The organism is Herbaspirillum sp. FG34 (assembly GCF_057809315.1).
The window spans coordinates 56,844-114,514 of record NZ_JBMDJS010000007.1 but is presented as its reverse complement, the minus strand read 5'-3'; the positions used below and the strand labels follow the sequence as shown (position 1 = coordinate 114,514).

Genomic DNA, 57,671 nt, shown 5'->3' with positions numbered 1-57,671 from the left:
GCAGGCGAAGGCGAGCGGACAAGGCAATAGACCAGCTTGTTCTCGAAAAGATTCGAGTTGCAACACGTTCTCTTACAGTTGTTACATACTTTGGCCTGCGTCCTACCATCCCTTGGGAAGAGGGGTAGCAGGCGTGTATTTTTCATAATAACCAGACCAGAGAGACCTCATGACCCTGACCTCAAGCCTGCGCCGGGCGGCCCGCCTGTTGCTCACCTCTTCCGTGCTCCTGCTGGGAGCCGCTCCCGTGCATGCCGCCGAACCGCTCAAACCGGTCGAAGGCAGCTGGGTGGCACCGCGCTTCCAGTTCCATACCGGCCAGACGCTGGAGGACCTGCGGCTGCACTACATCACGCTGGGGGAACGCAGCAACCCGGCGGTGTTGGTGCTGCATGGTACCTACCAGAGTGCTGGTGCGATGCTGTCCAAGGACTTCGGCGGCCAGCTGTTCGGTCCCGGCCAGCCGCTGGACGCCGGCAAGTATTTCATCATCATTCCGGACGGCATCGGCGTGGGCAAGTCCAGCAAGCCTTCCGACGGACTGCGCGCGGCCTTCCCGCAATACAACTATGACGACATGGTGCTGGCGCAATACCGCATGCTGACCGAGGGCATGGGCATTACGCACCTGCGCCTGATCATCGGCAATTCCATGGGCGGCATGCAGACCTGGCTGTGGGGCGCTACCCATCCAGGCTTTGCCGATGGGCTGGTGCCGATGGCGTCCCAGCCTACCGAGATGGCCAGTCGCAACTGGATGATGCGGCGCATGCTGGTGGAATCCATCAAGCAGGACCCGGCCTGGAACAATGGCAACTACACCACCCAGCCGCCCTCGCTGCGCCTGGCCAACAACATGTTCATCATTGCCACCAATGGCGGCACGCTGGCCTACCAGGCCAGCGCCGGCACCCATGCCCAGGCCGACAAGCTGGTCGATCAGCGCCTGGCCGCGCCGGTGACGGCGGACGCCAATGACTTCATCTACCAGTGGGGTTCCTCGGCCGATTACAACGCCGCGCCGGGCCTGTCGAAGATCAAGGTGCCGGTGCTGGCCATCAATTCCGCCGACGATGAACGCAACCCGCCCGAGACCGGCCTCATGCAGGCCGCATTGAAGGAAGTGCCGAGTGCGCAATTGCTGCTCATCCCCGCCAGTACCGAGACACGCGGACACGGTACCACCGGCATGGCGCGCTTCTATGCGCGCGAACTGGGGCAGTTCATCCAGGGCTTGCCCACCCGCTGACGCGCAGCCCTGCCACGTCGGGGGGACGGATCTTCACCAGCGGTCTGCCCCCGGGCTTGCGGGCGAGCCTGCATCGCCTATCCGGCGGTATAGAGTTCATATCCGCTCTTGCCCCGGTGCTTGACGTGATACATGGCGGCATCGGCCTGCTCCAGGAGTCGCGACAGGTCTTGCCCGTGGCTGGGATAAAGGCTGATGCCGATGCTGGCCCCCAGCACGAATTGCTGCTGCCCGACCTCGATGGGGGCAGCCAGCTTGGCCAGCAGCTTCTTGGCGATTTCCGGGGCCTGGTCCTGGCGTTCCAGTTGGGTGGCGATCACGGTGAATTCATCGCCGCCCAGGCGCGCGCAGATGTCGGTGCTGCGCACGGCTTCCTTCAAGCGCTGCGCCACGCACATGAGCACCTTGTCGCCGACCGCATGACCGGCCTGGTCATTGACGGGTTTGAAGTTGTCCAGGTCGATGTAATACACCGCCACCAGGTGATGCGGTCGGGTGGCCAGCAGCAGCGCCTGGTCGAACAGGTTGTTCATGAAATGCTTGTTGTAGAGGCCAGTGAGTGGATCCTTGAAGGCCATCTTGAGTGCCTTTTCCTCGGCCTGCATCAGGCGCCGGTGGAACAGTGCCAGGATGGCCGTGAGCAGGCTCATGTACAGCAGCGCCACCAACGCCGTGCCCAGCAGAAAGCCATAGCGCAGCCAGGGGGCATAGAGCGATCCGACCAGTCCGCCGCAGGCCCAGTGCAGCATCAGGGCGATGGCGGCGGTGGCCATGCAGCGGCGCATGAGCGGCGGACAGTCGAGGTCGTCGCGCAGGATCATCCAGCACAGGCTGCCCAGCGCAACCACGTTGAAGAGGGCATAGCTGGTGCTCTTGATGAGCGGCAGGGCCAGCTGGTTGTCGGACCACAGCATCCACAGTTCGGCGATGATGGCCGCCAGGCTGACCAGCCGTACCAGCCGGGTGCGATGCCCAAGATCGAAGAAGCGCACGAAGCCGATCACCAGCAACACTTTTTCCAGGATCAGGAAGCTCCCGTACACCGGACTGGCCAGGGCGCGCTCGCCCAGCGGCGCCAGGTAGAGCACTGCCAGTCGTCCCACCAGGGCACAGCCGATGGCGGCAGCGAACCAGTTGGCACCGGGAGGAGTGCGCGGGATGCGCGCGGCCAGCAGGAACAGCGCAATGAAGACGCAATACACTCCAGCCCCGAAGGCGTGCACGATCTGATAATGCATAGCGTCCCCTTGCGCTTTGCCATCCGCCTGTCCCCAGGGCCTGAACAGGCCCTCCCCGCGAAAGATCATAACCAAGCGACATGGGCGCGTACAGGAGGAAATGAAGGCTTCTTCACACATCCCGTCAGGCAACATTTCCCGTTCGCAAGCGCGGGCCGCCAACGCCCGTGCCAGCGATTCTTCAAGCGAGCTGGGCGCTACCGGGCGGATGAGCGACGTTGCTGGTGAAGGCGAGACTGAACGAAGCTTCCGGATTCTCGTTGAGGGCTGGTTTTTTCCTTCACATTTTTCTTCACATTATTCCTCTCTGTGCAATAAAGAAGTGTCGACGGCACGGATTCTCTTCATCCGCGCTTGGCTCCACACTGGCGTCACGGTCAAGGAACATCCATGACCGACCCAATCCACCAGGAGCCCTCCCATGAAGATCCATCATTTCCCCTTGTCCGGTCATGCTCATCGCGCCGTCCTGTTCGCTTCGCTGCTGGGCCTGGAGGCCGAGCTGATTCACGTGGACCTGGCCGGCGGCGCCCACAAGCAGCCGGCCTTCCTCGCCTTGAATCCCTTTGGCCAGGTGCCGGTGCTGCAAGATGGGGATGCCGTCATCGCCGACTCCAACGCCATCCTGGTCTACCTGGCCAAGAAGGCCGGCCGCACCGACTGGCTGCCCGAGGATGCCCAAGGCGCCGCCGCCGTGCAGCGCTGGCTGTCGGTGGCCGCCGGTGAGCTGGCCTATGGTCCGGCCGCCGCACGCCTCATTACCGTCTTCGGTGCCCGTTTCAATCCGGAAGAAGTGATCCAGCGCGCGCACCTGCTGCTGGGCCGCATGGAGCAGCACCTGGCCACGCGCCAATGGCTGGCCGCCGATCACCCGACCATCGCCGATGTGGCCGTCTACAGCTACCTGGCCGGGGCGCCCGAGGGCAACGTCGACCTGAGCGCCTATCCGGCCGTGCTGGGCTTGCTGGAGCGCATCGAGGGCCTGCCGGGCTTCGTACCCTTCCCCCGCACCGCCGCTGGTCTGCGGGCCGCCCAGGCCTGATTGTCCGGGCGCATTTCCAGGCCGCCGTCACGGCGATTGCTGGCACTGTCTTTTCGAGAGGTCCGTCATGAGCACTTTCCCCAAGCTACCGACCTGGCATGCCGGTGAGAAACAACTGCAAGCGCAACTCGGCGTGGCCGACAAGATGGAGTCCGTGGGGCAGCGCGTGGTGCGCGACTTCATGCCCGAGCAGCACCGCGATTTCTACGGCCAGTTGCCCTTCATCGTGCTGGGCAGTGTCGATGCGTCGGGCGACGCGTGGGCCACCTTCCTCGAAGGCCATCCCGGCTTCCTGGCCTCGCCTGCGCCGACCCGGCTGGACATGCACGCCCGTCCCGCGCCCGAAGACCCGGCCGCCGCCGGCATGGCCGCAGGCGCGCCGGTCGGCCTGCTGGGCATCGAGATGCACACGCGGCGCCGCAATCGCATGAATGGCGTGCTCGCACCGCTGGCCGACGGATGGCGCGTGCAGGTGGAGCAGAGCTTCGGCAATTGCCCGCGCTACATCCAGCTGCGCGACTATTCCTTTGCCCGCGAGCCGGGCGAGGCGCACACCGGGCAGAGCGAGATGCTGTCCACGCTGGACGTCCCGGCCCGTGCCCTGATCGCCGGCGCCGATGCCTTCTTCGTGGCCACCTATGCCGATCTGGAAGGGCGGCGCCAGGTGGATGTCTCGCATCGCGGCGGCAAGCCGGGGTTTGTCAGGGTCGATGAGGAGGGCGTGCTGACCGTGCCGGACTTCAACGGCAACCTGTTCTTTTCGACCCTGGGCAACATCGTGCTCAATGGCCATGCGGGTTTGCTCTTTGTGGACTATGCCTCAGGCGATGTCTTGCAGATGACCGGGCAGGCTGAGGTGATCCTCGAATCCCCCGAGATCGCCGCCTTCGAGGGTGCCGAGCGCCTGTGGACCTTCCGCCCGCAGCGCATCGTGCGCCGCCGTGCGGCACTGGCCTTGCGCTGGGCGTTCCAGGAACACGCCTTTTCGCCCTATGCGCTCATGACGGGCGACTGGCAGCAAGCCGCCGAGCGCCTGCGCGCCCAAGCCCTGGCGGGCCAGTGGCGCAGCCTGAAGGTGGCGCGCATCGTGCAGGAAAGCGAGACCATCCGCTCCTTCCACCTGGTGGCCGACGATGGCGCCGGGTTGCTGCCGGCGCTGCCGGGCCAGCACCTGCCGATCCGGGTGCGCACCGAGGCCGGGGCCGCGCCGTTGATCCGCACCTACACCTTGTCTTCGGCACCGCACGAGGGGCATTACCGCATCAGCGTCAAGCGCGAGGGCGTGGTATCGCAATACCTGCATGCGCAGCTGCGCGAGGGCGACCGCATCGAGGCGCGCGCCCCGGCGGGTGATTTCACGCTCGATACCGCCACCGACAGGCCGGTGGTGCTGCTGGCCGCTGGCGTGGGCATTACGCCGATGATGGCCATGCTGCGCCACCTGGTCCAGGAAGGATTGCGCCGCCAGCGCATGCGCCCGGCCATCTTGTTTTACGCCGCACGCACAATGGGCGAGCGCGCCTTCGACGCCGAGCTGGCCGAGCTGGTGGCGGCCTCGCGTGGTGCGGTCAGGCTGGTACGCGTGCTCAGCGACACCACCGGCGCCCGCGAGGGCGACGCGTTCGACGCCGCTGGCCGTATCGACATGAACCTGCTCTCGCGCAGCCTGCCGTTTGGCGATTACGAGTTTTACCTGTGCGGTCCGGGCGGCTTCATGCAGGGGCTCTACGATGGCTTGCGTGGATTCGGCATCAACGACGAGCGCATCCATGCCGAAGCCTTTGGTCCGGCCTCGCTCACCCGCACCGGCAACACCGTCGAGGCGGCGGTGCCGCTGGCACCGGTGGCGGACACGGCCGTCCCGGTGATCTTCATGGAAAGCCTCAAGGAAGCCCGATGGACACCTGACTCTGGCAGCTTGCTGGAGCTGGCCGAAGCACGCGGCCTGTCGCCCGAGTTCAGTTGCCGCGAAGGCCACTGCGGCAGTTGCCGCACCCGTTTGCTGGCCGGCGAGGTGACTTACCTCAAGCCGCCGCAGGCCAGCGTGGGCGAAGGCGAGGTGCTGCTGTGCTGTGCGCGTCCGGCCAAGCCATCTGGCACGGATGCGCAGCGCCTGGAGCTGGCGCTGTGAGGGCGATATGAAGGCTTTGGAAAGTCCCGCTCCGGATGCCGCTGAAGAGGGCATAATGCGACCTTCTCCGACAGGCAGGCAAGGAAGGCACATGGACCGATGGCTGGCAATGCGAATCTTCGTGCAAGTGGCCGAGACCGCCAGTTTCGCCAGGGCGGCGCGGCAGATGCAGTTGAGTGCGCCGGTGGTCACCCGCACCGTGGCGGGACTGGAAGAACTGGTCGGCGCACGGCTGCTGGTGCGTACCACGCGCTCGGTCAAGACTACCGAAGCCGGGGCCCGCTATCTCGAAGACTGCCGCCGCATCCTGGCCGAAATCGCCGAAGCCGAAGCGGCCGCCGCCGGTCATTATGACCAACCCTCGGGCACGCTGTCGGTGACGGCGGCCTTGCTGTTCGGGCAGCTGCATGTGCTGCCCATCGTCACGGAATACCTCGATCTCTATCCGGGCATGCGGGCGCGCACTTTCTTCGTGGATCGTCCGGTCAACATCGTGGAAGAGGGCATGGATGTGGCGGTGCGTATCGGCCATCTGCCCGATTCCGGCTTCACTGCCATTCAGGTTGGTTCGGTCCGCCGCGTGATCTGTGCCTCACCCGACTATCTGCGCCAGCATGGCACGCCGACCTCACCCGCTGATCTGAAGCAGCATCGCATCGTCACGTCCACCAGCGCCTGGGCTTCGCCGGAATGGCGCTTTGCCGACGGCCAGCGCGTGGTGGTCGATGCGGCCCTGCAAACCAATACCAATGAAGCCGCCATCAGCACCGCCCGCCAGGGCTGGGGGTTGACGCGCGTGCTGGCCTATCAGGTGGCAGCCGACCTCCAGGCCGGGCGCTTGCAGCGGGTCATGAGCGAGTTCGAAGAGCCGCCCCTGCCGATCCACGTGCTCTATCCGGAAGGGCGGCGTTCCCCGGCCAAGGTGCGCGCCTTCATCGATCTGGCGGTGAGCCGCCTGCGCGCGCATCCTGCGTTCCACTGAGCGCTGCGGGATTCATCCGTAATACGCGGGTACCCGCACTGAAATACGCAGGGGGCGGTTCAGTTGGCGCGTCCATGCCGCGTAGGTCTGGTCGGCGACCAGGCGCAGGGCGGCGATGCGCTCCGGCAATTGATCAAGGATCTGTGTTTGGCTCTGCGCAGCCGGGCCGCATGCACGCAGCAGTTCGCCGCGTCCGGCGGCACACCAGTTGCGCACGCTCTCTTCGGTCACTTCGAGATGGCCCTGGAAACCCCATTGCTTGCCGCGCATGAATCCCTTGTTGAGGCAGTGGCTGCCATACATGGTGCGCACGGCGCCGACGGGAATTTCGAAGGTGTCGTAATGCCAGTTGAAGATGCTCACCTGACGTGCCAGTCCCATACGTTGCTGTGCCGGGGGCGTGACCCAGACCGGGCTCCAGCCGATGTTGGCGCAGAGGTTGCGGCTGACCCGTGCGCCCATGGCGCGGGCCGTCAGCTGTGCACCGAAGCAGTGGCCCAGCACCGGCACGTCGCGGGCCAGAGCATCTTGCAGGAGGGCGTGTTCGGCGTGGATCCAGGGCAGGTCTTCATTGACGCTGCGGTCGCTGCCCAGCGTGACGATGCCGGAAAACTGGCTGGCATCGCGCGGGGCATCGCCCTCGGCGGCGGGATGGAACAGGCAATAGGGCAGGGCGTGTTGTTCCAGATGATCGAGCAGGACACCAGGGCCCTGCGTGCTTTCATGCTGGAGGATGGCGATCGGTCTCATGAACGGGGGACGGGCTTGGGCCGGTCCGTAGTGGAGGAGACGTCAATGTAGGATGGGGGGCGTAAACGGCGGGTTGTATTTTTGAGTGAGGATGTAAACATCCCGTAAAGCCGCTGACGCGATCAAGGACGGGCAGGCCAAATGGGAGCACTCGTCGTGCAGAACGATGGTGTCGTTGAAATGACTTGGTTGCATAGTCATTTCGTTGCATGGTATGAATAGTTTTTTGATCCAGGCCATCGTCGTTTGATGAAGAGGTGATCCATGCAAGGCAACCAAGTATCCAAGACGGAGTTCAAGGCCAAGGCGCTGGAATATTTCCGCCAAGTGGAAGCCTCCGGTGAAAGCGTAGTGGTGACCGACCACGGCAAGCCCACCGTGGAAGTCCGTCCGTTTCGGGCCGCCGAGCGTGCGCCGCTGACTATCCTGGCGGGCTCGGTATTACGTTATGAAGACCGTACTGAGCCGCTCGATGTGGAGTGGGAGGCGAGCCAATGATCGTTCTCGATACGCATGCCAAAATTCGCGCCTGCCCGCACGTCAACACCATCTCGTGAAAAGGCCGCCATGATGGCGGCCTTCGACATGTGTGCCATACAGCGGACGCTCTTAGATCCCCCCCATGCACAAATACTTCACCACCAGATAATCATCAATCCCGAAGTGCGACCCTTCACGCCCCAATCCCGACTGCTTGACGCCGCCAAACGGCGCGACCTCATTGGAGATGAGCCCGGTATTGATCCCCACCATGCCCGACTCCAGACCTTCGGCCACACGCCAGATGCGGCCGATGTCGCGTGAGTAGAAATAACTGGCCAGGCCGAATTCGGTATCGTTGGCCAGGGCCACCGCTTCTTCATCGGTCTTGAAACGGAACAGCGGTGCCATCGGTCCGAAGGTCTCTTCACGCGCCACCTGCATGGCCGGGGTCACTTCAGCCAGCACGGTGGGCTCGAAGAAGCTGTGACCCAGCGCATGACGCTTGCCACCCAGCAGCACGCGCGCGCCCTTGGCGACGGCATCGGCGATGTGCTGCTCTACCTTCTTGACGGCCTGTTCGTTGATCAGCGGACCTTGCGTCACACCGTTCTCCATGCCGTCGCCGACCTTCAGTTTCTTGACCGCTTCCACCAGCTTGGCAGCGAAGGCGTCATACACCCCATCCTGCACGTAAATCCGGTTGGCACAGACGCAGGTCTGACCGGCGTTGCGATACTTGGAGGCAATCGCCCCTTCCACGGCAGCATCCAGGTCGGCATCGTCAAAGACGATGAAGGGCGCATTGCCACCCAGTTCCAGCGAGAGTTTCTTGATGCTCGATGCACTCTGTTCCATCAGCAGCTTGCCCACGCCCGTGGAGCCGGTGAAACTGATCTTGCGCACGATGGGGTTGGAGGTCATCTCGCCGCCGATCTCCTTGGGAGTGCCGGTGACCACGCTGAACACACCCGCCGGCACACCGGCACGTTCGGCCAGCACGGCCAGGGCCAACGCGGAGAAGGGCGTGGCTTCAGCGGGCTTCAAAACCATCGGACAACCCGCGGCCAGTGCCGGGCCGGCCTTGCGGGTAATCATTGCAGCGGGGAAATTCCACGGCGTGATCGCCGCGCAGACACCGATGGCTTCCTTGATGACCACGATGCGATTGGACGGCGAAGGCGAGGGAATGGTATCGCCATAGGTGCGTTTGCCTTCTTCTGCAAACCACTCGATGAAGGAAGCGGCATAGCCGATCTCGCCCTTGGCCTCGGCCAGCGGCTTGCCTTGCTCGGCGGTCATGATCAGGGCCAGGTCGTCGGCATTGGCCATCATCAGTTCGTACCAGCGGCGCAGGATCGCGCTGCGCTCCTTGGCGGTCTTCTTCTTCCAGGCCGGCCAGGCGGCGTTGGCGGCTTCGATGGCGCGGCGGGTTTCGGCCGCGCCCATCATGGGCACGCTGCCCAGCAGGGTGCCATTGGCCGGATTGTGGACCTCAAGCTTGGCACCCTGGTCGGCATCGCACCACTGGCCGTTCAGATAGGCCTGCTGACGCAGCAGGGAAGGATCGTTGAGTTGTTGCAGCATGTCGTTTCTCCGTCAGGGAAGGTACAGGGCTCAGAAGCGCGCTGCGGCCTTGTTGCGCCCGCGCAGCCATTCCAGGGCCAGCAGCAGGCAGGTCGAAAACACGATCAGGATCGTCGCCAGGGCGGCGATGGTCGGGCTGATGTTGTCCTTGATGCCGGCAAACATCTGACGCGGCAGGGTGGCTTGCTCGGGCCCGGCCACGAACAGGGTGAGAACCACTTCATCGAAGGAAGTTGCAAAAGCGAACAAAGCCCCCGAGATCAGTCCCGGCGCAATCACCGGCAAGGTGATGCGGAAGAAGGTGCGCAAGGGGCTCGCCCCCAGGCTCAGGCTGGCGCGCACCAGGTTGTGATTGAAGCCCTGCAGCGTGGCCAGCACGGTGGTGACCACGAAGGGCGCGCCCAGCGCCGCATGCGCCAGGATCAGGCCGAGGTAGCTGTCGGCCAGACCGATGCGCGCGAAGAACAGATACACGCCCACCCCCACCACGACCACCGGCACGATCATGGGCGAAATCAGAATCGCCATGACGATGCCCTTGCCACGGAAATCGGCCTTGTTCAGCCCGACCGCCGCCAGCGTGCCCAGTACGGTGGCAATGACGGTCGCAGCCGGAGCGACGATGAAGCTGTTCTGTGCGGCGCGCACCCATTCGTCGGAGGTGAACAGGTTCTCGTACCAGCGCAGTGAGAAGCCCTGGATGGGATACATCAGGAAACTGCTGTCGGAGAAGGACAGCGGAATCATCACCAGGATAGGCAAGACCAGGAACAGCAGTACCAGCAGGTTGAAACTGCGCGAGGCAAAGAACCAGGCGCGTTCCGCCAGCGAGGTGTAGGGCGGAAACAGAGGGGGGTTGTTCATGGTGTATTTCCTGAATTCTTCGGTGGATTCTTCAATGGCTTCAGCTCATGCCCACATCGACCTTGGCAAAGCGACGATAGACGCCGTACAGCACCAGGGTCGCCGCCAGCAACAGGCTGCCCAGGGCACAGGCCATGCCCCAGTTGATGGTGGTGTTGATGAAGTAGGCGATGAAGTAGCTCACCATCTGTTCATTCGGTCCGCCCAGGAGCGCCGGTGTGATGTAGTAGCCACCGGCCATGATGAACACCAGCAGCACGCCCGCACCGATGCCCGGATAGGTCTGCGGCACGTACACGCGCCAGAAGGCGGCGAAGGGATGGCTGCCCAGCGACACGGCGGCCTTGAGATAGGTGGGCGGCACCGACTTCATGACGCTGTAGAGCGGCAGGATCATGAAGGGCAGCAGGATGTGGGTCATCGAGATGTAGACGCCCACGCGATTGAACACCAGCTCCAGCGGCGAGTGCGTGAGACCGGTCAGCATCAGCGCCTTGTTGACCAGTCCTTCCGATTGCAGCAGCACGATCCAGGCGGCCACGCGCACCAGGATCGAGGTCCAGAAGGGAATGAGCACCAGGATCATCAGCAGGTTGGCGCGGCGCTCCGGCATGGTGGAGAGCCAGTAGGCCAGCGGATAGGCCAGCAGCAGGGTGATGATGGTGACCACTGCGCTCATCCACAGCGTACGGCCGAAGATGGTGCGGTAGATGGCCGATTCGGGGGCGACAGCTTCGATATCACCGAAGACGTTCTGGCGCAGGTCCAGCGAAGCCAGCAGGTAGTAGGGAGAATAGAGCGAGCCGTTCTGGGCGATCACGCGCCATACCTCGGGCTGGCCCCATTGTTCATTGAGGGCGATGATGGCCTCGCGCGCGGCAGCCGGGCTCAAGGCTTTGCCATCGGCATCGCGCAGCGGCATGGCACGTGTCGTACCCATCACCAGCGAGCGCGCACCGGCAAATTCGATATTCAGGCGCCGCGCCAGATTGCCGGCGGTGGTGTCTTCCTTGGCGCGGGCCAGGTCTTCTGCCAGGGCGGAATAGGCCTGGTCGGGCAGGGCCGAGCGGCGATCCCACTTCGACAGGACCGCCACGGTCTGTGGCAGGGTGGTGGCGACTTCCGGATTCTCGATGGCGCGCTGCAGAAGGACCACGATGGGGGCCACGAAGGTCAGCAGCAGGAAGATCGCCAGCGGTGCGATCAGGGCCATTGCGCCCAGGCGCTTGCGGGTCTGGGCGGCGCGCAGGTCGCGCTTGAGTTGCTGCGGATCAGGTTCGGCCAGGGGCATGGCGGCGGCGGAGCGGGTGGCGATGGTGGTCATGTCTCGGGTGTCCGGTGGCAGCGGAATTCAAGACAGCGATCCGACCAGCGCAGGCGGGATCGCTGTCGGGCAGCATGCAGGCTTACTTCGCGATCCAGGAAGCGAAGCGCTGCTCAAGTTCCTCGCCGTGGTCGGTCCAGAACTGCAGGCTCAGTTTCAACGCATCCTTGGCATTGTTGGGAGAAGTCGGCAGGTTGCTCAGGGTCTTGGCGTCGAGCAGCTTCAAGGCACCCTTGCTGACGGGACCGTAGGCGATGTTGTCGGCGTAGACCTTCTGGTTTTCCGGCTGGCTGGCAAAGCTGATGAACTTCTCGGCCAGGGCCTTGTTCGGCGAACCCTTCGGGATCACCCAGTAATCCAGGGTATAGACGCTGCCGTTCCACACCACCTTGAGGTTCTTGCCTTCGCGCTGGGCCGCGTCGATACGGCCGTTGTAGGCATTGGCCATGACCACGTCACCCGAGGCCAGGAACTGCGCCGGCAGGGCGCCGGCATCCCACCACTGGATGTTGGGTTTCAACTGGTCCAGCTTCTTGAAGGCACGATCCACGCCTTCCTTGGTGGAGAGCACCTTGTAGACATCCTTGGCCGGCACGCCATCGGCCATCAGCGCGAACTCCAGGTTGTACTGGGCGCTCTTCTTCATGCCGCGCTTGCCGGGGAATTTCTTGGTATCCCAGAAATCGGCCCAGCTGGTCGGCGCGGTCTTGAGCTTGTCGGCGTTGTAGGCCAGCACGGTGGACCAGACGAAGGCACCCATGCCGCATTCGCTGACGGTGGCTTCGGGGATGTAGTCGTTCTTCTTGATGGTCTTGGCCAGGTCCAGCTTTTCGATCAGGCCATCGTCACAGGCGCGGGTCAAGTCGCCGCCATCGATTTCCACCACGTCCCAGCTGACCTTCTTGGTCTCGACCATGGCCTTGACCTTGGCCAGTTCGCCGTTGAACTCGGCGGTCACGACCTTGGTGCCGGTGCTCTTCTCGAAGGGCTCCACGTAGGCGACCTTCTGCGCATTGCCATTGGCGCCACCGAAGTTGACCAGGGTCAGTTCTGCGGCAGAAGCCGTACCGGAAAACAGCAAGCCCAGGAAGAGCGGGGACAGCAGGGCGGGTGTCAGGCGTTTCATTGTTGTTCCTCGTTGGTTATCGTGCGTGTTGACTGTGTTGACTGTGTTGACGGTGTTGAACTTGGTAAAAACCGAGCGGCACTCTGGGTTGCCTTGCTCTTCGAACGGGACTGCTGAACATCAGGTGCGACAAAAGAACAAAAACGGAATAACTCAAAAAACTAAGTAAACAGGAGTATCTGAAAATCAGAGGAAGCAGCGCAGACGGTCCTGCGCCACGTGCAGCACCACACTGCTGCCTTCGCTCAGTCCGGCCAGGGCCGGGTCGGACAGCGAGAGCTTGACGAAGCAATCGTCCTGCCCCGTGACCGTGCAGCGCACGCGCACGTGATCCCCAAAATAGATCAGCCCGGCGATGGTGGCGCGAATGCTGTTGGGTTCGGCGCTGCCGCCGGCGGCCAGGCGGATGCGTTCCGGACGCACGCAGGCGGCGATGGTTTGTCCGGCATGGGCGCGATGCACGTTCAGTCCGGTGACCACCGTGCCATCGGCCAGGCGCACCGTGCAGTGTTCGCCCTGCACGGATTCCACGGTGCCGGTGAAGCGGTTGTTGTCGCCGATGAAGTTGGCGACGAACTGATTGTCGGGATATTCGTAGAGCTCGGTCACCGGGGCCAGTTGCTGGATCACGCCCTGGTCGAACACGGCCACGCGGTCCGACATGGTGAGTGCTTCGCTCTGGTCGTGGGTGACGTAGACGAAGGTCACGCCCAGGCGCTTGTGCAGGGCCTTCAGTTCGAGCTGCATGTGTTCGCGCAGTTGCTTGTCCAGCGCGCCCAGCGGTTCGTCCATCAACACCAGTTGCGGATCGAACACCAGCGTGCGCGCCAGCGCCACGCGCTGCTGCTGGCCACCGGAGAGCTGGGTCGGATAGCGGTCGCCGAACTTGCCCATCTGCACCATGTCCAGCGCCTGCTTGACCTTGGCTTCGCGGGTGGCGCGGTCCATCTTGCGCACCGACAGCGGATAGGCCACGTTCTGTGCAATGGTCATGTGCGGGAACAGCGCATAGTTCTGGAACACCATGCCGATGTTGCGCTTGTGGGGCGGCACACGGTTGAGCAACTGGCCATCGAGACGGATCTCGCCGCCGGTCGGGAACTCGAAACCGGCCAGCATCATCAGGCAGGTGGTCTTGCCGGAGCCGGAGGGGCCCAGCAGGGTCAGGAATTCACCGCGACGAATCTCCAGATCCAGATTCTTGACGATCAGGTTTTCGCCATCGTAGGTTTTCTTCACGCCGCAGAACTGCACCAGCACGTCAGTGCCGCTGCCGGCGGCCGGCGCGTGTGCTTGCGCCGATTGCTTCATTGCATGAGCTGCCATCATCGATCCTCTCTTATCCTCAGGGCCGGATACTTCGTCCGGCCCTTCTAACCCACTGCTGAAAGCTGCCTTGCAATGCAAGACTCAGGCCAGCTTGATCGCCTTGGACAGGATGCCCAGTGCCTCATCCATGACGGTATCGGGAATCGTCAGCGGGAACAAGAAGCGGATCACGTTACCGTAGCTGCCGCAGGACAGCAGCAGCAATCCATTGTTCAGAGCATGCTGCTGGACCTTCCTGGTGTAGTCCGCATCCGGCTTGCCGGTGGCGGGGTCGGCAAACTCCACGGCCACCATCGCACCCACGCCGCGCACTTCGGCGATCTGCGGCACGGCCGAGCGCAGTTCCTTCAGATGCTCCTGCAGCTTGTCGCCCAGGCGCTGACCACGGGCCACCAGTTTTTCTTCTTCCATTACATCCAAGACCGCCAGTGCCGAGGCAATGGCCAGCGGGTTGCCCGCATAGGTGCCGCCCAGGCCGCCGGCGGCGGGTGCATCCATGATCTCGGCGCGACCGCACACCGCCGACAGCGGCATGCCACCGGCCAGGCTCTTGGCCATGGTCATCAGGTCGGGCAGGACATCGTAATGTTCCATCGCAAACAGCTTGCCGGTGCGGCCATAACCGGACTGCACTTCATCAGCGATCAAGAGGATGCCGTGCTCATCGCAGATGGCGCGCAGGCCGCGCATGAAGTCGGCCGGGGCAGCATAGAAACCACCTTCGCCCTGCACGGGTTCCAGGATGATGGCGGCCACGCGTTTGGCTTCGATGTCGCTCTTGAAGAGACCCTTGACGGCCTCCAGTGCATCCTCGCTGGTGATGCCGTGCAAGGCGCTGGGGTAGGGGGCATGGAAGACGTCGCCGGGGAAGGGACCGAAGCCCAGTTTGTAGGGCGCGACCTTGCCGGTGAGCGCCATGCCCATCATGGTCCGGCCATGGAAACCGCCGGCGAAGGCGATCACGCCGGGGCGGCCGGTGTGGGCGCGGGCGATCTTGATGGCGTTTTCCACGGCCTCGGCGCCGGTGGAGAAGAAGGCGGTCTTCTTGGGATAGTTGCCGGGGGTCACCGCGTTGATGCGCTCGGCCAGTTCCACGTAGCTGGCGTAGGGCACGATCTGGTAGGCGGTGTGGGTGAACTTGTCGAGCTGGGCGCGCATGGCGTCGAGCAGCTTGGGATGGCGGTGGCCGGTGTTGAGCACGGCGATGCCGGCGGCGAAGTCGATGAAGCGGCGGCCCTCCACGTCCCACAGCTCGGCATTGGACGCGCGTTCGGCGTAGAAGTCGCACATCACGCCGACGCCGCGCGGGGTGGCGGCATTCTTTCGTTCTTGCAGCGCTTGGTTGGTGGCCTTGCTGGTCATGGCTTGCTCCGATCTTGCTTCGTTGAATGGCGCCTCAGGGCGCAGAAATGGGTAGGAAATTGCTGAATCGGGAAACAATATAAAACCGCAGTGGCACTGTAATATAGAGCCAATTTCAAATATTTGATGGTGCCACTTGAAACTCGCCTCCTTGTCCGACTATCTGCTGCTGCGCATCAATCGCTCGTCCGTCAGGCCCGCACCGGCCAAGGGCAAGGCCGCGAGCAGCCGTGAAAGCGGCGCAGCGAAATCCCTTAAAAACGGGAAATCCGGCAGTGAACGCATGCCCGTCAATCGCCAGATCTACCAGTTGATCCGTGAGGCCATCCTGGCCCACACCTTGCCTGCGGGGATGCAGTTGCCTTCCTCGCGTGACCTGGCACTGGAGCTGGGGACCTCGCGCAACACGGTGACCTATGCCTATGAACAGTTGCTGGCCGAGGGGTATCTGGAGAGTCGCACCGGGTCCGGCACCTTCGTGGCCGATACGGCACCCGACCAGATTCCCGAGGCGGTGGAGCGCAAGGAGCCGTTGACCGACCCTTCCGGCAAGTCCGAACTCTCGGCGCGCGGGGCCCTGCTCACGCGCCAGGCCGGCGTGGGCGAACGCCAGTGGGGCGCCTTCATGCCGGGTGTGCCTGATGTGACCTGTGTGCCGCACAAGATCTGGGGACGCCTGCAGAACAAGCACTGGCGCCGTTCCAGTTCGGACTTGCTGACCTATGGCCCCGGTGCCGGTTATGCCGGACTGCGCGAGCAGATTGCCGAGTACCTGCGCGTGGCGCGCTCGGTCAATTGCACGCCCTCGCAGGTGCTCATCACCACCGGCATCCACCAGTCCATCGACATCGTGGTCAAGCTGCTGGGCGAGCATGGTGATACCGCCTGGGTGGAAGACCCGTGCTACTGGGGCACCCGCAGCGTACTCAATTCGCTGGGCATCCAGTCGGTGCCCATTGCGGTGGATCAGGAGGGCATGCGCATGCGGCTGGCCAATCTGCGCCGTCCTCCGCGCTTCATCTGCACCACCCCCTCGCACCAGTATCCGCTGGGCATGGTGATGAGCCTGTCGCGGCGGCGCATGCTGCTGGAGTACGCGGCCACGCACAAGGTATGGATCATCGAGGATGACTACGACAGCGAATTCCGATACGGCGGCCGTCCGCTGGCCTCGCTGCAGGGCATGGATACGCAGGACCGGGTGCTGTACATGGGCACCTTCAGCAAGATCATGTTTCCGGGGCTGCGCATCGGTTTTCTGGTGGTACCGGAGTCATTGGCCAAGGCGTTTGCCACCGGCATCGCGGAGTTGTACCGCAACGGTCAGGTATTTTTGCAGGCCACGCTGGCCGACTTCATGGCCGAGGGCCACTTCGCTTCGCACATCCGCAAGATGCGCGTGCTCTATGCCGAGCGGCTGCAACTGCTGCAGCAGGCCATCAATCGTCATTTCGGCGAGAAGATGACCATCACCGGCGGCGAGGCCGGATTGCACCTGGTGCTGGGTTTGCCGCAGGAGTGCGACGATGTGCTTATCTGTGAACAGGCGCTGGCGGCGGGCATCGTCGTGCGTCCGCTGTCGCGGTACTACATGGCTGCACGGGGAGCGCGACGGGGATTGCTGCTGGGGTATGCGAGCGTGCCCAATGATGAGATTGCGCGCGCCTTCGACCAGTTGGCGGCGGTGATCAAGCCGCATTTGGCCTGAGCCGATGCGGGGGGATCCCGGAAGGGGTGGATTTTCGTCTGTATGAAGAAACTCTTTCGCGAACCCGGGAGTGGTTGAGGGGTGGGCGCTATCCTAAGATATCCTCCGTCCAGTGATCAATACCGTGAAGGATTTTCCATGCAAGCCATCATCACCAACCCGCAAGCCCAGGCCATCAACGACCCTGCTTCCCTGTCTGCGACCACCTTGCCCGATCCCGTCCCCGGCGAGCATGACCTGCTGGTGGAGGTCAAGGCCATCTCCGTCAATCCGGTCGATACCAAGATCCGCGCCAGCGCCAGCCAAGCCCGTGTGCTGGGCTGGGACGTCAGTGGCGTGGTGCGCGCGGTCGGTGCGAAGGTTACGCTCTTTGCGCCGGGCGATGAAGTCTTCTATGCCGGCGACATCACCCGTCCCGGTGCCAACAGCCAATTGCACGTGGTCGATGAACGCATCGTCGGCCGCAAGCCCGCCAGCCTGAACCATGCTGACGCCGCCGCCATCCCGTTGACCGCCATTACCGCCTGGGAACTGTTGTTCGACCGCGTGGGCGTGGTCGAAGGAGCGGGGCAGGGACGGCGCCTGCTCATCATCGGGGCTGCCGGTGGTGTTGGATCGATCCTGACCCAGCTGGCACGCAAGCTCACGCAACTGACCGTGATCGGCACCGCCTCGCGCAAGGACACCGTCGAGTGGGTGAGCGAACTGGGCGCGCATCACGTGATCGACCACAGCCAGCCCTTCAAGCCGCAGTTGGAGAAGTTGGGCATCCCGGCGGTCGATATCGTCATCAGCCTGACCCACACCGATGAGCACTATGCGCAGATCATCGACGTGCTCGCCCCGCAAGGCCAGCTCGCGCTGATTGATGACCCGGCCACGCTGGATGCGGTGCCGCTCAAGCGCAAGAGCATTTCGCTGCATTGGGAGCTGATGTTCACCCGCTCGATGTTCCAGACTGCCGACATGATCCGTCAACATGAGCTGCTGCAACGAGTGTCGCGATTGCTGGATGAGGGCGTGTTGCGTACTACTACCGGGGAGCATTATGGACGCATCAGCGCGGAGAACCTGCGGCGTGCGCATGCCTTGCTGGAGTCGGGCAAGGCGAAGGGGAAGATTGTGCTGGAAGGGTTTGCCGCGTAGCCAGCAGGCTGGCCTGAGTAGAAGGAGTGGCAGCCATCCGCGCTGCCGCCTGCCCTCTCCAGGCGGAGCCGCTGCACCGGTCAGGCGTGCGCGCAGGCTCTCATCCTCATGCGACCTGTGCATAGATGCTGTTTTGACAACGAATCAGGTTCCAAGCCACATGCGTGTTAAATTACGCAGTCCGGACCCGCTCACGGCGTCCGGGCCCGTTGACAACCCCGATAGGAACCCTCGTTGGAAAACATATTGCTGATCGTCGCAGCCTTCTTCCTGGTTGCGTTGAACGGTTTTTTCGTTGCAGCAGAATTCAGTCTGGTCAAGTTGCGTCAAACGCGCATCCGGGCCATCGCCAAGACACAAGGCATGCGCGGCCGTATCCTGGCCGTGGTCCACAACCAGCTCGATGCCTACCTCTCCGCCTGCCAGCTGGGCATCACCCTGGCTTCGCTGGGCCTGGGCTGGATCGGTGAGCCGGCGTTCGCCCGCTTGCTCGAACCACTCTTCACGCTGGTCGGCGTGACCAACCAGGAGCTGATTCACGGCGTGTCCTTCGTCTTCGCCTTCTTCGTCATTTCCTTCCTGCACATCGTGGCCGGCGAGCTGGCGCCCAAGTCCATGGCCATCCGCAGCCCCGAGAAGCTGGGCCTGTGGTGTGCCGTACCGCTGTACGGCTTCTACTGGGGCATGTATCCGCTGATCTGGGTGCTCAACGCCAGTTCCAACTGGCTGCTGCGCGTGGCCGGGCTGGGGGCCGGTCATGGTCACGATGCGCATTATTCCTCGGACGAACTCAAGCTCATCCTGCGTGCCGGCAGCAAGAGCGGCAAGAGTGGCAAGTTCACCCGCGATGAATGGAACGTGCTGGCGCAGAGCCTGAACTTCGCCGAACTGGACGTGGCCGACATCATGCGTCCGGCCAGCGAGATCGTGTCCCTGGGCGATGACAAGAGCCTGGAAGAGAACCTCGACATCATCTACCGCAACCGCTATTCGCGTTACCCCTACTTCGACGCCGAGGGCCAGCAGGTGCTGGGCCTGGTGCACCTCAAGGATGTGTTCCTGGCGCAGCAGGATGGCCGCGCCATCAGCAACCTGAAAGACTACCTGCGCCCGGTGCAGTTCATCTCCCCGGCCCTGCCGGCGCTGGACCTGCTGCGGCGCTTCCGTACCGGCATGCCGCACTTCGCCATCATCGGCAAGAAGGGCCAGCCACCACAGGGTTTCATCACGCTGGACAACATGCTCAGTTTTCTGGTGGGCGAGATCCGTGACGAATTCCGCCACAACACCGGCGAATGGAGCCGCCAGGATGATGGCACCCTGCTGGGCAAGGGCAGCCTGCCCATCGTGACCCTGGAACACATGCTGGGCATCGACATCGAGTATGACGACAGTATTGACTCCGTCGGCGGCCTGGTAATGGAAAAACTGGGCGACCTGCCCAAGGAAGGCCAGAAGATCGAGTTCCCCGCCTTCGATGTGGTCATCAAACGCATGTCGGGACCGAAGATCGTGCTGGTGAAGGTCTATCCCAAAACACTGGACGCGCGCGACTGAGCCGCATCGCCGAGTGCGCCTGCCGGATGGCGTGGTCTCAATGCAGGGTGGGCGTGCGCACCGCGCAGCAGTATTTGTATTTCTGCCCGCTTCCGCAGGGACAGGCACGTTCGTCATCCAGCGCAAAGCCCTTGCAGTGCATGGGCAGCCCATAGCTCTGCTGGCGCTGCGGGGCGAAGTGGCGATAGATCTGCGTCAGGTCCGTCATCATGGTGTGCAGCAGTTCCTCCCGACAGTCTGCAGAGATGGCCGGTGGACGCGTTGCCGGATCGGGGGAGTGCTCATGCAGCAGGACCATGATGGCCAACATGCACTCACTCATCTCCTCGGTCTCCATCAGCGTGTGCCACCCCGCCGGACGACACCGCACCCCGCGCATGAAGCCCCAGGCCCAATCGTTGCCACCGACCATGCCGTGCTCATCCACCATCAACACGGGCAGGTAGATACCACCTTGCCTCATCGTCCGATGCAGGGCCGAGGAAATCGTGTTCCAGTGGCGCATGATGAGGCTCAGTACCGTGCAGGCATGGTCTTCACTGTCAAAGGCCGGTTCACCACCAAAGATGACCGGCAGATACTCCCCCGGCAGCACCACCTCCGGACTGCACACGAGCGCGGCAAAGAAGCCGTCGAGCATTTCGATGTTCATGGCCCACGGCTTCATGTTGTCGAGGAGCTCGCTGAGGGCGTCGAGTTCTTCATCGGACAGGGGCTGCTGAATCAGTTGGTTGTGCATGGGGTTCCTTTCTCAGGGGACATTGGGTGCCTCGGCCTCATCGGGCCTCAGGAGTCAGGCGTGGGGTGCCAGGCACTCGGCGGGTCCTGGCAGGGAGCGCTGCCTGCGGCGAGCTGTGGCGCTGGCGGGATAGCGCGTGGGGTTCGTATCAATTCCTCCATCAAAAAACTGGCGGCATAGACCAAAAACGCCTTGCCATTGGAATCGGCGCGCGCATAGTTGGCCACCAGCGCGGCGACCTCGCTTCTGAAGAGACTGCTGGTCGTGTTGGCACTCTGGCCGCTGAGCAGCCAGGTGATGTCGATGCCGAACTGCTCGTGCATGTTGCGCAGCAGCTTGCCACCGGGGATGCAGCGTCCATGCTCGATCTGGCAGATGTGGTTGGGCGCGGTCTCCAGCGCTCGGGCGAAGAGATTCTGGCTGATGCCCATCTTGAGGCGAAGGGTGCGCAGGCGTTGGCCGATGGCGAGTTTGTATGAATCCATGATGTCGGTGGCGGTGTCATAGGTCTTGCTGGTCGCGATCACGCTCTTGCCGCAACGCACTGGCGGTAGCAGAGGCGTGGTTGAACCAGTCCGGTGGCAGCAGCAGGGCGCTGTTCCAGTAAGCGGCATCGGTGAGCTGGGGCAGGGCAATGCCGGGCGCATTGCAGTCCTGCGACACCTTGGCCGCGACCGTGTCAGGATGCTCCGGGCCGCTCAGCCAGGCGCGGTCTTCCTGCTGCGCGCAGAGGCGTTCCACCAGCATGGGGAGGTCTTCGTTGCCGGGCCGCCAGAAGTCGCGGCCGTCGCCTATTGTTCGGGACATACATTGGGTCTCCTTCCTTTCTTTGTTTCGGTGATGAGGGCCGGCCGCTGAGGCCGGCCCGTGGGGGACCAGGGAAGCGGTCGATCAGATGCCAAAAATCGTCTGCGTATTGGCCGGGTCGTAGCGCACGTTATTCAGCGTCAGCGTATAGGTCTGGTTATCTGTGCCCGGCCCGTCCAGATCCACTGTCAGCGTGGTACTGCGCCTATCGGGGCTGGCGGCGATGCTTCTGACGAAGTTGTTCAGGTTGGCTGTCGTGATGGTCTGTCCCGCCACCTGTACCTTGTCCAGGCCCAGTTGGAAATCGGTCACCGTAGCGCTGAAGTTCCCGCTTTTTCCGAAGGAACCCAGTATCAGCGTGTCAGCACCGGCACCTGTGGTTACCGTGGGCGTAGTGCCGGTCGGTGTCGGGCTCAGGATGATCCCGTCGTTGCCATTGCCACCGTGGATGTCACCCATGATTTTCGTAGCCCAGAACCAGCCCAGCGCCGCATCCTTGATGGCCGAGGTCTGGCCGTTGTAGATGCTGCCTTCGGTCACGTTGGTGACCGTGACCGACAGGTCACGATAGACGCCCGGGGCGAGCACGTTGGACGCGGCCTGCAAGGTGAAGCTGCTGGTGCTTGGGTCGCTGGTGGACTGGAGCTCGAAGATGTCGAAGCCCAGAGTCTTGCCCCCCATGCTGATGGACACCAGATACTTTTGCTTGCCGTCCAGCCCTTCCGTATTGATGCGGCCGGTGAAGATCAAGCCCTTGTCATAGACGCCCGCCGTCGGGCTGATGCCGGGATCGGTGATGGAGGTGTAGCTGTCGCCACCCAGCAGAACGGCCTTGGCCTTGGCATCCGCATCATAGGAAGCCTTGACCTTGAGGTCGCTCAGGAGCGGTACTTTCATCTCTGCGCTGACGTTGACCGTGAGCGCCGTCGCCGTTGACGTGGCACCCGTAGTCGAGGTGTACTTGCTCACGATGACATGCTCACCCTTGGCCAGGCTGGTGTTGACCTTGAGGTTCAGCGTAGCGTTACCCGTCCCTCCTGCATCGGTGCTATCGAGCGTCCTGCTGGCCAGCACCTTGTTGCCCTCGTACAGCGCAATCACGTCGCCCACGCTTACCTTGGCGCGGTCATAGGTGACGGCGATCGTGGGTGTGCTGTCGCCATTGGCGCTGGTGGTCTGGTAGAGCAGACGGATGTTGCCCATGTCGTAGTAGCTTCCGCCGGTGATGGATGCACCGGCCGGTCCGGTGAAAATGAACATGTCAGCATCAGCGTTGAAGGCCCGCTGGTGGTATAGCTTCAATACACCGTTTTCATTGGTGAACTTCACGTCTGCTCCCTTGATGAAGCTGTGCGACTGGTGAGCGACTTTAAATTCACTACCGGCCAGCGGCGCCCTGTCCAGGGTGGTGTAGCTGCGATATTTGCTGTCATAAGAGTTGGTCGCACCCGTGATGGCAAGGCCGCCCCAATCGCTGGCAATGCCTTTGAGCGCGGTCAGGAACGTGTCGGCAGTGAAGCCTGCCGGGAGCGGAAGACTGACGCTATTGCGCGTATTGTTGTTGCTATCTCTCAGACCCTCGGCCAGGGTCAGCATGCCGAAGCTGATCTGGTTGCCGGTGGTGAGCGCGCTGGCCGTGAGCGTGGGAAGGGGGCGGTTATCGATGCTCAAGGTGGATTGCACCTGCGTACTGTTGTTGCCCGCCATGTCAGTCAAGGTCAGCTTGAAGAGCCGATCCGAGAAATCGGTCGAGGCGCTCCTGAAACGCAGTGCATCCAGGACGGTCTTGGTTTCGATGCTGTTGAGCGCCTCGCCGGAGCTCTTGCTCAGGCTTAATTCCTTGCCGGTAGAGATCGTTCTCAATGTGTAGCTCAACCGTGAGATTCCATTGACGTCCACGGTTCCACTGCGGTCCGTACTTAAGGGAATGGTGCCGAGTGCGTTCGTTGTGCCGAAGGATTCCAGCAGTCTTTCGGTGGCATGTCCCGTGTATTCCAGCTTGATACTTTGAATGTCGGAGGCGGATGCCACTGCCACGTTCTTGACGAACAGCCCGGTGCCTGCGTTCATGCTGGTGGCGCGAACAGTCGTGGTGCCGCTGGTCTGGAGACCGGCCGTGTCGGCGTCCAGGTCCAGTACCGGGGCCTGGGTATCAAGGATCAGGCGGGTTGTAGAGGCTGTGCCCCTTGTGCCGTTGGCCAGGAACAGGCGCAATTCGGCCACGCGTTCGCCATCCTTGGCAGCGGTGTTGGTCAAGGCCAGTGCTTCGACGAGGGACTTGACTTCTGCGCCGGATAACGCCGTGCCTGCTATTTTCTGGATGGTGAGAGTAAGAGTGCTCGATTCGAAGCGAGAGTGCAGACTCGAGACGCCAGCGAAGCCTCTCTCATCTAGTACGCTCCACGTATGATCCAGGTCCTTATTGATGAGACCAGCCAGGTTCGACGTGATATCGAGTTTCAGCTTGTCATTGGCGATATCCAGACCTGCACCCGAGAACTTGACTTCCAGTCCACGGATGTTGGTGGCAGTGGGTGCGGCAATCTGGTTGTCAAAGGCTACGCCACTGACCAGGTTCGATGCCGAAGTGACATAGCGGGTGGAGCTGAATTGCGTATCTGCTGTGACAGGATCAAGGTCGATCCACAATGCATCGTTACTGACCGACAGTGTGGCAGTGGCCGGGAGGCTGTCGATATTGGAAGCATCCGCCAAGCTGACCGTCATGGTGCGATCACCTGGTGTAGCGAAGACGTTTTTCAGTCTGATGCTACGGATAATTGGGTCGAGTACATCGTTCGACGCGAATGCGGCACCAGTGGCATTGTCGATGATCAAGGTCCGAGTGTTAGCGTCGTAGTTGAAACGCAGATTAGTCGCTGTGCCGAAGGAGACGCCCGATGCACTCCAAGAATGATTGAGCGCCATTTCGCTGTGCAGCAGGAGCTTGTCATTGACAACATCCAGCCCACCCCCGCCGAAATTCACTTTAATTTTATAGACTTGACCGGTAGTGTATGCATCTGCGGCTGGCGCGAATGCGGTTCCTACCCCCAAGATTCCTAACGCCATGGTGGAGGTCCCCACGATGCTCGATGCGGATGTTTGAACCCCTTCCTTGAGATTATCCAGGTCAACACCAGCAATCGCCAACGTTGTCGACATAGGCGCTGCGCTGGTCACCGCGTCCTTGTCCGAGGTGATATTGCCGGCGACATCCGTTTGCTGTGCGTAAACTGTACCGTTGTTCTCGTTCCCGAGTGCCCGGTACACATCGACACCTTCAAGTCGTCGGCTGTTCGCAGTCATGCCGTTGTTGATCAGTTGCTGCGTTAGCAGATACGAAGCAATGCCGCTGTTGGCCTTCCAGTTGGTCACCTTGTTTGGATACAGGGCCGTCGTGCCGAGGTCGGTCGTAATGGATCCCTGGTACCACTCATCACTGTCGGTGGTACGGGAGATGATGAAGTCGCCGTTGAGGGGCGCCCAGACGTACCAGGTCTGGGCGCCCCTGGTCATGCTGTACACCTCTCGGTTGGTATTGAGCAGGGGTGTGCCCGTGGTAACGAAGTCATTGCTGAAGGCATTGATGCTGGAAAGACGTACAGCTTCGGCGGCTGTGACCAGCGTGTAGATGCCGTTGGCATTACTGCTGCGTCCATCGGCCTGGAACAATCCGCTCACCCGCAAGGTGCCCCGCACTTCCATACTCCATACGCCGGTGGCCGAGGCGGTGGTTGTGCCCAGCGTGAGCGTGCCGCTCTTGATCGCGATGGTGGCGTTGGGTTCTGCATCGGTGCCACTGTAAGTAAACTTCGCAGCCCCCCTGTCCTGTCCTGTCAGGGCGAAAGTCGGATGGTTCACCGTCGTATCCAGCGTGAAATCGAGTACGTTGGCATCTATCAGCGTGCCGGTATTGTCGGTGACCTTGATGGCATCGCTTGGATTGCCCAAGCGATCCAACACCCTGACCTTGAAGAGCTTTCTGCCGTCGCCTGTCAGCGAAATCTCTGCACGGTTGTTGATGAGGGCGGGGCCGCCGTTCCAGTTGGCGCCGTTGTCGCTACTCCATTCCCAGCTTCCCCCGGCCTCGAGGTTCGTGATGCTGATCTTGACCTTGCCATTGTTGGTGTTCTTGTCATGGGCGTTGCGACCGGTGTCCTTCTCCAACGTGACCTCGGGCCTTGCTGTTGGCGGGGTCGTGTCCAGCGTGAAACGGAATGGCGTGCTGAGGCTCTCGTTGCCTACGGCATCGGTCTGGCGTACCACGATGCTTTTTTCGCCATCGTTGCCGGTGATGTTGAAGCTGTCGCCTGAGAACTCGATCCAGCTGCCATTGCCGCCGATCTCGTATTCGCGCTTCGTGGCAGAGTTGTCCAGGCCCGTAACGTTGATCTTGCGGTCCTTGCTATAGCGCCCGCTGTCGCCGGCGAAGGTCCTGATGCCGTCGTTGGAGAGGACTGCCCTGGTCGGAGCCGTGGTGTCCAACGTAAAAGTGACTTCCGCATTGGGGCTGACATTGCCCGCCTTGTCGCTCTGCCTGACGGAAACGCGATACTCCCCATCCGCCTGGGTTGCAGGCAAGGTGAAGGAATTTCCCGTGAAGTGGACCCAGGCACCTTCCCCAAGCCGGTATTCGGCCAGGCCATCCGCTTCCAGCCCGGAAACGGTGAAGCTTCTGTCCTTGGAATAGGTTTTTCCGCCAGAGAGCACAGCCGCGACTTTGCTCAGCGTGGGCGCGACCGGTGCGATGCGGTCAAGGATGAACTCAAGCGCCTCGCTCTCGGCGCTGGCATTGCCCGCCTTGTCCGTCTGGCGCACCACCATGCGCTTGGCGCCATCGCTGCCGCCCAGGGTGAACGTAGTGGTGCTGCCGTTTTGCCAGTTGCCGTCATCGAGCTTGTATTGCCATGTGGCGCCGGGTTCCAGTCCCAGCACTTCCACCGTGCCGTCACGGGTGAGCTTGTCGGTAGCGACACCCGGCAAGCGCGTGTCGCCAGTGTCATTGACCAGCCGCACGCTGGGCTTGGTGGCAACGGTGTCCAGCGTGAAATCGAACCTGTCGCTGACAACGCTGACATTGCCAGCCACGTCCGTCTGCCGCATCCAGACCCGCTTGCTGCCATCACCAGTGAGGGTGAGGGTGTCACCCGTGAGCACGAGCCAGTCGGTGTTGTTGAGGGAATATTCCACCTTGCTACCGGCTTCGACATTGCTGATACGCACGCGGCCATCGCTGGTGATCTTGTCGGTGTCGAGCGTGATCACGCTGCTGCCCGCCACGCCAGCGGTATCGCGCACCAGCGCCAGCACCGGCTTGATGGGTGCAGTGGTATCGAGGGTGAATTCAAATTGCGGCGTGATGCTCTCATTGCCTGCCACATCGGTCTGACGGACGCGCACCTTCTTCACGCCATCGCTGCCACCGCTGGCATTGGCACCGGGCACCACAAAGGTCGTGCCGCTGCCGTTCTGCCATGCGCCTTCACCGATCTGGTATTGCCAGCTGCGGCCTGCTTCCAGTCCCTCGACCTTGACGGTGCCATCGCGGGTGATGGCCGCTGCCGTGCTGCCGGTCTTGTTGAGCAGGCTCAAGACCAGCGAGGGGCCGATGCGATCCACGGTGAAGTTCAGTTCGGCGGCGGGGCTTTCGTTACCTGCTTCATCGATCTGGATCACGCTGACCTGACGTTCACCGTCCGAACCGGCAGCGGCATCGATGATGTTGGTATCGCTGCCGGGCAGGTAGGTGCTGGCACCGATCTTGTATTTCCAGGTGGCGCCGGGTTCCAGTCCGGTGACGCGCACGTTGCCATTGCTGGTGATGCGGTCAGTGTTGCCCGCGTCGCCGGTGTCGTTGACCAGGCTCAGCGTGGGCGCGACGGGTGGACGGGTGTCCACGGTAAAGTTCTTGTTCTGCTCGCTGACGTTGCCCGCCACATCGGTCATGCGCACGGTGACGTCATGGCGGCCTTCGGGGACGTCGAAGCTGTTGCTGCTGCCGCCGTTCTGGAAGCTGCCGTTATCGATGCGGTAGCTCCAGGTAGCCCCGGCTTCCGGCGCCGGAACGATGATCTTGCCATTGCTGGTGATGCCATCGTTGCCCCTGATGCCGGTGTCTTGCTGCAACCTGATTTCGGTAGTGAAGACGGGATCGATGGTGTCCAGCGTGAATGACAATTCGCTGCTCACGGTTTCGTTACCGGCAACATCGGTCTGCTTGACGCGGACCTTTCTGAGGCCGTCCGTGCCGCGGGTTTTCTGGCCGGGGACTGCCACGGTGTTCAGGCTTGCACTGCCGCTGACCTCGATCCATTCATCGCCATCGATCTGGTAAGCCCAGGCGCGCCCGGCTTCCAGACCATTGACCTGCACCGTGCCATTGTAGGTAATGCCGTCGCCAGCGGTGCCGGTATCTTGCGCCAGTTGCAGCGTGAGCGCTGGGCCGGTGCGGTCCAGTGTGAAGACCAGTTCGTCACTGATCGGGCCTCTGTTGTCCGCAGCGTCGATCTGCCGTACCTCGATGCGGCGCTGGCCATCGGCACCGGCAGACAGGTCCACGGTGTGCTCGCTGTCGACCGGTCCGGCCAGTCCGTGATCGGTCCAGTTACCGTTGATGCCGCTGCGGTGCTGCCACTTCACGCCCGGTTCGAGGCCGGTGACCTTGACCACGCCCGTGCGGGTGATGAAGTCGTTTGGCAGGTCGCCGGTATCGTCCTTGAGCGCGACGGTGGACTTGGTCGGCGGGATGGTATCAACCGTTACCATCAGGGTCTCGTTGGTGCTGTTGCCTGCGACATCAGTCTGGCGCACGGTGACCGTGTGCTGACCCTCCGGCACCACGAAGCTGTTGCCGCTGCCGTTCTGGAACTCGCCGCTGTCGATCTGGTAGCTCCAGTTCACGCCGTGCTCGGGCGCGGGGACGATGATCTTGCCGTTGTTGGTGATGCGGTCACCCGCGTCACCGCTGTCCACCTCCAGGCGGATCGGGCTGCTGAAGGACGGGACGACGGTGTCGATGAAGAATTCTCCGGGGACATGGATCGAGTCCGTATTCTTGGGAATGTTGTGCGATTGCAGGGTGATGCTCTTCCTGACGTTGTTGGCGCCTGTCGCGCCGAGCTTGCTCCAGTCGGCTTCCGTCAGGGTATAGCTCCAGTTCCACAGATTGGTACCGTTGCGTGAGTCGACGGTGACAATGCCGGACTTCATGACGCTGCCATCCTCAAAGCGCAGCGTGACCGTATCCTCACGGCCAGCCGTGCCGGTAAGGGTGACGCCAGCTTCCCGTTCGGCCTTGTTGATGATGTTGTCTGCGGTGACCGGATTCAGGCTCGGCACGTTGGTGACGGTGAAGACGGCATCGGCCACCTTGGACCAGGTGTTGCTGTCCAGGCCATTGTCGCGCAGGCCATCGATCTTGTTGCGCACCTGTTCGATGTTGCTGTCCCTCACGCCCGGAATGTTCAGGGCGGTGAAGTCGGCCACGCTCAAGGGCTGGCTGCGGTCGCCTTTGACCAAAAGTGCAACTTTCTCGGCCAGGGTGGCGAAGTTCTGGATCTTGGCCGGGGTATCGATGTCGGCCGCGCCACGGCTGTCGATGATGGAACTGAGCAGCTGGATGGCGTTGCCGGATTGCTCGCTGCTCATGGCTTCGAGCCTGACCATGTTGATGCCGATGTTCTTGAAGTCCTGCAAGCCGGCCAGGTTGTCCGCGGCAGTATCGGCGGGCGTGCCATTGGCCTGGGCGAGCAGCTTGTTGTAGCTGTTGACGATGGCTTGCAGCCTGCCCGGTGGATTGACGCTGGCCGCGTTGATGGCCGGCAGCTCCAGTACCGCATGCAGGGCGGCGAGATTGGCCGGCTTGTTGGTAACCGTCACCTCGCGCACGTCGCTGATGCCCAGGGTGCTGTAGTCGGCACCGCTCGGGGCGGGTGCTGCGCCCACTCCATCGGCATAGTTGCGGATCTTGGCGTAAGCCGGGGGAGCTTGCACCATCAGATCCTTGGTGGTCTGGATGGCCAGCACATCGCCGCTGGTCTTGCTTTGCAGGGCGTAGGTGATCGCCACCTCGTCCAGCGGCTGGAGGGCGGCGTTCTGACCGAGGAAGTAGCGGTAATCCTCGACGCTGAACTTGTTGGCATCGGCCACCAAATCACCCGGCGCCTGGTCGGCGATGGCGATGATCTTGGCGGCGCGTGCGGCCAGCACATTCAGGTGGCTGACGTTGGACACGCTGGCGGCATCGGGCATGTTGTCCACCATGTCGTTGAACAGACGCAGGTGCTTGGCGTCGGTGAGCTGGAGCTGGGTGGTGTTCACGCCCAGCAGGTCCAGATCGGCCACGGTCAGCAGCTTGTCGGGCGTGGTGTTGCTACGGCCATCGGCCATGGGCAGCAGCTTGCCGTGATAGAGCGCGAGGATGGCCTCCAGTTGTTGCGGTGTGTTGGCCTGGGCACGGGTCACCAGCGGTGCAGCCAGGGTGGAGTTGAGGGCGCCCAGCATCAGTGCCGGGTAGTCGTTGACCTCGGCGCGGTTCGGCATGAGGACGCCCATGTCGAGATAATCCTGCAAGGTCGGCGCATCGGCAGGGGCGTTGCTGTCGGCATAGTTGCGCACCTTGGCTTGCGCCTGCACGGCTTTTGTGACCATCTCTTGCAGGCCGGCCAGACGGGTGATGCCGGCTGTTTCGATATTGTCGATACGCGACAGGCGCGCCAGGACGGCGGGCAGGTCGGCGGCTTCCAGGCCGGTGATGCCCAGGCCGGTAAAGTCGTCGCGCTGCGGGGCGACGGGGGCCGGGGTGGCAGGGTTGGTACTGATGCTGCCCGCGTAGCCGAGCACCTTGCTGACCTTGTCGGCCAGGGCGGTGATTTCGGCGGGGGTGTCGATCTTCTGTGCGGTCAGCGGATCAATCACCGAATTGAGCAGCGTGAGGTAGCCGGGCTTGGTGGCGACGCTACCCAGGTTGCTGCCGATGCGGGTGTAGTCGGCGACCTCGGGCGCGTTGCTGTCCGTGGGCGCGAGGTTGGCCGTGCCATCGGCCAGTGCCAGCACCTTGTTGTAGCTGTCGACGATCTGTTGGATCTGCGTGTGCGTGGCTGCTTCGGCACCGCCGATGGCGGCGCTGGCCAGGCTGGAGAGCAGGGCGAAGAGGCCCTCGGGCAACTGATCGGGGCGCTCCGGGGTGATGCTGCTGTAGCGCTCCACACCGGTCACGCCAATCGCCTTGAAGTCTTGCAGGCTGGGCAGGCCGGCGCTGTTGGCCGGTGCTACTACGCCATCGGCGGCGCTTTGGGCGTAGTCCCTGATCTTGTTCAAGGCGGTGTGGGCGGCGCTGGCGAGCTCGCGCAATTCGGCCAGGGTGTCCATATCGGCGGGCTGGTGCAGCTTGAGTGCGGCCTCGAAGGCGGCCAGCGAATCGCCGTTCACTACGGCGCCCGTACCGGTGGAAGTGATGCCCAGCTTGGCCCATTCTGCCGTGGTGATGACCACAGCCGGGGCTGCGAGATCGGGCGCGGCCAGTTTCATGACGCGATTGACGATATCGGCCAGGTTCAGCTCATTGAGCTTGGTCACATCGGAGACGGCGCCGAAGCTGCGCTGGTTGTCCAGGGCTTCATTGAGCAGCTTGATGTTGGCGGGCTTGTCCTCGATCTGCATGCTCAGTGCCAGCAGTTCGGCGCGGGTCAGTGGCGCGCCCGTTGTGGGCAGGCCGTTGGGGTCGCGGGCTTCGGCAGTCGGGCGCAGGCTGTCGGCCACCACGCCGTCATTGGTGGTGAGCATGCGCAGCTTGTAGGCGGCGGTGGCGATGGTCTGCACCTTGCCCAGGTCGAGCGCACTGAGGGCGTCAGCGGGCGTCCTGCCCAGGGCGTCGTTGACCAGCAGCAGGGTGGACGCGATCGGACCTTGCTGGCCCAGCAGATGGCGTACGCCGAGTTTTTCCAGATCGGCCAGGGTGGGTGCGGTGGCGGTATTGGTTGCCGCGAACTGGGCCACCTTGCCAGCCAGTGCGAGCAGGTCGCCGATCAGGGCCGGGGTCTTGACGGTGCTGCCATCGGAAGGCTGGGCATCCAGGGCTGTTACCAGCAGGCCCAGCGTGGCGCGGGCCAGGGCCTTTTGCGGCGGCGTGCTGTCGGCCTTGTCCGGATCGGGCAGAACGTTGTCGGCCAGGCCGATGGTCACCAGTTCGGCACGGGTGACCGGGGCCGCGAGGTTGCCGGCCACGCCATCGGCGGCTTGCAGGATGTGGTTGTAGGCGTCGGCAATGGCTTGCAGCTTGAGCTTGCTGTCCACCTTCTGGCCGTTGCCCTGAGCCTTCACGGCGGCGTTCATGGAGACCAGGTTGGTCGCGGTCACGTGCTGCACGCCGGCATTGGCGTAGTTGTGGACGGCAGGCTCCAGTACCACGCCGGTGGGGCCGAGGGTAGCGTCTTCGTTGGGCTTGTTGTCGGCATAGTTGCGGATCAGTTTCAGATCCTTGAGCAGGCCGTCGATGGCGGTTTGCAGGCGGGTGCTGGTGTTGATGTTCTCCACCGCGCTGGTGCTGATGAGACCGCGCACCGAGGTCATGACGTCTTCGCTCAGGCCGTTCACGCCAAGGTTTTCAAAGTCGGACAGTTGCAGCAAGTCGGCATTGGCCGCATGGCCGGCAGCGCCGATGAGGCGTGCGGCCGAGGCGTTGATGATGTCGATCTTGGCCGGGGTATCGACCTTGTTGCGGGCCACGGCATCCAGTGCAGTGGCGAGCAGGCTGATCTGGCTGGGCGGGGTGTTGGGTTCCAGCGTGACCCCGATGCGTTTCAGTTCGGCGGCGGTCGGCACCAGGTCGGTGCCGACCGGATCGACGCTTTCGCGCACGCTATCGGCAGCGGCCAGGATCTTGCGGTAGGCAGCGACGATGGCCTGGACTTCGGGCTGGGTGTCGGCCTGGGCAGCGCCTACCTTGTCGCTGGCGAGGGCGGCATTGACGGCGGCCAGGTTGTTGGCATCGACATCGGCTACGCCCATGGCCTTGTAGTCGTCGGTAGTGGGTACGTCGCCGGTATTGCTGCCGGCATAGGCTTCGATCTTGGCCAGGGCGGTGATGGCCTTGGTGACCAGTTCTTCCAGCAAGTGGACGGACTTGATGGCTTGTCCATCGGTGCCGCTGGTGCCCACGGCAGCCAGGATGGCCTCTTGCTGGGCCGCGGTCTTGGTGGAGATGTCCACGCCCAGCGCCTTGAGGTCATCCGCCGTGGGGGACGGTGCGGTCCGGATGGCGGCCTTGTCCATGAGCTTGTTGACGGTATCGGCCAGGGTTTGCAGCTTGTCCAGGCTGTCGATGTCCGTCCAGGACTTGCGGTCCAGCACGCTGCCCAGCAGGGCTGCACCCGAACCGTCGGCATCCAGCGCGTGGCTGCTGTGGCCCATGTCCAGGCCCAGGGCGGCGTAGTCGTCGGCCAGGGGCAGGCTGTTGTCGGCGCTGTTGTCGGCGCCATCGGCCAGGGTCACGATGTGCGCGGCGACGTCGGCGGCCTTTTGCAAATTGGCCTGATGCTTCACATTCTCCAGCGGCAGTTTGCGCACGCCGCCGTCCAGCAGCGTCTTGGCGTTGTTGTTCGTGATGGTGACGCCAATGGCTTCATATGCGCCGGAAACCGGCATGGTTGTGCCCCCGTTGCGCCAGTCGAGAATGTTCTGGTAGGCATCGATGATGGTTTTCAACTGGCTGGGATCATCGGCACGGGCAGCATTGATGGGCGCGCTGGCCAGGGCCGAGTTGACGGCGCCGAGGTTGTCGGCGGCGGTGACCAGCGGGGTGCGCGCGGCATCGTTCTTGACCAGGCCGATGGCGGCGTAGTCGGCTGCCGTGGGGGCGGGTGCCGTGGCGTTGTCGGCATAGGCGATGATGCGGGCATGGGCAGCCAGGGCGAGCGTGGCCAGTGGACGCAGTTCGGCCATGTTGTCCACCTCGGCACTGCCAGCCTGTGCGGCAATGGCGCCCAGCACGGAGGCGGCGGCACCGTTGGTGCTGGTGGCGGCTTCCGGCAGCAGGCCCAGCTTGATCAGCTCTGCCGCAGACAGCCCCACAGGCAGGGCAGCGGCAGAGAGCGCTTGCGGATGACCGGCCAGACCGGTGATGGCCTGGGTCGTTCCCAGCAGCGCGAGCAGCTTGGCCGGGGTGTTCATGTGGGCGGTGTTGCCCATCACATCCAGCGCCGAATGCAGCAGGTCGAGGGCGGCGTCGCTGGTGCCGGCGGCGACCGGCGCACCGACGGCTGCCAGCAAGGTCTTGAAGTTGTCGCGCATGGCGGCAGTGAGCGGCTGGTTGGGCTGGCCGTCGGGCAGGGTCAGCAGCTTGTCCCAGTTCCGCAGCAGGGCGAGCAACTTCTCGGGCGTGTCGATATCGGCCACGCCGATGTGCGCCGTCGCCAGGCTGGCGGCGGCACCTACGGCCAGATCGGCCTTGACGCTGGCCGGGGCCACCAGACCCATGGCTTCAAAGTCGTCGGCATTGGGACGGTCGGCATCATTGGGGAAACCGGCGGGGATATCGTTGAGCGCCGCATAGGTCTGGATCTTCTTGTAGGCAATCATGGCCTTGCGGACCACGTCGCGCAGTTCGGTGAAGGTGTCGACTGCCGTGCCGTCATCGGCACCAAAGCGGATGGCGTACAGCGCAGCCAGCACGGCTGGCGCGTTGGCGGCATCGGTCAGGCTGCCTTCGGGGGCGGTAATGCCCAGCTCTGCCAGTTCGGCGGCGGTGATCTGATCGGCCTTGTTGTCGCCGGGTTGGGTGCTGGCCTGGGCGATGACCTTGTTGACCAGCGCGCCCAGCCGTTCGATCTTGGCCGGTGTATCGACGTCGGCCGGGAGCTTGTTGCCGATGACCGAATCCAGCAGCGAGCGCACGGCGGTGTTGGTGGAGCTGGTGCTGTCGTCAGTGACGCCCGTGATGTCGGCTCCGATGCGCTTGAAGTGCTCGGGCGTCAGGGCGGTGCCTGCATCCGCAGCAGGGCCGTTGGCGCGCGCCAGGATGGCGAGATAGGCGTCTACCACTTCCTTCAGATGTTCCGGCGTATCGGCATGGGTGCCGGTGATCTTGGTGGTGCGCAGGGCGGCGTTGATGGCGGCCACGTTGTCGGTGCTCACCAGCGCCGGGCGCGCTGCGGTCTTGTCAGCAGGGAAGTGGACCAGGCCGATGTTCTTGTAGTCCGCTACCGTGGGGGCGGTGCCGGCATTGTCCTGGGCGTACTTGCGCAGGAGTTCCTGGGAGGCGTCGGCCTTTTCCACCAGTGCCTGCAATTCGGGCAGGCTGTCCACTTCCGCGCCATCGGGGGCGCTGCCCGCGATGGCGGCACGAATGGCGGGCCAGTTGGTGAGCTTTCCGGTATTGTCGTCGGTGGTCAGGGCGTCCAGTCTCACGCCCAGCTGGCTCAGGGTGTCTTGCGACAAGGGCGGACGGGCGGGATTGCCGGCCACCGTGTTCATCAGCGACTGGATCAGGTCCAGCAACTGTGCCAGCCTGTCGGGCAGGGGGATGGACGCGCCGCTGCTGTCGTGGGTGAGTTTGTCGATGGTGCTGGCATCGATCGTGTCTCCCAGGAAGGAAATGCCGGTACTCCTGGCCGCAGTGAGCTTTTGCTCATTCAGGCCCAGGGCCACGAAGTCTTCCCGGTCGGGCTTGGGCGACGCGTCCTTGGCGATGCCGTTGGCGGCATCGATGACGTGCTGCGCGGCGCCGATGATCTTTCGCAGTTGCGCCGGTGTGCTGGCCTTGCTGCCGGTAACGGACTGCGAGCGCAGGGCATCGTTGATGGCCTCAAGGTAAGCTGCCTGGTTGCCCTGGCCATCGATGGGCAGCGCCAGGCCCAGCGCGGTGAAGTCCGCGACCGTGGGGGCGGGGCCGGTATTGGTCTCGGCATGGTCGACGATCTTGCGCTGGGCCGCCACCGCAGCGTCGGCCATGGTTTGCAGGGTCTGGATGCGGGTGGCGTCACTGCCGTCGTCAGCGGTGGTCTGCAACTTGGCCAGCAGCAGGGGGATGCTGTCGCTGTCCATGCCGTTCAGGCCCAGGCGGGTGAGCTTTTCTGGGTCCAGTGTCGGCGTAGTCGAGACGTCCGGATACTGCACGGGGTAGGTGTCGGCAATCGGCCTGACGGCCGCCACCTGCATCAGCTTGTCCACCGTCAGGGCCAGTTCGTTGAGCTTGGCGATGCCATCGATGCTGGTCGCACTGGACTGCCTGGCGATGGCGCTGTTGAGCAGCAGCAGGGCATTGGCCTCGTTGTTGGCGGGCAGCTTCACGCCAATGGCCAGGTAGTCCTCCCTGGTCGGCGCGGTGGCCGTGTCGGGCTTGCCGACATGTTCCACGATGGTCTTGTAGCTGCTAGCGATGCGGCTCAGTTTTTGCAGGCTGTTGACGCCTTCCACGCTGTGGGTGGCGGGTGTGTCGTCGCTCTTGGGTTCGCTGGTGATCGGATCAACCGCATTGCCCTTGTACTGGACGGCATCCAGGAAGGCTCTGCGCAAGACCGGCGTATCGATGCCGGTGAGACCGATCTTGTTGAGACCCTCGATGCTCAATGGCCTGTTCTGTGTATTCACGACCGGATCCTCGCCGCTCTCTCGGGCGGTGCGGATGAGGTCGGCCACGGTCCTGGCCAGCGCTTCGATCTTGTCGGGAGAATTGACCTCCGGCTTGCTGCGGGCGCCGATGACGCTGTTCAACAGCGCCAGCTTGTCATTGTCCATCGGGCCGATGGCGGGGCTGTTCAGCGGTACACCGATGGCAAGGTATTGCGCGGGGGTGAGCGCAGCGCCGGTGTCGTTGTCCGCATTGCCATCGGCGGCGTTGAGGATGGCGATGTAGGCATTGACCACCGTCTTGATGAGACGGCGGGTACTGACATCGGCGCGGGTCAGCTTGTCGATGGCATTGTTGATGGCTTCCAGGTTGTCCGCCGTGACCAGAGCCGCGCCGCCCGGGCCGGTGATACCGGCCTGGGAATAGTTGAGCACGGTGGGGGCGGGGTTGTTGCAGTTGTCGGCGTAGTCGGAGATGACCTTGAGCGAGGTGTTGACCTCGTCGACCAGTTGCTGGAGTTTGGCGATGCTGTCGATCTTGTCCACGCCCTTGCCCTGGATGGCGTTGAGGACGTCGACCAGGTTGCCATCTTCCGCATCGATCTCGATCCCGAAGATGCCCAGCTTTTCCGCAGCCGCTTTCCACGCCTGTGCTTCGTTGTTGTTGGGCGCACCGGTCGCAGTGGAGGCCGCCAGGTCCATGAAGCGCGTCACGGCCTGGCCCAGGGCATCGATTTCGCCCACGCTATCGACTTCCGTGCGGGAGCGGTACTTGATGACATCATCCAGCAGGTGCAGGCGCGCAGCCTGGTCGGTGGGCGAGCCCATCGTCCCGGTGGTGAGGCCGGCGATCTTCACGCCAATGGTCTTGAAGTGTTCTGCCGTCGGATCGCTGTCCGGGGTGCTGTCGGGTACCAGGTTCTTGCGCTCGGTGGTGGTGGCGGTCGGTTCGCTTTCATTGGCTTCGGCCAGAATGCGGGTATAGGCGTCCAGTACCGTGCGCAGCTTCCTGGGGCTGTTGATGTCGCTGAAGCGAACCGCATCCAGAGCGCTCCCCAGGGCGCGGGCCAGTACCGCGTCATCCACCGTGATGCCGGCAGCGGCCAGGTCCTCGGTGGAATTGAGGCGGTCGTTGTCCGTGGCGTTGCCGCTGGTGCCATCGGCCAGGCGGCTGATGCGGCTGACGATGTCGACAGTCTTTTGCAGGTTGGCGACATCGAGCGCCTTCTCGCGGGGCATGGCGTCGATCACCGCCTGCACGTTGGTCAGCAGTTCCGGCGAAGCGTTGTCCAAGCCGGTGATGCCCAGCTTGCCGAGCACGGCCGCGTTCAGTAGCGCGGCTTCGGCGCTGACGTTGTCGTTGTCGGGTGCCTGGCCATTGGCGGCGCTCAGTACCAGCTTGTAGCTGTCGATGATGTCTCTGAGCTTGGCCGGGGGATTGACCTGGGCCTTGGTGATGGTCATCGTTTGCAAGGCGGTGTTGAGGGCTTTGGCGGCCTCGCCAAGGGAACCCGCCTGGGACAGGCGTTCGGCCAGGTTCAGGCCGATGTCCTTGTAGGTGCTGGCGGTCGGTTCGGGTGCATCCTCCTTGTTGTCGGCGTACTCCTCCAGCAGGATCTGGGCGCGAAGGGCCTTGTCGGCCAGGTTCTGCAGGCGCAGGTGGCCGGCGACGTGGCCGATCACGTCGGCGCCATTGTCGTTGCTGTCGGCCAGGGCCGAGAGCACGGCGGCAAAGCGCTCGGATTGCAGGCCGCTGATGCCGACCCGGGCCAGTTCGGCCAGGGTGAGTCTGGCGTCGTCGATGTTGCCCTTGACCTGCGCGATGATCTTGGCGGCAATCTCGGCGCGGTCGTTGAGCAGGGTCACCGTGTTGACCTTGTCGCGCGTGGTGGCGTCGACCAGGGTGTTGAGCAAGCCCGGCAGGGGGGAATTCTCTTCCTTGAGCTGCGCGAGCAGATCGGCCTTCAGTCCGATCAGGGTGTAATCGTTGATGGTGAGGGCGGGATCTGCATTGCCGGGTGTGCCATCGGCGGCCTGGAAGATGTGCTCGTATGCCGTGACGATGGACTGCACCAGGCGCGGACTGGCGGTCTGGGCTGACTGCACCGTCGGGCTGGCCAGGGTGGAATTGATGGCCGCCAGATTGCTGCCATCGATCTTGTCCACGCCCATGGCGCGATAGTCAGTCGCATCGGGGACGGGCTTGCTGTCGTCGTCGGCGTAGGCGTTGATCTTGAGCTGCGCATCCTGGGCCTTGGTGGCGAGGTTTTGCAGCTTCTCCAGACTGTCGATATCCTGGCCGCCGTCAGGACTGAGCCGGATCGCGCCGATCACGGCCTGCAGGGTGCCGCTGGGCGGCGCGCCCACCCCCAGCGTGGTCAACTGGCTCTGGAGGCGGGCCAGCGCCTCTTCACTCAAGGGCGTGGCATCCAGGGCCTCGATCTTGCCCTTGGCCAGCGCGTGAATGGCGTTGGCGGCCTGTACCAGGATGTTGATCTTGGTGACGGTGTTGATGTCGTCGACCGTCTTGCCGTGCAGTACCGAATTGAGCAACTGCGCGGCGTTGGCGGGGAGAGTCACTTCCACGCCGATGGCGGCATAGTCGGCGGCAGTGGGATCGGGTGCGGCGTTGGTGGTATCTCCGGCCTCATTGAGGATGCGCAGATAGGCATCGACAATGGTTTGCAGATCACGCGGCCTGGCCACGGCAGCCCCATTGATCCTGGAGGTCGCCAAGGCGCTGTTGATGGCGGTGACGTGCAATGTATCGTCGATGCCGACGATGCCGAGGTTCTGATAGTCGGTCCTGGTCGGTGCCGGGTTGGGGTTGGTGTTGCTGTCGGCGTAGGCCCTGATTTTTACGGAGGCGTCGAGGGCCTTCTGTTTGACCTCATTGAGGCTGTCGATGGTCCGGACCTGGCTGCCATCATCGCGCGTACCGGTGATGCCTGAGCGCACCACTTCCATCTGATCTTCGGTCAGGGTGGTCTTGAGCAGTTCATTGATGTCGCTGGCGCTCAGGGCGGTTTCCTTCTCCCTGGCCAGGCGCACGGCGCGCGCGGCGATGCCGGCCAGGCTCTCCAGCGCGGGCACGGTCGCCACGCGCGTGCGCGGGCTGGCATCGAGTACTTCGTTGAGCAGGCTCAGTGCATTGCTGCGGCCTGCGGTATCGGTGTTGTTGCCATTGGTGAAGACCGCATTGAGCGCCTTGACCCCGACACGGGTGTAGTCCTCCAGCGTGGGCAGCAGTTCGGTATTGTTGCCGGTGCCGTCGGCTGCGTTCAGGATGCGCTGGTAGGACTGGGCGATGGCATTGACCTTCGTCCATGCGTTGACCGCGGTACCGCCCACCGCCCGCAGGGCACTGTTGATGGCGTGCAGGTTGTCGGCATTGACGACCAGGCCGAGATTGGTGCTGGCGGGCGGCCTGTAGTTATCGACAGTCGGCTCCAGCTGCGACAGCAACTGATCGTTGATCGGCGTCTTGCCCTCTGCATAGTTGATCAGGATCTGCAAGCTACCGATATTGCTCCTGATGATGACCGCGACTTCGGCCAGCGTATCGACCTTGCCCACGATCAGGTTGGGTGGCGGATTGGCGATCGAATTGGCGATTGCATCCAGGTTCTCGCTGGTGACTCCCTCCAAGCCCAGGTTTTTGAAGTCCTCCACCGCCAGCGCCGGGTTTGGCGGACTCCCGTCTCCCTGTTGCGCAATCCTTTGTGCCGAGTTGGCCACCCGGTTCAGCGCGTCGATGGTGTCGACATCGGCAATGCCCCGGCCATCGAGCACATTGCCCAGGATGGTGGCACCGGCCTGGTCAAGCTTTGGCGACACGCCCAGGGTTTCGTATACGGCGGGGGGCGGCAGCTTGTCGTCGGCGGTTTCGCTGATGCCGTTGGCCAGGGCCAGGACCTTGCCGTAGGCATCGGTGATGGCCTGGATCTTGCCGATGGTATTGGTTTTGGCCTTGGACAAGCCCTTCAAGGCATTCACCACGGCCGCCTCGGCCCTGGCGTCGCCCAGATTGAGGATGCCCATGAGGAAGAAATCTTCATGGGTCGGTGCCGGGTTGCTGTCGATATTGCCATCGCCGTAGAGGGAGGCTTTGGTCACGGCATCACTGGCCTTGCGTATGGCTTCGTCGACAAAGGTTTTCAGGCCGGCCTGGTGGTTGATCTTGTCCACCTCGGTGACACGGCTCAACTGGTTGACGATGGCGCTCAGGTAGCTGGAGTCGATATTGTCGACCAGCAGGGCGTCGAGCGGCATGCCAATTCCGGGCGCCGCCTTGCTCAGGGCTTCGCGCGTCTCGATGATGGCCTTCTCATGCGCTGCCTTGGCCGCCAGTTGCACCCGCTGGGCGGCCGACAGTACGGCTAGCTTGGCGCTCTTCTCGCTCAGGCCCGCAACATCGTATTCCGCCTTGGCCTTCGTCACGGCAGCATCGGCCGCCAGGACGGCATTGTTGCGCTGGACCAGCAGCACCGCCCGTTCGATGGTGCCGGTGGTGTCGGTGATGAAGGTCTGCGTGTGTTCACTGTAATTGCCGGCCGCATCGATGTGGCGCAGCTTGAGGACCACCTTGCCGTTGCCTTCCTTGGTATCGCCCTGCATGATCAGGCTCTGATTGGCCTTGAGCGTGATCCAGTTGCCCGGTGCGACGGGCTGCACGGTGGGGGCTCCGGATTCATTGCTGGTACGGATGGCCAGCGCGTTGTTGCCGGTACCGGTGCCGGCCTGCAACTGGAAGTGCAGCTCGGCGCCCGCCTCGCGCGGGCTGGCCAGTTCCAGCATGCTGCCGGTCTGGCCGGTGATGCCGTCGCTGCCGGAGATACCGTCATCGCGCCCGCTGACCAGACGCAGCGGCAGGGTGGCCGGCGCCACATTGTCGAACTTGAAGTACAGCGGCGTCTCCAGGGTATTGGCGTTGCCGTAGCCCCCGGTGAACTTCTGGCCCTTCTGTACGACGCGCGCCTTGACCCAGACGTCGCCGTTGGCTTCGGTCAGTTGCCCGGTTTCATAGATGAAGCCTTGTACGCCGGCCGGCGCTTTTTTGGAAGTAGCATTCACTTCGCGCCAGATACCCCAGATCGGGTTGCCTTTGCTGTCGGGGCCGGTGGCCACGGCCACCTGCAAACGTTCACTCGTGCTGTCCAGCTCCTTGTTGAGGGTGATGCGCAGTTTGCCCTCTTTGGTGATACCGTCCTGGTTGCCCTGGGTTGCCGGGAATCTGCCGGGGTCGGCAGGGTCGTTGTAGAAGCTGTCGCTGACCAGCGTGAGCGGATCCTGCGCGACAAAGCGGGTCATGTCGGCCGGGGTGTTCAGGTCCACCCGCACGTCGTTGCTGCTGATGCTCCACAGGCCATGGTTGGTGCGGCTGTTGTTGCCGTCGGTGACGGTCACCTGAGCGATCACGGAGTGCTCTCTGTCGAGGGTATAGAGCAGGTCCATGCTCTCGGTGTCGGCGTGCAGGATGGCGCTGCCCTCGCCGTCGGCATGGGCAGCAGGCAGGGTGATGCTGAGCTCGCGGCCCAGCACGTCACGGCCATTGATGATCACCTGCACCTTGGCATTGGGCGTGGTCTTGACGCGCAGGTCGCCATCGAGGAAGTCGCCCTGGTCCAGCACCAGGGTCTCATTGAACGGTGCCGTCTGCCACGGCTTGGCATTGCCCACCACGGCATTGCGGATGGTGATGACCGGATTGGGTATGGCGACGTGGTTGCTGATCAGGTAGTCCGCCACGGTGGTGCCGGTGGGGAGGTTTTGCAGCGCGTCGAGAGTTTGCTGGGCGGTGTTGACGGCATCGCCGCTGCTGTTCGGATCCTCGAGGGTCGCCGTGAGCGATTCGCTCAACAGCGCCGCCTGCATGGCGCTGGCGCTGGCCAGGGTCTGGCCCTTGCTGTTGGTGGCCCATTTCAGGGCGCCGCCGGCCTCCTCCACGAATTGCAGGGCCTTGGACAGGCGGTCCAGCACGGTTGCCTGGTCAGGGTAGGTCTTCTTGTCCAGTCGTACCAGGTTGGCAATGGCCTTGAGGGCCGCACCATAGTTCTGGGTCTCCGTACCCAGGGAACTGTTGAAGTTCGGGTTGGCGATGCCGATGGTGCGTCCGTTGGGGGCGGCTACCGTGGTGACCACCACCTCGGTGGCCAGGGCATCGACCTTGAAGAAGCCGCTCACGGCATTGTTGGCGGCAATGATGCGTTGCGCATTGACTTCGGGCTGGTCGGCCAGGCGCAGTACGCCCTGGTCCAGGCCGGCCTTGAGCAGCGCCAGTTCGGTCAGTGCCGTGACGTTGACGGTCTGGTTGCCGCCGCTGGCCACGACCGCCGCGCGCAGGGGCAGGGTGCCCAGGTCGGTTTGCAGCCGGGTGCCTTCATCGATGAAGTTGTCGGCCAGGCCCGGGGTGTTGTCGCGCACCACCAGCAGCATCGGGCCCTTGTAGAGGGCGCGGTTGAGTTTCAGGGTGTACTTGCCGTCGACCACCGCTACGGTCTCGCTCAGGGCATTGCCCAGTGCGTCATAGGCCGTAATGTTCGCATTCTGGATGGCGCCCAGCGCGACGCTGCCCCGGAGGTCGCTCGCGGACGGATCGGCCGTGCCTGCGCCGCTGCCGGCTGCAGCGCCTGCGCCAGCACCTGCACCGCCGCTGTTGCCGTTAGCAGCGCCACCACCGCCGCCACTGCTGCCACCACCACCACCGCCACCGCCGCCGGCCGCCGCCAGCAATGCCAGTGCACCGGCGGCAATGGGCCATTGCACGCCCCAGTTCTTTTCATTCTGCGAGTTGATTTCGGCATCGGCGATCTGGCTCTGGTTGTCGGGGGATTTCGTGGGCGTGAAGTTGGGGCGCTCGGTATTGCCGCCGCTGCCATGGGTGTCGGTAGCGACAGCCGGGTCGCGCTCTCCCGGTTCGACTACGACCGGCTTGTCGCCGTCCTCCTCCTCGTCCTTGCGGGCTTTCTTGTTTTTCGCGTTGTTCTGGTTGTAGCGGGTGATTTCCTTGGAGCTGACGGTGAGGTTGGCTTCGGGCGAGACATCGATCTTGTCGATCTGCTGGAATACGCTGGCCAGCGGCAGCTTGCCATCGGCGAACTGCAGGGAGGATTCCGGTGCGCTCATGGCACTGACGGCGCCATTGTTGATGATGATGCGGTCGCCATTCATCAGGATCAGCATCAGGTCCACGTCGAGGGCGCGCACGTCCTTGATGGTCTTGATCGAGATGTTTTTGAGATAGGCGTCGGCGTCGGACAGCTTCAGGACGGTGATGGTCATGGTGGTACTCCCTAGGAATTGACAAGTCGAAATCGGGTCACGCACGCTCTCCTCGATCAATGCAAGCCGATAGCACGACATGGACGGTGTGCCATGTCGGTGCGTCATGAATGCGCAAGGGGATAAATAACGTGCTCAGTGACAAACGCCTGCCATAGTGATGGCGTGAATTTGTCCTGATAAGGGGATCAAGGGAATAAAAGGGAAAAACAAAAAATTAACGAAATGCGACTCTTAGCATTTCGATGTTTGTCTCGAAATATTTCTTATCTACTTTTGAATTTATTCAAAAACAAAGCGTAGTGAAAGATGGATGTGCTTGGAAAGCCGCTACGGAAGCGGATTTCAGGGATTGGCGTACGTTTCTTGAAATCGGATGGACAGCCGAGAGAGAAAATTCGCCAGAGTTCGAAGAAATTTATTGTGCCAGATGGACGATAAGTTTTTATTGCCGACTACCGGGTTCAGTTGAGCAACTGAAAAGATGAATTTTTATTTGAGTGCCGACACTGATCTGCAAGACGCTGGTCGGGATGGCGACAAAAAAATGGCTCCCGACCAGTCAGTCGGGAGCCATGTTCGGTGCCGGGTACAGCGCCTGATCCGGCGGCTGATTCGGTGGCCGGTTCAGTGCATCAGAATCCCAGGGTGCGGCCATCCGGATTGCGCGGGTCCGAGAAGCCGTCGAAACCATCCGGCTTGATCTGGATGGTCTGGGTACGGCCCATGGAAGGTTGCACGCTGATCTTCTGGCCCTTGTCCTGGAGGATCTTGAGGGTGTCGGCCGACAGGCCCTTTTCCACGCGCAGCTGGTCCGGCACCCACTGGTGGTGGATGCGCGGGGTGATGGTGGCTTCGGCCACGTTCATGTCGTGGTCGATCACGTTGAGGATGGTCTGCAGGGTGGTGGTGATGATGCGGCTGCCGCCGGGGCTGCCGGTGACCAGGAAGGGCTTGCCGTCCTTGAGCACGAAGGTGGGCGACATCGACGACAGCGGGCGCTTGTAGGGACCGACCGCATTGGCGTCGCCGCCGATGAGGCCGAACGCATTGGGCACGCCCGGCTTGGCGGCGAAGTCATCCATCTCATTGTTGAGCGTGATGCCAGTGCCGGCGGCGACGATGCCGCTGCCGAAGTTCAGGTTCAGCGTGTAGGTCGTGGCGACCAGGTTGCCGTCCTTGTCGGCCACCGAGAAGTGGGTGGTCTGGTCGCTTTCATACGGTTGTGGCTGGCCCGGCTTGATCTCGGCCGAGGGCGTGGCGCGGTCGGGGTTGATCTTCTTGGCCAGTTCGTCGGCATAGGCGCGCGAGATCAGGCCCTTGACCGGGACCTTGGTGAAATCCGGATCGCCCAGGTATTCGGAGCGGTCGGCATAGGCCAGCTTCATGGCTTCGGCCATCAGGTGGATGGTCTGGGCGCTGTCGGCACCGTACTGCTTGAGCGGATAGCGTTCGAGGATGTTCATCATCTGGATGATGTGGACACCGCCCGAGCTCGGCGGCGGCATCGACATGACCTGGTAGCCGCGATAGTTGCCCGAGACCGGCACGCGTTCGACGACCTTGTAGTTCTTCAGGTCTTCGGCGCTGATGAGGCCGCCGTGCTTGTCCATCTCGGCCACGATCTTCCTGGCGATGGCGCCGTCATAGAAGGCCTTCGGACCTTCCTTGGCGATCAGGCGCAGCGACTTGGCCAGGTCCTTTTGGACCAGCATCTCGCCTTCCTTGAGCGGGCGGCCGTCCTTGAAGAAGATCGCCTTGGAGGAATCCCACTGGCCCAGGTGTTCGCGCTCGGCCGAGAGGATCAGTGCCAGGCTGCGGCTGACCGGATAACCCTTGTCGGCCAGTTCGATGGCCGGCTGGATGACCTGCGACAGCTTCATCGTGCCGTACTTGGAGAGCGCATGCGACAGCCCCGCCACCGTGCCCGGCACGCCCACGGCCAGATGGGTGTAGAGCGAGCGGCCCGGGACCACGTTGCCCTTGTCGTCCAGGTACATGTTGCGGGTGGCGCGCTGCGGGGCCATTTCGCGGAAGTCCAGGGCGACGTTCTTGCCGGTCTTGGCATCGTGGATCATCATGAAACCGCCGCCGCCGATGTTGCCCGCGTTGGGCAGCACCACAGCCAGCGCAAAGCCCACGGCCACACCGGCGTCAACCGCATTGCCGCCCTTTTTGAGGATATTCACGCCGACCTTGGTGGCCAGTTCCTGTTCGGTGGCCACCATGCCGTGCTGGCTGTGGACCGGGCTGATGATGTCATAGGTCAGGTCGTACTTGACCACGGGCGCCGCAGCGGGCGCCGTCTGGGCGCTGGCCGGCAGGAAGGCCAGCGCGCCGCACAGGGGCAGCAGCGCCATGGCGGCGGGTTTGCAAAGACCGGTGAATGTCTGCATGAGGGATACTCCTGGTGATCCGGATTTGAGAATCTGGATATTATTTATAAGAATGTCGCCCGCCTCTGCATTTTTGCATTACATGGAGGACGTGCTGCTGCACTTCTGCATTGCCGCAAGGACGAACGACATTGTCAGATTGTAGAGAATGGCGGTTTTCTGTCCAGAGCCACGACACGACAATGGATGGATGATTGGCGCCGATTCGTCCACCGATGCGGGGGATTCGGCTCGGGTCGGCTACTGTCGCGCTTCAGGTACTCTCGCGCACGGCCAGCTCGAAACCCAGGTCCAGCCGGCCCTTGGGGATGTCTTCGCCCTTCAACTGGCGCACCAGCATTTCGGCGGACTTGTAGCCGATGTCGTAACGCGGCGTGACCACGGTGGTGATGGAGGGCGTGGCACAGGCCGCCCAGGAGAGGTCATTGAAGCCCGCAATGGCCATCTCGCGCGGCACGCTGATGCCCTGGCGCTGGCATTCGAAGAGGGCGCCCAGGGCCAGGTCATCATTGCAGCAGAACACCGAATCGCAGTGCGGATGCTGTTCCAGCACCCGGCGCAGCAGTTGCGCGCCCATGTCCACGGTGGTGGGCTCGGGCAGCAGGACTTCAATCTCGGGCGTGATCCCGGCTTCCAGCAAGCCTTTGCGGAAGCCTTCGCGGCGCTTCATCATGCGCGGATCCAACTGCGCCGCCAGGAAGGCCGGACGGCGGTAGCCGCGTTCCACCAGGTGTCTGGCCACCGCATGACCGGCGCGGGTCTGGGAGAAGCCGACCGAGAAATCCTGCTGGCTGCGGCCCAGGTCGAACATGCGCACCGCAGGAATGTCGCGGCTGGCGGGACGCGCCTGGAGGATCTCATGCTGTTGGCTGCTGGAGAGCAGGAAGCCGGCCGGCGCATGCGCCAGGTAGGTGGCGATGAGCTGCTCCTCCTTGGCCCGCGCATAGCCGGTCTCGCCGATGAGGAACTGGTAACCGGCGTGGGCCAGATAATCGCGGATGCCCGAGAGGGTCTCGATGAAGACCGCATTGGTGAGCGAGGGCACCAGTACCGCGATCACCTGCGAGCGCGCCGAAGCCAGGGTGGAGGCAGCCTGGTTGGGCACGTAGCCGAGCCGGGCGATGGCCTCCAGGATGCGCTGGCGTGACTGTTCCTGCACCAGACCGGGATTTTTCAGCGCACGCGAGACCGTCATCGGACTCACCCCGGCCTCGGCCGCCACGTCAATGATGGTGACGCGCCCGGTGGCACGGCTGCCACGCACGGCCGATGGGGACTTGGGCTTGGACTTGGGTGCTGCGCGCTGGGTCATGGAGGCAGGGGAGGACGGTCGTTCAGGGTGGCGACATGATACCTGCTTGCGCTGCGCTCTTGGCGGCCTGGAAGTCCTTTCATGTATTTCTGCAAAACAATTTATATCACCGCCTCATCTGCTGTGCCCGCGCTTCTGCCGCACCGCAACACAACAAATGTTTGACCCGCTCAAAATGTTAGCGTTATCATCGCGCCCCATGTTAACGCTAACATCCGAACCTCCGGGCACACGGCGGCGGCTGGCTGAGACATACCACACTCAGGAACGGAGCTCGTCGCACCCCGGCGGGTTCCGCAATAAAACACTACGCAGATAGTGCAGATGCCGTGCCTTCCATCAGGACAGGCCGCAGGAGACGTTTGCCCCATGCAGGCAGGTGGGCCGCGCCGCTGCGCTCATGTCCGGTTCGGTACGCCATCGGCTATCGGCAATCGGAGATCCCATGCTGGGCATGAGCCACGACGCCACCTTGCTGTTCAATGCAGTCATTGCGATCCTCGCGCTGATCCTCATGATCACGCGCCTGCGCATTCACCCCTTCATCGCCCTGACGATCACCTCGGGCTTCCTTGGCCTGATCTCGGGCATGCCACTGCCCCAGATCGTCAAGTCCTTCCAGGACGGCTTCGGCGGCGTGCTGGGTTTCGTGGGCATCGTGCTGGGCCTGGGGACCATGCTGGGCAAGCTCATGGCCGAGTCCGGCGGGGCTGATCAGATTTCCCAGACGCTGGTGCGCGCCTTCGGCCGCGAACGGGTGCACTGGGCCATGATGATAGGTGCCTTCCTGGTCGGCATTCCGCTGTTCTTCGAGATCGGCTTCGTGCTGCTGATCCCGCTGGTGTTCATTGTGGCGCGCCGCTCGGGGGTGCCGCTGTTCAAGATCGGCATGCCCATGCTGGCCAGCCTGTCGGTCATGCACGGCCTGGTGCCGCCGCATCCGGGGCCGCTGCTGGCCATCGGCATCTTTGGTGCCGATATCGGCAAGACCATTTTCTACGGTCTGCTGGTGGGCCTGCCGACCGTCATCATCGCCGGTCCCTTGTTCGGTGCCTTCATCTCTCGCTACGTCATCATCAAGCCCTCCGAGGAACTGATGGAGCAACTGGCGCGTGAGCCGCAGACCACCAACCTGCCGGGTTTCACCACCACCCTGGTGACGGTACTGCTGCCAGTGTTCCTGATGCTGCTCAAGACCTTCGTCGACATCAGCCTGCCGGAAGGCCACGCCGTGCGCGACCTGATGGACTTCATCGGCAACCCCATCGTGGCGCTGCTGGCCGCGCTGCTGCTGGCCATCTGGACCTTTGGCATCGCCCGTGGCTTCAGCCGCCAGCAAGTGCTGAAATTCGTCGACCAGAGCTTGGCCCCCACCGCGGCCATCGTGCTCATCATCGGCGCCGGTGGCGGCTTCAAGCAGATGCTGGTCAGTTCCGGCGTGGGCACCGCCATCGGTCAGCTGGCCGTGCATGCACAGATTTCGCCGCTGTTGCTGGCCTGGTTCGTGGCGGGCGTGATCCGCGTGGCCACCGGTTCGGCCACGGTCGCCACCATCACCGGCGCGGGGATCGTGGCCCCGCTGGTGGCGCTGATCCCCGGCACCAACAAGGAACTGCTGGTACTGGCCACCGGTGCCGGATCGCTGATCCTGTCGCACGTCAACGATGCCGGCTTCTGGCTGGTCAAGGAATACTTCAACATGAGCGTCGGTGAGACCTTCAAGACCTGGACGGTGATGGAAACCCTGATCTCGGTTGTTGCTATCATCTTCATCATGTTGCTCAACCTGGTCGTCTAAGACCACACGCAACGCCCGGCTGGTCCGGGCGTCTTGCTTTGTCCCATAAGGAAAATTCACATGTCCTCTTCCGCACCTACCATGCTCGGCGTCGATATCGGCACCACCAGCACCAAGACCGTGGTCTTCACGCTTGATGGCAAGGTGGTGGCCCAGCATGCAGAGCAATATCCGGTCCTCTGTACCGAACCGGGCATGGCGGAACAGGACCCGGACCAGATCGTGGCCGCTGCGCTGGCCTCCATCGCCGGGGCCGTCAAGGCCGCCGGGGTGGCACCCGGAGACATCGCGCTGCTGTGCTTCAGTGCGGCCATGCACAGCGTCATTGCGCTGGATGCGGAGGATCGCCTGCTCTCCAACAGCATCACCTGGGGCGATATCCGCGCCTCGGTCTGGGCCGAACGTATCAAGCACGAGCATGACGGCAATGCCATCTATCGCCGTACCGGCACACCGATTCACCCGATGTCACCGCTGTGCAAGCTGATGTGGCTGCGCCATGAAAAGCCGGAGATTTTCCACAAGGCGGCGCGCTTCGTCGGCATCAAGGAATACCTGCTGTACCAGCTCTTCGGTGAGTGGGTGGTGGACCATTCCATCGCCTCGGCCACCGGCATGTTCAATCTGCGGGAACTGGCCTGGGACAAGGGCGCGCTGGACCTGCTGGGTGTGCGGCCCGAGCAGTTGCCCAAGCCGGTGCCGACCACGCACCGCCTGCCGGCGTTGTCGCCGGAGATGGCTCGGCGCCTGGGCCTGTCGGTCGATACGCCCTTCATCATCGGCGCCAATGACGGGGTGCTCTCCAACCTGGGCGTCAACGCCATCGAGGTCGGCCATGTCGCCGTGACCATCGGCACTTCCGGTGCCATGCGCACGGTGATCGACCAACCGCTGACCGATCCGCATGGTCGCCTGTTCTGCTATGCCCTGACTGAAAATCACTGGGTGGTCGGTGGCCCCGTCAACAATGGCGGCAACATCTTCCGCTGGGTGCGCGACGAGCTGGCCACGGCCGAAGCGGCAGCGGCGCGCGAAGAGGGCGTCGATCCCTATGAAGCCCTGACCCGCATCGCCGAGCAGGTGCGGCCCGGTGCCGAGGGCCTGCTGTTCCATCCCTTCATGGCCGGGGAGCGCGCGCCGCTGTGGAATGCCGACCTGCGCGGCTCCTTCTTCGGTCTGGCCCTGCATCATGGCAAGCACCACATGATCCGCGCGGCGCTGGAAGGGGTGATCTTCAATCTCTACAGCATCCTTCCCGCGCTGGAAGAACTGGTCGGGCCGACCAAACGCATGATGGCCACCGGCGGCTTCGCCCGGTCGGCCCTGTGGCGCCAGATGATGGCCGACATCTTCAACCGCGAGGTGGTGGTGCCGGAGAGTGTGGAATCGTCTTGCCTCGGTGCAGCCGTGCTGGGTGCCTGGGCGCTGGGCCTGGTGCCGTCGCTGTCGGTCATCTCGGGCATGGTCGGTTCGACCAATCAGCACGTCCCCGAGGCAGATGCGGTGGCGGTCTATGGCCGCCTGCAACCCATCTTTGCAGCCATTCCGGCCAAGCTGGAGGCGGAGTATCACGCCATCGCCGCCTTCCAGCGCGAGACCGGAAAGCAGCACTGAGTCCTGTTTTGCGCCATCACGGGCAGGGCAGGGTTTGACAACGAAATTTCCGACAAGAAGAAAGACACCTCATGACCATCAAGACCACCCCCTTGCCCGCAGGTTTGCAGGGCTTTTCCCTGGAGGGCAAGCTGGCCCTCATCACCGGTTCCTCCGGTGGCATTGGCCTGGCGCTGGCACGCGGCATGGCTGAAGCGGGCGCGGCCATCGTGCTCAACGGACGTGATGCCGGCAAGCTGGCGACCGTCGCGGCGCAATTGCGTGCCGAGGGCCATACCATCCATGAAGCCAGTTTCGATGCGACCTCTGCCGAGGACGTGAAGGCCGCGGTGCAGAAGATCGAAAGCGAAATCGGCGCCATCGGCATCCTGGTCAACAATGCCGGCATCCAGCGCCGCAATCCGCTGGAAGAGTTCAAGGAATCGGACTGGCACGACCTCATCAACACCAATCTCAACAGCGTCTTCTATGCCGCGCAAGCCGTGGCGCGCCACATGATCCCGCGTGGCGCGGGCAAGATCATCAACATCTGCTCGGTGCAGAGCGAGCTGGGCCGTCCCGGCATCGCCCCCTACACCGCCACCAAGGGCGCGGTGAAGATGTTCACCAAGGGCATGGCCATCGACTGGGGCAAGTACGGCATCCAGGTCAATGGCCTGGGTCCCGGCTATTTCAAGACCGAGATGAACATGGCTCTGGTCAACGATGCCAAGTTCACTGACTGGCTGGTGGGGCGCACGCCCTCGCGCCGCTGGGGCGATGTGGAAGACCTGGTGGGTGCGGCCGTGTTCCTGGCCAGCGACGCCTCGCGCTTCGTCAATGGTCACATCCTGTATGTGGATGGTGGCGTGACGGCTACCTTGTAAATCATTTGGCTCATTTCGGAGAAGACCATGCAAGAAGGACTCGTCATTCACGCGCCGCACGACCTGCGCATCCAGGCCCTGGAGACCGGCACCCTGCAGCCGCAACAGCTGAAGGTCAAGGTCAAGGCCGGCGGCATCTGCGGCTCGGACCTGCACTACTATCACCACGGCGGTTTTGGCGTGGTGCGCATCAAGGAACCGATGGTACTGGGCCATGAAGTCTCGGGCCAGATCGCCGAAGTCGGTTCGGCCATCACCGACATTGCACCGGGCACCCGCATCGCCATCTCGCCCAGCCGTCCGTGTGGCGTGTGCAAGTACTGCCAGGAAGGCAAGCAGAACCACTGCCTGGACATGCGCTTCTATGGCAGCGCCATGCGCACGCCCCACGTGCAGGGTGCGTTCCGCCAGGAAATCATCATCGAACGTTCGCAGGCCCACATCGTGGCCGATCATGTCAGCGATGGCGAGGCCGCCATGGCCGAACCGCTGTCGGTGGCGCTACATGCAGTGCGCCGCGCCGGTCCGCTGGTGGGCAAGCGGGTGCTGGTGACCGGTTGCGGTCCGATCGGTGCATTGGTGGTGGTGGCAGCGCGCCGCGCCGGTGCGCTGGAAGTGGTGGTCACCGACGTGGCCAGCATGCCGCTGCAAGCGGCCCTGCAAGTGGGTGCGGACCGAGCCATCAACATGGCCGAGACGCCCGATGCCCTCAAGGGCTATGCCGCCGACAAGGGAAGCTTCGATGTGCTCTTCGAAGCCAGCGGCAATGAACGCGCGCTGGTGGGCGCGCTCGAAGCGCTGCGTCCGCAAGCCATCATCGTGCAGGTCGGCCTGGGTGGCGATATCCAGTTCCCGGCCAATCTGCTGGTGGGCAAGGAGCTGGACTGGCGCGGTGCCTTCCGCTTCCATGAAGAGTTCGCCATGGCCGTGGAACTGATGAATCGCAAGCTGGTGGACGTGAAGCCCCTGATCACGGCGACTTATCCCATCGCCCAGGCGGTGGAGGCCTTCGAGATTGCCGGGGATCGTTCGCGCATGATGAAGGTGCAGATCAGTTTTGACTGAACCTGCACGGCGGCTTGCGCGCGGGGGCGCCGTCAGATGGAGGGAGAATGCCATCGCGCAGTGTTGCGCGGTGGCATTTTTCTTTTCCGCCTCCTGCATGGTGGATACCGGCCTTGATTGACAAGCCAGGCCGTGCGCTATAAGTTCGTTGCCAAAACGGCAGGGCGCAGCTCGGAGGGAGCGCGCTCTGGCATATCGCCATCGCCACACCTCTGGGGGGAGGAAATCATGTCCAGGCCAGGATTTCGCACGCTGACCGTGGGTCAGCGCCTGTCGGTGCTGATCCTGCTGGCTTTGCTGGGGCTGGTCGCCACGGCGGCTGTCAGCTTGCGTCAGATCGAGAATGTCTACAACGCCGCCAATTATGCGCAGCGCAACACCGTGCCCAGCGTCACCACGCTTGACGATGCACAGGCTGCCTTCAATGCCATCCAGGGACGCCTCTATCAGTATCTGGTGGATCTCGAGCCGCTCGACCGCGCCCGGCTCCTCAAGGAAGTGGAGGCGCAGCACGCGCGCCTGAACCGTTATCTCAAGAACTATGCGGATGCCTATATCACCGACGAGACCGATGCGGCCATGCTGGCCGATGATCAGTCCCGCATCGTCGCCTTCGATGAGGTGGCGCGGCGCTTGCTGAAGGTGGCCGATGAAGACCGCAGCGAGAACAAGCTGCCTCAGGCCATGCTTGAATTCCGGGCCGCCATCGATGCCGTGCAGGTGACTTTCGGGCGCCACCGTTCCTACAACGTTGCGCTGGGCGAGGCCGGTGCGCTCAGTGCGCGCGCGATCATCAGCGATGCGCTGGAGACGGTCACCCTGCTGGCTGGCGGGGTGCTGCTGATACTGCTCGGTGCCGGCTGGCTGCTCGGACGGACTCTGTTGCGGCAGATGGGCGGCGAGCCGGGAGATGTGGTGACGGTGATGCAGCGGCTCGCCGATGGCGACCTGGTCCAGAAGGTCAAGGTCAAGACGCGTTACCGGGACAGCATGATGCACGCCATCCAGAAGATGATGGATCGTCTCTGCCTGGTGGTGAGCGAGGTGCGCGGCAATGCCGAAGGTCTGGTCAGTACTGCCGAGGAGGTCAGCGCTACCGCGCAATCCCTGTCACGCGCCTCCACCGAGCAGGCTTCCGGGGTTGAGCAGACCAGCACGGCACTGGAGCTGATCCACAAATCCATCCTCAGTACCGCGCAGAATGCGCGGCTGACCGACCAGATCGCCTCTGCCGCCGCGGTCGAGGCGCGGGCCTGTGCCGATACCGTCAAGCAGATGGTGGACGCGATCCAGCAGATCGCCGGCAAGATTGCGGTCATCGACGACATCGCCTACCAGACCAACCTGCTGGCCCTGAACGCGACCATTGAAGCGGCACATGCCGGCGAGCACGGCTCCGGTTTTGCGGTGGTGGCTGCCGAAGTGCGTCGGCTGGCCGAGCGCAGCCAGTGGGCTGCGCAGGAGATCGACGAGCTCGCCCGCAGCAACGTGACGCTCGCCTGCGCCGCCGAGCGCCAGCTCAACGACATGGTGCCCACTATTGCCCGCACCTCGGCGCTGGTGCAGGACATCGTGCAATCCTCCGAGAATCAGTCGGCGGGCGTGAGCCAGATCAGTCAGGCGGCCAGCCAGCTGGCGCAAGTGATTCAGCAGAATTCGCTCAGTTCGGAAGAACTGGCGGTGACCTCGGAAGAACTGAACCGCCGCGCGGTGCAGTTGCAGACGACCGTGAGTTTCTTCCGGTGCCAGCCGGCGCGTGGCAGGCCGGCCAGCCTGACCCGGGAAGCGGCGACCATGGTTTGATCATCCGCTTGATCGGGGCCGTCGGGTCGGCCCTCCTGAGGCGACTGCCTGTATCGGCTTGCTCAACGCAATGCGTCGACGATCTGCTCCAGCTTCACCGCATCGGCAGCGAACTGGCGGATGCCTTCGGCCAGTTTTTCGGTAGCCATCGCATCGCCGTTCAAGGCCAGGCGGAAGGCTTTTTCGTCCAGCGAGATGCGCTCGATCTGGGCGGCATCGGCCGCTTCCTGGCTCAGCTTGCGCTCGACCGGACCATCGGTGTCGGCCAGCTTTTGCAGCAGGTCGGGGCTGATGGTGAGCAGGTCGCAACCGGCCAGTTCCACGATCTGCGAGGTGTTGCGGAAGCTCGCGCCCATCACTTCGGTGGCGTAGCCGAACTTGCGGTAGTAGTTGTAGACGGACTTGACCGACTGCACACCCGGATCATCGCTGCCGGTGTACTCCTGCCCGGTGGACTTCTTGTACCAGTCATAGATGCGGCCGACGAAGGGCGAGATCAGCTGGACACGCGCTTCGGCGCAGGCAATGGCTTGCGGCAGCGAGAACAGCAGGGTCAGGTTGCAGCGGATGCCATCCTTCTCCAGGATCTCGGCGGCACGGATGCCTTCCCAGGTGGAAGCGATCTTGATCAACACGCGCTCGCGGGCGATGCCGGCCTCCTCATACAGGCGGATCAGCTCGCGGCCCTTGGCCACCGTTCCCGCGGTATCGAAGGACAGGCGCGCATCGGTCTCGGTGGAGACGCGCCCCGGGATGAGCTTCAGGATTTCCAGGCCGAAGGCGATCAGCAGGCGGTCGATGATCTCATCGGTGCTCTTGCCGGCATGGGCCTTGACGACCGACTCCAGCAGCGGCTTGTACTCGGCCTTCTGCACGGCTTTGAGGATCAGCGAGGGATTGGTGGTGGCATCTTGCGGGGCGAAGGCTTTCATCGCCTGGAAGTCGCCGGTATCGGCCACGATGGTGGTGTACTGCTTCAACTGGTCAAGCTGGCTCATGGAAAGTCCTGTTGCTAAAGAGAATGAAGGGGACAAGGCATTGTACGCATTGGCGCTGCGCTGTCTGTCGGTCAATGAGTGATCCTTGATCCGTCGCAGTCCTCTCAACGGAAGAAGGAGTCGAACTGCATGTCGAATTTCTGCAGGGACTTCTGGGCGTTCTGCATCTTCTTGCGGAATTCCGGTCCGCGTCGCAGGGCCAGGCCCACGGCGAGGATGTCGATCACCACCAGGTGCGCCAGGCGCGCCGAGATGGGCGTATAGGGATCGATGTTGAAGGACAGGTCGATGGGCACCAGTACCGTGGCCAGTTCGGCCAGGGGAGTGCCGGACGGACCCAGCACGATGATGTCGGCACCGCCCTTGCGCGCCAATTGAATCGAGCGCAGCAGGGCGGCATTGCCGCCGCGCTGCGAGATCGCCACCACGCAGTCACCGGCTTTCAACAACGAGGCAGCGATGCTGTGGATGTGCGGGTCAGAGTAGGCCACCGTCGGTACACCCGAGCGGAAGAACTTGTGCTGGGCATCGTTGGCCACGATACCGGAGGTGCCCTGGCCGTAGAACTCGATCTTGTTGGCGCGCGCCAGCACGTCCAGAGCCAGCTGGATGGCGTCCGGATTCAAATGGTTGCGCAGATCCAGCAGGGTATTGATGGAGCGGCTGCAGATCTTGTTGACCAGATCGGCCGCCAGGTCATCCTGGGCCAGCGTCTCATCCGCGCCCGGCAGGGCCAGCGCCAGACTCTGCGCCAGCTTGAGCTTGAAATCATGCCAGCCCTCGTAACCGATGGCGCGGCAGAAGCGGATCACGGTCGGTTCCGACACTTCCGCATTCTTGGCCAGCGCCGTCAGGTTCTCAGCCAATGCCAGCTGCGGATTGGCGAGGATGGTCGCGGCCACTTTCTTCTCCGACTTGGAGAGGGAGTTGATGTGGGTGCGAATGGAGTCGAGCAGCATGGACATGACGTGGACCTGATGACGCTAGGGGCCGGGCCTCAGACCTCGGGCAGCGCTTCTTCGCGCCACTGCAGGCCATCGCGACCGATGAGGGCGCTGGCCGCCGCCGGTCCCCAGGTGCCGGCGTTGTAGGGCACGGGGTCGGCTTCCTGCTGGTCCCAGTAGTTCAGGATCGGTTCCACCCACTCCCAGGCGGCTTCCAGTTCGTCGCTGCGCATGAACAGGGTCAGATGGCCGCGCAGCACATCCAGCAGCAGGCGCTCGTAGGCATCCATGCGCGGGGTCTTGAATTTCTCGCGGAAGTCCAGCTCCAGTTCCACCGGGCGCAGACGCATGCCGTCGCCGGGCTGCTTGGCCATCAGGTTCATGTGCAGGCCCTCGTCGGGCTGCAGGCGGATCACCAGGCAGTTGGGCGTGTCGTTCTGGTGGGCGAAGATGGAATGCGGCACGCTCTTGAAGCGCACCACGATCTCGGCCAGCGAATCGGCCATGCGCTTGCCGGTGCGCAGGTAGAAGGGCACGCCGGCCCAGCGCCAGGTATCGATCTCGGCCTTCACGGCCACATAGGTCTCGGTGCGGGAATCGGGATTGGCATCGGCTTCCTTGCGATAGCCGGGGACGGCCACGCCATCGACGTGACCGGCGCGGTACTGGCCGCGCACCACGTTCATGGCCAGCGTGGTCGGGGTAAAGCGCTTGAGCGAGCGCAGCACCTTCAGTTTTTCGTCACGCACGGCATCGGCCGAATTGGAGACGGGCGGCTCCATGGCCACGATACACAGCAGTTGCAGCAGGTGGTTCTGCAGCATGTCGCGCAGGGCGCCGGAGGTGTCGTAGTAATCGAAGCGGCCACCCACGCCCAGCTCTTCGGCGATGGTGATCTGCACATCGGAAATCCATTCGCGGCGCCACAGCGGCTCGAACAGCACGTTGCCGAAGCGCAGCGCCAGCAGGTTCTGCACCGCCTCCTTGCCGAGGTAGTGGTCGATACGGAAGATCTGCGATTCCTGGAAGAAGCGGCCCACCTGCGCATTGATGTTGCGGGCGCTTTCCAGGTCGCGGCCCAGCGGCTTTTCCAGCACCACGCGCGAGGTTGGCGTGACCAGGCCGGCCTTGGAGAGATTCTCGCAGATGGAGGCGAACAGGCTGGGCGGCGTGGCCAGGTAGAACACGCGGGCCAGGCCGTCGACCTCGCGCAGGGCCTCTTTCAGGTGGCTGAAGCTGTCGGCTTCCCTGGCGTTGACCGAGGCGTATTGGAGGCGACCGGTGAAACGTTCCCAGACGGTGGCGTCCATGTTGGCGGCCGGTACGTGGGGTTTGGAATCCTTTTCCACCAGCTTGAGGAAATCCTCGCGCGATTTGTCGTCGCGGCCCAGGCAGATGATGCGCGCATCTGCCGGCAGGTCGCGGGCGCGATCGCGGGCGTAGAGTGCCGGCAGCAGCTTGCGCATCGACAGGTCGCCGGTGCCGCCGAATAAAACCAGATCGAAATCAGAAGTAGCCATGGTGTGTGTTGTCTCTTGTGCGTGAAGTAGCGGATCGGCGCTACGTGGTTGCTAGCCTTGCTGCGCAGCGCGGCTGGTGTCGCGG

Annotated in this window: 32 protein-coding genes (1 of these 32 only partly in view); 14 read left to right on the top strand and 18 right to left on the bottom strand. The window is 63.2% G+C overall.

All coding sequences use genetic code 11. The features are described from left to right. Positions 1 to 169: 169 nt before the first annotated feature. Positions 170 to 1,249, top strand: coding sequence for an alpha/beta fold hydrolase (locus ACODSZ_RS11090; RefSeq protein ID WP_175342793.1), 1,080 nt, complete (start codon positions 170 to 172; stop codon positions 1,247 to 1,249). Between the two features lie 77 nt (positions 1,250 to 1,326). Here ACODSZ_RS11090 and ACODSZ_RS11085 read toward each other — a convergent pair whose 3' ends face one another. Further along, positions 1,327 to 2,487: a diguanylate cyclase domain-containing protein gene (locus tag ACODSZ_RS11085; protein ID WP_488927589.1), complete on the bottom strand. Its 1,161-nt coding sequence runs from the start codon at positions 2,485 to 2,487 to the stop codon at positions 1,327 to 1,329. 100 nt (positions 2,488 to 2,587) lie between these two features. Between ACODSZ_RS11085 and ACODSZ_RS11080 the strand changes: the two genes are divergently transcribed. From ACODSZ_RS11080 to ACODSZ_RS11065, 4 genes are all read left to right on the top strand, one after another. Beyond that, positions 2,588 to 2,881 (top strand): hypothetical protein, encoded by a 294-nt coding sequence (locus ACODSZ_RS11080; protein ID WP_488927588.1) that lies wholly within the window; start codon positions 2,588 to 2,590, stop codon positions 2,879 to 2,881. A 27-nt stretch (positions 2,882 to 2,908) separates the two neighbouring features. Further along, positions 2,909 to 3,529 carry a glutathione S-transferase family protein gene (locus ACODSZ_RS11075; RefSeq protein ID WP_488927587.1) on the top strand — a complete coding sequence of 207 codons (621 nt, stop codon included), beginning with the start codon at positions 2,909 to 2,911 and terminating at the stop codon, positions 3,527 to 3,529. Between the two features lie 67 nt (positions 3,530 to 3,596). Beyond that, positions 3,597 to 5,660: a 2Fe-2S iron-sulfur cluster-binding protein gene (locus ACODSZ_RS11070; RefSeq protein ID WP_488927586.1), complete on the top strand. Its 2,064-nt coding sequence runs from the start codon at positions 3,597 to 3,599 to the stop codon at positions 5,658 to 5,660. Between the two features lie 91 nt (positions 5,661 to 5,751). Continuing rightward, on the top strand, positions 5,752 to 6,642 hold the full coding sequence (locus ACODSZ_RS11065; RefSeq protein WP_488927585.1) for a LysR family transcriptional regulator: 891 nt from the start codon (positions 5,752 to 5,754) through the stop codon (positions 6,640 to 6,642). Positions 6,643 to 6,654: 12 nt separating this feature from the next. Here ACODSZ_RS11065 and ACODSZ_RS11060 read toward each other — a convergent pair whose 3' ends face one another. Next, complete coding sequence (locus tag ACODSZ_RS11060; RefSeq protein WP_488927584.1) at positions 6,655 to 7,392, bottom strand: type 1 glutamine amidotransferase; 738 nt, start codon at positions 7,390 to 7,392, stop codon at positions 6,655 to 6,657. A gap of 264 nt (positions 7,393 to 7,656) precedes the next feature. On the opposite strand from ACODSZ_RS11060, the gene ACODSZ_RS11055 reads away from it, so the two are divergent. Further along, positions 7,657 to 7,890, top strand: a complete 234-nt coding sequence (locus tag ACODSZ_RS11055; protein WP_175342799.1) for a type II toxin-antitoxin system Phd/YefM family antitoxin — start codon at positions 7,657 to 7,659, stop codon at positions 7,888 to 7,890. 111 nt (positions 7,891 to 8,001) lie between these two features. On the opposite strand, the gene gabD is transcribed toward ACODSZ_RS11055, so the two are convergent. From gabD to ACODSZ_RS11025, 6 genes are all read right to left on the bottom strand, one after another. Continuing rightward, positions 8,002 to 9,459, bottom strand: a complete 1,458-nt coding sequence (gene gabD / locus ACODSZ_RS11050; RefSeq protein ID WP_488927583.1) for an NADP-dependent succinate-semialdehyde dehydrogenase — start codon at positions 9,457 to 9,459, stop codon at positions 8,002 to 8,004. A 30-nt stretch (positions 9,460 to 9,489) separates the two neighbouring features. Next, a complete protein-coding gene (locus ACODSZ_RS11045) occupies positions 9,490 to 10,323 on the bottom strand; it encodes an ABC transporter permease (protein ID WP_488927582.1) in 834 nt (277 codons plus the stop codon). 40 nt (positions 10,324 to 10,363) lie between these two features. Continuing rightward, a complete protein-coding gene (locus ACODSZ_RS11040) occupies positions 10,364 to 11,647 on the bottom strand; it encodes an ABC transporter permease (protein WP_008326186.1) in 1,284 nt (427 codons plus the stop codon). A gap of 82 nt (positions 11,648 to 11,729) precedes the next feature. Further along, complete coding sequence (locus ACODSZ_RS11035) at positions 11,730 to 12,773, bottom strand: ABC transporter substrate-binding protein (RefSeq protein ID WP_175342801.1); 1,044 nt, start codon at positions 12,771 to 12,773, stop codon at positions 11,730 to 11,732. A 186-nt stretch (positions 12,774 to 12,959) separates the two neighbouring features. Next, a complete protein-coding gene (locus ACODSZ_RS11030; RefSeq protein WP_192811552.1) occupies positions 12,960 to 14,084 on the bottom strand; it encodes an ABC transporter ATP-binding protein in 1,125 nt (374 codons plus the stop codon). 99 nt (positions 14,085 to 14,183) lie between these two features. Next, on the bottom strand, positions 14,184 to 15,464 hold the full coding sequence (locus ACODSZ_RS11025) for a 4-aminobutyrate--2-oxoglutarate transaminase (protein WP_175342802.1): 1,281 nt from the start codon (positions 15,462 to 15,464) through the stop codon (positions 14,184 to 14,186). 136 nt (positions 15,465 to 15,600) lie between these two features. Between ACODSZ_RS11025 and pdxR the strand changes: the two genes are divergently transcribed. From pdxR to ACODSZ_RS11010, 3 genes are all read left to right on the top strand, one after another. Next, positions 15,601 to 17,172 (top strand): MocR-like pyridoxine biosynthesis transcription factor PdxR, encoded by a 1,572-nt coding sequence (gene pdxR / locus ACODSZ_RS11020; protein WP_488927581.1) that lies wholly within the window; start codon positions 15,601 to 15,603, stop codon positions 17,170 to 17,172. 138 nt (positions 17,173 to 17,310) lie between these two features. Then, positions 17,311 to 18,318 (top strand): zinc-binding alcohol dehydrogenase family protein, encoded by a 1,008-nt coding sequence (locus ACODSZ_RS11015; protein ID WP_175342804.1) that lies wholly within the window; start codon positions 17,311 to 17,313, stop codon positions 18,316 to 18,318. 234 nt (positions 18,319 to 18,552) lie between these two features. Next, complete coding sequence (locus ACODSZ_RS11010; RefSeq protein ID WP_008326192.1) at positions 18,553 to 19,875, top strand: hemolysin family protein; 1,323 nt, start codon at positions 18,553 to 18,555, stop codon at positions 19,873 to 19,875. Between the two features lie 37 nt (positions 19,876 to 19,912). Here the strand turns inward: ACODSZ_RS11010 and ACODSZ_RS11005 are convergent, their stop codons facing one another. From ACODSZ_RS11005 to gntR, 6 genes are all read right to left on the bottom strand, one after another. Next, positions 19,913 to 20,614 (bottom strand): UPF0149 family protein, encoded by a 702-nt coding sequence (locus ACODSZ_RS11005; protein WP_488927580.1) that lies wholly within the window; start codon positions 20,612 to 20,614, stop codon positions 19,913 to 19,915. 47 nt (positions 20,615 to 20,661) lie between these two features. Beyond that, positions 20,662 to 21,141, bottom strand: a complete 480-nt coding sequence (locus ACODSZ_RS11000) for a helix-turn-helix domain-containing protein (RefSeq protein ID WP_488927579.1) — start codon at positions 21,139 to 21,141, stop codon at positions 20,662 to 20,664. Further along, positions 21,116 to 21,421 carry a hypothetical protein gene (locus ACODSZ_RS10995; RefSeq protein WP_241822624.1) on the bottom strand — a complete coding sequence of 102 codons (306 nt, stop codon included), beginning with the start codon at positions 21,419 to 21,421 and terminating at the stop codon, positions 21,116 to 21,118. Before ACODSZ_RS10995 ends, ACODSZ_RS11000 begins: the two co-directional genes overlap by 26 nt. Before the next feature lie 84 nt (positions 21,422 to 21,505). Next, positions 21,506 to 43,270: an Ig-like domain-containing protein gene (locus tag ACODSZ_RS10990; protein WP_488927578.1), complete on the bottom strand. Its 21,765-nt coding sequence runs from the start codon at positions 43,268 to 43,270 to the stop codon at positions 21,506 to 21,508. A 635-nt stretch (positions 43,271 to 43,905) separates the two neighbouring features. Further along, positions 43,906 to 45,666, bottom strand: a complete 1,761-nt coding sequence (ggt, locus tag ACODSZ_RS10985) for a gamma-glutamyltransferase (RefSeq protein WP_175342805.1) — start codon at positions 45,664 to 45,666, stop codon at positions 43,906 to 43,908. A 253-nt stretch (positions 45,667 to 45,919) separates the two neighbouring features. After that, entirely contained in the window at positions 45,920 to 46,978 is a 1,059-nt protein-coding gene (gntR, locus tag ACODSZ_RS10980; RefSeq protein ID WP_008326199.1) for an HTH-type transcriptional regulator GntR, read from the bottom strand. 445 nt (positions 46,979 to 47,423) lie between these two features. On the opposite strand from gntR, the gene ACODSZ_RS10975 reads away from it, so the two are divergent. The 5 genes from ACODSZ_RS10975 (at position 47,424) to ACODSZ_RS10955 (ending at position 54,124) form a co-directional block, all read left to right on the top strand. Continuing rightward, positions 47,424 to 48,776: a GntP family permease gene (locus ACODSZ_RS10975; protein ID WP_488927577.1), complete on the top strand. Its 1,353-nt coding sequence runs from the start codon at positions 47,424 to 47,426 to the stop codon at positions 48,774 to 48,776. A 60-nt stretch (positions 48,777 to 48,836) separates the two neighbouring features. After that, positions 48,837 to 50,390: a gluconokinase gene (gene gntK, locus ACODSZ_RS10970; RefSeq protein ID WP_299530912.1), complete on the top strand. Its 1,554-nt coding sequence runs from the start codon at positions 48,837 to 48,839 to the stop codon at positions 50,388 to 50,390. A gap of 71 nt (positions 50,391 to 50,461) precedes the next feature. Next, positions 50,462 to 51,256, top strand: a complete 795-nt coding sequence (locus tag ACODSZ_RS10965) for an SDR family NAD(P)-dependent oxidoreductase (protein ID WP_008326205.1) — start codon at positions 50,462 to 50,464, stop codon at positions 51,254 to 51,256. A 27-nt stretch (positions 51,257 to 51,283) separates the two neighbouring features. Continuing rightward, the gene (locus tag ACODSZ_RS10960; RefSeq protein ID WP_008326207.1) at positions 51,284 to 52,321 is read left to right on the top strand and encodes an L-idonate 5-dehydrogenase; all 1,038 of its coding nucleotides are present in this window, start codon (positions 51,284 to 51,286) and stop codon (positions 52,319 to 52,321) included. Positions 52,322 to 52,549: 228 nt separating this feature from the next. Next, positions 52,550 to 54,124 carry a methyl-accepting chemotaxis protein gene (locus ACODSZ_RS10955; protein ID WP_175342808.1) on the top strand — a complete coding sequence of 525 codons (1,575 nt, stop codon included), beginning with the start codon at positions 52,550 to 52,552 and terminating at the stop codon, positions 54,122 to 54,124. Between the two features lie 62 nt (positions 54,125 to 54,186). On the opposite strand, the gene tal is transcribed toward ACODSZ_RS10955, so the two are convergent. From tal to pgi, 4 genes are all read right to left on the bottom strand, one after another. After that, positions 54,187 to 55,122: a transaldolase gene (gene tal / locus ACODSZ_RS10950; RefSeq protein WP_008326209.1), complete on the bottom strand. Its 936-nt coding sequence runs from the start codon at positions 55,120 to 55,122 to the stop codon at positions 54,187 to 54,189. A gap of 104 nt (positions 55,123 to 55,226) precedes the next feature. Next, a complete protein-coding gene (locus ACODSZ_RS10945; RefSeq protein ID WP_034310514.1) occupies positions 55,227 to 56,081 on the bottom strand; it encodes an SIS domain-containing protein in 855 nt (284 codons plus the stop codon). A gap of 38 nt (positions 56,082 to 56,119) precedes the next feature. After that, the gene (zwf, locus tag ACODSZ_RS10940; RefSeq protein ID WP_008326210.1) at positions 56,120 to 57,586 is read right to left on the bottom strand and encodes a glucose-6-phosphate dehydrogenase; all 1,467 of its coding nucleotides are present in this window, start codon (positions 57,584 to 57,586) and stop codon (positions 56,120 to 56,122) included. Positions 57,587 to 57,637: 51 nt separating this feature from the next. After that, positions 57,638 to 57,671, bottom strand: partial view of a glucose-6-phosphate isomerase gene (gene pgi, locus ACODSZ_RS10935; protein ID WP_488927576.1) — the final stretch only. 1,646 nt of this gene lie beyond the right edge of the window; only the last 34 of its 1,680 coding nucleotides appear in the window; its start codon lies beyond the right edge, outside the window; it ends in the stop codon at positions 57,638 to 57,640.

What these genes read in the sequence shown, in the direction of transcription:
- ACODSZ_RS11090 (WP_175342793.1), top strand. Translation starts at nt 170, where the DNA reads ATGACCCTGACCTCAAGCCTGCGCCGGGCGGCCCGCCTGTTGCTCACC.
- ACODSZ_RS11085 (WP_488927589.1), bottom strand. Translation starts at nt 2,487, where the DNA reads ATGCATTATCAGATCGTGCACGCCTTCGGGGCTGGAGTGTATTGCGTC.
- ACODSZ_RS11080 (WP_488927588.1), top strand. Translation starts at nt 2,588, where the DNA reads ATGAAGGCTTCTTCACACATCCCGTCAGGCAACATTTCCCGTTCGCAA.
- ACODSZ_RS11075 (WP_488927587.1), top strand. Translation starts at nt 2,909, where the DNA reads ATGAAGATCCATCATTTCCCCTTGTCCGGTCATGCTCATCGCGCCGTC.
- ACODSZ_RS11070 (WP_488927586.1), top strand. Translation starts at nt 3,597, where the DNA reads ATGAGCACTTTCCCCAAGCTACCGACCTGGCATGCCGGTGAGAAACAA.
- ACODSZ_RS11065 (WP_488927585.1), top strand. Translation starts at nt 5,752, where the DNA reads ATGGACCGATGGCTGGCAATGCGAATCTTCGTGCAAGTGGCCGAGACC.
- ACODSZ_RS11060 (WP_488927584.1), bottom strand. Translation starts at nt 7,392, where the DNA reads ATGAGACCGATCGCCATCCTCCAGCATGAAAGCACGCAGGGCCCTGGT.
- ACODSZ_RS11055 (WP_175342799.1), top strand. Translation starts at nt 7,657, where the DNA reads ATGCAAGGCAACCAAGTATCCAAGACGGAGTTCAAGGCCAAGGCGCTG.
- gabD (WP_488927583.1), bottom strand. Translation starts at nt 9,459, where the DNA reads ATGCTGCAACAACTCAACGATCCTTCCCTGCTGCGTCAGCAGGCCTAT.
- ACODSZ_RS11045 (WP_488927582.1), bottom strand. Translation starts at nt 10,323, where the DNA reads ATGAACAACCCCCCTCTGTTTCCGCCCTACACCTCGCTGGCGGAACGC.
- ACODSZ_RS11040 (WP_008326186.1), bottom strand. Translation starts at nt 11,647, where the DNA reads ATGACCACCATCGCCACCCGCTCCGCCGCCGCCATGCCCCTGGCCGAA.
- ACODSZ_RS11035 (WP_175342801.1), bottom strand. Translation starts at nt 12,773, where the DNA reads ATGAAACGCCTGACACCCGCCCTGCTGTCCCCGCTCTTCCTGGGCTTG.
- ACODSZ_RS11030 (WP_192811552.1), bottom strand. Translation starts at nt 14,084, where the DNA reads ATGAAGCAATCGGCGCAAGCACACGCGCCGGCCGCCGGCAGCGGCACT.
- ACODSZ_RS11025 (WP_175342802.1), bottom strand. Translation starts at nt 15,464, where the DNA reads ATGACCAGCAAGGCCACCAACCAAGCGCTGCAAGAACGAAAGAATGCC.
- ACODSZ_RS11015 (WP_175342804.1), top strand. Translation starts at nt 17,311, where the DNA reads ATGCAAGCCATCATCACCAACCCGCAAGCCCAGGCCATCAACGACCCT.
- ACODSZ_RS11005 (WP_488927580.1), bottom strand. Translation starts at nt 20,614, where the DNA reads ATGCACAACCAACTGATTCAGCAGCCCCTGTCCGATGAAGAACTCGAC.
- ACODSZ_RS10995 (WP_241822624.1), bottom strand. Translation starts at nt 21,421, where the DNA reads ATGTCCCGAACAATAGGCGACGGCCGCGACTTCTGGCGGCCCGGCAAC.
- ACODSZ_RS10990 (WP_488927578.1), bottom strand. Translation starts at nt 43,270, where the DNA reads ATGACCATCACCGTCCTGAAGCTGTCCGACGCCGACGCCTATCTCAAA.
- ggt (WP_175342805.1), bottom strand. Translation starts at nt 45,666, where the DNA reads ATGCAGACATTCACCGGTCTTTGCAAACCCGCCGCCATGGCGCTGCTG.
- gntR (WP_008326199.1), bottom strand. Translation starts at nt 46,978, where the DNA reads ATGACCCAGCGCGCAGCACCCAAGTCCAAGCCCAAGTCCCCATCGGCC.
- ACODSZ_RS10975 (WP_488927577.1), top strand. Translation starts at nt 47,424, where the DNA reads ATGCTGGGCATGAGCCACGACGCCACCTTGCTGTTCAATGCAGTCATT.
- gntK (WP_299530912.1), top strand. Translation starts at nt 48,837, where the DNA reads ATGTCCTCTTCCGCACCTACCATGCTCGGCGTCGATATCGGCACCACC.
- ACODSZ_RS10965 (WP_008326205.1), top strand. Translation starts at nt 50,462, where the DNA reads ATGACCATCAAGACCACCCCCTTGCCCGCAGGTTTGCAGGGCTTTTCC.
- ACODSZ_RS10960 (WP_008326207.1), top strand. Translation starts at nt 51,284, where the DNA reads ATGCAAGAAGGACTCGTCATTCACGCGCCGCACGACCTGCGCATCCAG.
- ACODSZ_RS10955 (WP_175342808.1), top strand. Translation starts at nt 52,550, where the DNA reads ATGTCCAGGCCAGGATTTCGCACGCTGACCGTGGGTCAGCGCCTGTCG.
- tal (WP_008326209.1), bottom strand. Translation starts at nt 55,122, where the DNA reads ATGAGCCAGCTTGACCAGTTGAAGCAGTACACCACCATCGTGGCCGAT.
- ACODSZ_RS10945 (WP_034310514.1), bottom strand. Translation starts at nt 56,081, where the DNA reads ATGCTGCTCGACTCCATTCGCACCCACATCAACTCCCTCTCCAAGTCG.
- zwf (WP_008326210.1), bottom strand. Translation starts at nt 57,586, where the DNA reads ATGGCTACTTCTGATTTCGATCTGGTTTTATTCGGCGGCACCGGCGAC.